At 65.0% G+C, this 56,629-nt stretch carries 54 protein-coding genes (2 of these 54 running past the window's edge); 28 read left to right on the top strand and 26 right to left on the bottom strand.

Annotated elements, in window-relative coordinates:
- Positions 1-605 carry the 5' portion of an esterase/lipase family protein gene (locus KME82_RS25280; protein WP_215496483.1) on the bottom strand. Its footprint begins 310 nt before the window's first position, so the window shows 605 of its 915 coding nt (coding positions 1-605); the start codon lies at positions 603-605; its stop codon lies off the left edge, out of view.
- Positions 606-994: 389 nt separating this feature from the next.
- Between KME82_RS25280 and KME82_RS25275 the strand changes: the two genes are divergently transcribed.
- The 3 genes from KME82_RS25275 (at position 995) to KME82_RS25265 (ending at position 3,348) form a co-directional block, all read left to right on the top strand.
- A complete protein-coding gene (locus KME82_RS25275) occupies positions 995-2,041 on the top strand; it encodes an AraC family transcriptional regulator (RefSeq protein WP_215496482.1) in 1,047 nt (348 codons plus the stop codon).
- Between the two features lie 317 nt (positions 2,042-2,358).
- Positions 2,359-2,574, top strand: coding sequence for a hypothetical protein (locus KME82_RS25270; protein WP_215496481.1), 216 nt, complete (start codon positions 2,359-2,361; stop codon positions 2,572-2,574).
- A gap of 81 nt (positions 2,575-2,655) precedes the next feature.
- A complete protein-coding gene (locus tag KME82_RS25265; protein WP_215496480.1) occupies positions 2,656-3,348 on the top strand; it encodes a DUF4189 domain-containing protein in 693 nt (230 codons plus the stop codon).
- A gap of 103 nt (positions 3,349-3,451) precedes the next feature.
- Here the strand turns inward: KME82_RS25265 and KME82_RS25260 are convergent, their stop codons facing one another.
- Together KME82_RS25260 and KME82_RS25255 are read right to left on the bottom strand one after the other, a co-directional pair.
- Complete coding sequence (locus tag KME82_RS25260; protein ID WP_215496479.1) at positions 3,452-4,186, bottom strand: hypothetical protein; 735 nt, start codon at positions 4,184-4,186, stop codon at positions 3,452-3,454.
- Positions 4,187-4,491: 305 nt separating this feature from the next.
- Positions 4,492-4,896, bottom strand: a complete 405-nt coding sequence (locus KME82_RS25255; protein WP_215496478.1) for a hypothetical protein — start codon at positions 4,894-4,896, stop codon at positions 4,492-4,494.
- A 411-nt stretch (positions 4,897-5,307) separates the two neighbouring features.
- Here KME82_RS25255 and KME82_RS25250 point away from each other — a divergent pair, with 411 nt between their 5' ends.
- The 6 genes from KME82_RS25250 to KME82_RS25225 all read left to right on the top strand — a co-directional run bounded on the left by KME82_RS25250 (position 5,308) and on the right by KME82_RS25225 (position 10,178).
- Positions 5,308-5,667 (top strand): helix-turn-helix transcriptional regulator, encoded by a 360-nt coding sequence (locus tag KME82_RS25250; RefSeq protein ID WP_215496477.1) that lies wholly within the window; start codon positions 5,308-5,310, stop codon positions 5,665-5,667.
- A 369-nt stretch (positions 5,668-6,036) separates the two neighbouring features.
- On the top strand, positions 6,037-6,741 hold the full coding sequence (locus KME82_RS25245) for a PadR family transcriptional regulator (protein ID WP_215496476.1): 705 nt from the start codon (positions 6,037-6,039) through the stop codon (positions 6,739-6,741).
- Between the two features lie 65 nt (positions 6,742-6,806).
- Positions 6,807-7,637 (top strand): siderophore-interacting protein, encoded by an 831-nt coding sequence (locus tag KME82_RS25240; protein ID WP_215496475.1) that lies wholly within the window; start codon positions 6,807-6,809, stop codon positions 7,635-7,637.
- A gap of 45 nt (positions 7,638-7,682) precedes the next feature.
- Positions 7,683-8,936 carry an MFS transporter gene (locus KME82_RS25235; RefSeq protein WP_215496474.1) on the top strand — a complete coding sequence of 418 codons (1,254 nt, stop codon included), beginning with the start codon at positions 7,683-7,685 and terminating at the stop codon, positions 8,934-8,936.
- A gap of 142 nt (positions 8,937-9,078) precedes the next feature.
- A complete protein-coding gene (locus KME82_RS25230) occupies positions 9,079-9,573 on the top strand; it encodes a hypothetical protein (RefSeq protein ID WP_252255533.1) in 495 nt (164 codons plus the stop codon).
- On the top strand, positions 9,573-10,178 hold the full coding sequence (locus KME82_RS25225) for a TetR/AcrR family transcriptional regulator (RefSeq protein WP_215496473.1): 606 nt from the start codon (positions 9,573-9,575) through the stop codon (positions 10,176-10,178). The genes KME82_RS25230 and KME82_RS25225 overlap by 1 nt, the downstream gene beginning before the upstream one ends.
- Before the next feature lie 1,175 nt (positions 10,179-11,353).
- Here the strand turns inward: KME82_RS25225 and KME82_RS25220 are convergent.
- Both KME82_RS25220 and KME82_RS25215 read right to left on the bottom strand, forming a co-directional pair.
- Complete coding sequence (locus KME82_RS25220) at positions 11,354-12,181, bottom strand: hypothetical protein (protein WP_215496472.1); 828 nt, start codon at positions 12,179-12,181, stop codon at positions 11,354-11,356.
- Between the two features lie 33 nt (positions 12,182-12,214).
- Entirely contained in the window at positions 12,215-13,465 is a 1,251-nt protein-coding gene (locus tag KME82_RS25215; protein ID WP_215496471.1) for a hypothetical protein, read from the bottom strand.
- Between the two features lie 111 nt (positions 13,466-13,576).
- Between KME82_RS25215 and KME82_RS25210 the strand changes: the two genes are divergently transcribed.
- Positions 13,577-14,497: a helix-turn-helix transcriptional regulator gene (locus tag KME82_RS25210; RefSeq protein WP_252255531.1), complete on the top strand. Its 921-nt coding sequence runs from the start codon at positions 13,577-13,579 to the stop codon at positions 14,495-14,497.
- 219 nt (positions 14,498-14,716) lie between these two features.
- Here the strand turns inward: KME82_RS25210 and KME82_RS25205 are convergent, their stop codons facing one another.
- The 7 genes from KME82_RS25205 to KME82_RS25175 all read right to left on the bottom strand — a co-directional run bounded on the left by KME82_RS25205 (position 14,717) and on the right by KME82_RS25175 (position 18,937).
- Entirely contained in the window at positions 14,717-15,205 is a 489-nt protein-coding gene (locus tag KME82_RS25205) for a hypothetical protein (protein WP_215496470.1), read from the bottom strand.
- Between the two features lie 98 nt (positions 15,206-15,303).
- Positions 15,304-15,612 (bottom strand): antibiotic biosynthesis monooxygenase, encoded by a 309-nt coding sequence (locus KME82_RS25200; RefSeq protein ID WP_215496469.1) that lies wholly within the window; start codon positions 15,610-15,612, stop codon positions 15,304-15,306.
- An 87-nt stretch (positions 15,613-15,699) separates the two neighbouring features.
- Positions 15,700-15,918 carry a hypothetical protein gene (locus KME82_RS25195; protein ID WP_215496468.1) on the bottom strand — a complete coding sequence of 73 codons (219 nt, stop codon included), beginning with the start codon at positions 15,916-15,918 and terminating at the stop codon, positions 15,700-15,702.
- A gap of 528 nt (positions 15,919-16,446) precedes the next feature.
- A complete protein-coding gene (locus KME82_RS25190; RefSeq protein WP_215496467.1) occupies positions 16,447-17,094 on the bottom strand; it encodes a hypothetical protein in 648 nt (215 codons plus the stop codon).
- Between the two features lie 163 nt (positions 17,095-17,257).
- Positions 17,258-17,983: a DUF4166 domain-containing protein gene (locus KME82_RS25185; protein ID WP_215496466.1), complete on the bottom strand. Its 726-nt coding sequence runs from the start codon at positions 17,981-17,983 to the stop codon at positions 17,258-17,260.
- Positions 17,984-18,191: 208 nt separating this feature from the next.
- Entirely contained in the window at positions 18,192-18,554 is a 363-nt protein-coding gene (locus KME82_RS25180) for a hypothetical protein (RefSeq protein WP_215496465.1), read from the bottom strand.
- Positions 18,551-18,937, bottom strand: a complete 387-nt coding sequence (locus KME82_RS25175; RefSeq protein WP_215496464.1) for a DUF3658 domain-containing protein — start codon at positions 18,935-18,937, stop codon at positions 18,551-18,553. The genes KME82_RS25180 and KME82_RS25175 overlap by 4 nt, the downstream gene beginning before the upstream one ends.
- Positions 18,938-19,123: 186 nt before the next feature.
- On the opposite strand from KME82_RS25175, the gene KME82_RS25170 reads away from it, so the two are divergent.
- Positions 19,124-21,241, top strand: coding sequence for a DUF11 domain-containing protein (locus tag KME82_RS25170; RefSeq protein WP_215496463.1), 2,118 nt, complete (start codon positions 19,124-19,126; stop codon positions 21,239-21,241).
- A gap of 145 nt (positions 21,242-21,386) precedes the next feature.
- Here KME82_RS25170 and KME82_RS25165 read toward each other — a convergent pair whose 3' ends face one another.
- From KME82_RS25165 to KME82_RS25155, 3 genes are all read right to left on the bottom strand, one after another.
- On the bottom strand, positions 21,387-22,943 hold the full coding sequence (locus tag KME82_RS25165; protein WP_215496462.1) for a hypothetical protein: 1,557 nt from the start codon (positions 22,941-22,943) through the stop codon (positions 21,387-21,389).
- A gap of 15 nt (positions 22,944-22,958) precedes the next feature.
- Positions 22,959-24,368, bottom strand: coding sequence for a hypothetical protein (locus KME82_RS25160; protein WP_215496461.1), 1,410 nt, complete (start codon positions 24,366-24,368; stop codon positions 22,959-22,961).
- A gap of 577 nt (positions 24,369-24,945) precedes the next feature.
- Positions 24,946-25,365, bottom strand: a complete 420-nt coding sequence (locus KME82_RS25155) for a winged helix-turn-helix transcriptional regulator (RefSeq protein ID WP_286673195.1) — start codon at positions 25,363-25,365, stop codon at positions 24,946-24,948.
- Between the two features lie 56 nt (positions 25,366-25,421).
- Here KME82_RS25155 and KME82_RS25150 point away from each other — a divergent pair, with 56 nt between their 5' ends.
- The 5 genes from KME82_RS25150 to KME82_RS25130 all read left to right on the top strand — a co-directional run bounded on the left by KME82_RS25150 (position 25,422) and on the right by KME82_RS25130 (position 33,544).
- The gene (locus tag KME82_RS25150; RefSeq protein WP_215496460.1) at positions 25,422-25,826 is read left to right on the top strand and encodes a DoxX family protein; all 405 of its coding nucleotides are present in this window, start codon (positions 25,422-25,424) and stop codon (positions 25,824-25,826) included.
- A 293-nt stretch (positions 25,827-26,119) separates the two neighbouring features.
- A complete protein-coding gene (locus KME82_RS25145) occupies positions 26,120-26,770 on the top strand; it encodes an NAD(P)-dependent oxidoreductase (RefSeq protein WP_215496459.1) in 651 nt (216 codons plus the stop codon).
- Between the two features lie 209 nt (positions 26,771-26,979).
- Positions 26,980-28,128, top strand: coding sequence for an alpha/beta fold hydrolase (locus tag KME82_RS25140; protein ID WP_215496458.1), 1,149 nt, complete (start codon positions 26,980-26,982; stop codon positions 28,126-28,128).
- A 363-nt stretch (positions 28,129-28,491) separates the two neighbouring features.
- A complete protein-coding gene (locus KME82_RS25135; protein ID WP_215496457.1) occupies positions 28,492-32,355 on the top strand; it encodes a non-ribosomal peptide synthetase in 3,864 nt (1,287 codons plus the stop codon).
- Positions 32,356-32,410: 55 nt separating this feature from the next.
- Positions 32,411-33,544, top strand: a complete 1,134-nt coding sequence (locus tag KME82_RS25130) for a flavin-containing monooxygenase (protein WP_215496456.1) — start codon at positions 32,411-32,413, stop codon at positions 33,542-33,544.
- Here the strand turns inward: KME82_RS25130 and KME82_RS25125 are convergent.
- The 3 genes from KME82_RS25125 to KME82_RS25115 form a co-directional block, all read right to left on the bottom strand.
- Positions 33,537-34,655, bottom strand: a complete 1,119-nt coding sequence (locus tag KME82_RS25125) for an acyl-CoA dehydrogenase family protein (protein ID WP_215496455.1) — start codon at positions 34,653-34,655, stop codon at positions 33,537-33,539. The genes KME82_RS25130 and KME82_RS25125 overlap by 8 nt on opposite strands.
- 68 nt (positions 34,656-34,723) lie before the next feature.
- On the bottom strand, positions 34,724-36,418 hold the full coding sequence (locus tag KME82_RS25120) for a fatty acyl-AMP ligase (protein WP_215496454.1): 1,695 nt from the start codon (positions 36,416-36,418) through the stop codon (positions 34,724-34,726).
- A 73-nt stretch (positions 36,419-36,491) separates the two neighbouring features.
- Positions 36,492-36,788, bottom strand: coding sequence for an acyl carrier protein (locus KME82_RS25115; RefSeq protein WP_215496453.1), 297 nt, complete (start codon positions 36,786-36,788; stop codon positions 36,492-36,494).
- Between the two features lie 580 nt (positions 36,789-37,368).
- On the opposite strand from KME82_RS25115, the gene KME82_RS25110 reads away from it, so the two are divergent.
- Entirely contained in the window at positions 37,369-37,788 is a 420-nt protein-coding gene (locus KME82_RS25110) for an H-NS family nucleoid-associated regulatory protein (RefSeq protein WP_215496452.1), read from the top strand.
- A gap of 112 nt (positions 37,789-37,900) precedes the next feature.
- Here the strand turns inward: KME82_RS25110 and KME82_RS25105 are convergent, their stop codons facing one another.
- A complete protein-coding gene (locus KME82_RS25105; protein WP_215496451.1) occupies positions 37,901-38,497 on the bottom strand; it encodes a hypothetical protein in 597 nt (198 codons plus the stop codon).
- 636 nt (positions 38,498-39,133) lie between these two features.
- On the opposite strand from KME82_RS25105, the gene KME82_RS25100 reads away from it, so the two are divergent.
- Complete coding sequence (locus KME82_RS25100; protein ID WP_215496450.1) at positions 39,134-39,517, top strand: hypothetical protein; 384 nt, start codon at positions 39,134-39,136, stop codon at positions 39,515-39,517.
- 264 nt (positions 39,518-39,781) lie between these two features.
- On the opposite strand, the gene KME82_RS25095 is transcribed toward KME82_RS25100, so the two are convergent.
- Both KME82_RS25095 and KME82_RS25090 read right to left on the bottom strand, forming a co-directional pair.
- Complete coding sequence (locus KME82_RS25095; protein ID WP_215496449.1) at positions 39,782-40,624, bottom strand: SDR family oxidoreductase; 843 nt, start codon at positions 40,622-40,624, stop codon at positions 39,782-39,784.
- A 29-nt stretch (positions 40,625-40,653) separates the two neighbouring features.
- Positions 40,654-41,610 carry an aldo/keto reductase gene (locus KME82_RS25090; RefSeq protein WP_215499208.1) on the bottom strand — a complete coding sequence of 319 codons (957 nt, stop codon included), beginning with the start codon at positions 41,608-41,610 and terminating at the stop codon, positions 40,654-40,656.
- Positions 41,611-41,977: 367 nt separating this feature from the next.
- On the opposite strand from KME82_RS25090, the gene KME82_RS25085 reads away from it, so the two are divergent.
- The 5 genes from KME82_RS25085 (at position 41,978) to KME82_RS25065 (ending at position 45,027) form a co-directional block, all read left to right on the top strand.
- Complete coding sequence (locus tag KME82_RS25085; RefSeq protein WP_215496448.1) at positions 41,978-42,892, top strand: AraC family transcriptional regulator; 915 nt, start codon at positions 41,978-41,980, stop codon at positions 42,890-42,892.
- A gap of 109 nt (positions 42,893-43,001) precedes the next feature.
- The gene (locus KME82_RS25080) at positions 43,002-43,271 is read left to right on the top strand and encodes a hypothetical protein (RefSeq protein WP_215496447.1); all 270 of its coding nucleotides are present in this window, start codon (positions 43,002-43,004) and stop codon (positions 43,269-43,271) included.
- An 88-nt stretch (positions 43,272-43,359) separates the two neighbouring features.
- Positions 43,360-43,788 (top strand): hypothetical protein, encoded by a 429-nt coding sequence (locus tag KME82_RS25075; RefSeq protein ID WP_215496446.1) that lies wholly within the window; start codon positions 43,360-43,362, stop codon positions 43,786-43,788.
- A gap of 357 nt (positions 43,789-44,145) precedes the next feature.
- Positions 44,146-44,736: a hypothetical protein gene (locus KME82_RS25070; RefSeq protein ID WP_215496445.1), complete on the top strand. Its 591-nt coding sequence runs from the start codon at positions 44,146-44,148 to the stop codon at positions 44,734-44,736.
- Entirely contained in the window at positions 44,737-45,027 is a 291-nt protein-coding gene (locus KME82_RS25065; RefSeq protein WP_215496444.1) for a hypothetical protein, read from the top strand. It begins immediately after the preceding gene.
- Between the two features lie 284 nt (positions 45,028-45,311).
- On the opposite strand, the gene KME82_RS25060 is transcribed toward KME82_RS25065, so the two are convergent.
- Entirely contained in the window at positions 45,312-45,824 is a 513-nt protein-coding gene (locus tag KME82_RS25060) for an SRPBCC family protein (protein ID WP_215496443.1), read from the bottom strand.
- 741 nt (positions 45,825-46,565) lie between these two features.
- Positions 46,566-46,820 (bottom strand): hypothetical protein, encoded by a 255-nt coding sequence (locus KME82_RS25055; RefSeq protein WP_215496442.1) that lies wholly within the window; start codon positions 46,818-46,820, stop codon positions 46,566-46,568.
- 332 nt (positions 46,821-47,152) lie between these two features.
- Here KME82_RS25055 and KME82_RS25050 point away from each other — a divergent pair, with 332 nt between their 5' ends.
- Entirely contained in the window at positions 47,153-47,764 is a 612-nt protein-coding gene (locus KME82_RS25050; RefSeq protein ID WP_215496441.1) for a hypothetical protein, read from the top strand.
- Between the two features lie 224 nt (positions 47,765-47,988).
- On the opposite strand, the gene KME82_RS25045 is transcribed toward KME82_RS25050, so the two are convergent.
- Complete coding sequence (locus tag KME82_RS25045; RefSeq protein WP_215496440.1) at positions 47,989-48,669, bottom strand: hypothetical protein; 681 nt, start codon at positions 48,667-48,669, stop codon at positions 47,989-47,991.
- 365 nt (positions 48,670-49,034) lie between these two features.
- Between KME82_RS25045 and KME82_RS25040 the strand changes: the two genes are divergently transcribed.
- The 4 genes from KME82_RS25040 to paoC all read left to right on the top strand — a co-directional run bounded on the left by KME82_RS25040 (position 49,035) and on the right by paoC (position 55,140).
- On the top strand, positions 49,035-51,212 hold the full coding sequence (locus KME82_RS25040) for an XVIPCD domain-containing protein (protein ID WP_215496439.1): 2,178 nt from the start codon (positions 49,035-49,037) through the stop codon (positions 51,210-51,212).
- Between the two features lie 136 nt (positions 51,213-51,348).
- Positions 51,349-51,990 carry an aldehyde dehydrogenase iron-sulfur subunit PaoA gene (gene paoA, locus KME82_RS25035; protein ID WP_215496438.1) on the top strand — a complete coding sequence of 214 codons (642 nt, stop codon included), beginning with the start codon at positions 51,349-51,351 and terminating at the stop codon, positions 51,988-51,990.
- On the top strand, positions 51,987-52,937 hold the full coding sequence (locus tag KME82_RS25030; protein WP_215496437.1) for an FAD binding domain-containing protein: 951 nt from the start codon (positions 51,987-51,989) through the stop codon (positions 52,935-52,937). The genes paoA and KME82_RS25030 overlap by 4 nt, the downstream gene beginning before the upstream one ends.
- A gap of 4 nt (positions 52,938-52,941) precedes the next feature.
- Entirely contained in the window at positions 52,942-55,140 is a 2,199-nt protein-coding gene (gene paoC, locus KME82_RS25025; RefSeq protein ID WP_215496436.1) for an aldehyde oxidoreductase molybdenum-binding subunit PaoC, read from the top strand.
- Between the two features lie 251 nt (positions 55,141-55,391).
- Here the strand turns inward: paoC and KME82_RS25020 are convergent, their stop codons facing one another.
- Positions 55,392-55,871, bottom strand: a complete 480-nt coding sequence (locus KME82_RS25020; protein WP_215496435.1) for an AtaL-like protein — start codon at positions 55,869-55,871, stop codon at positions 55,392-55,394.
- A 42-nt stretch (positions 55,872-55,913) separates the two neighbouring features.
- A protein-coding gene (locus KME82_RS25015; protein WP_215496434.1) for an SDR family oxidoreductase crosses the window boundary here: on the bottom strand, positions 55,914-56,629 show its 3' portion. Its footprint extends 154 nt past the window's final position; the window shows 716 of its 870 coding nt (coding positions 155-870); its start codon lies off the right edge, out of view; its stop codon occupies positions 55,914-55,916.

The following is a 56,629-nucleotide window of genomic DNA, read 5'->3' as shown; positions in this document are numbered from 1 at the left end:
TCGCTGGCGGGCTGGCCTTGCGGATACCGTTGGCTGAACTCGGCCGCGCCCTTGGAGCTGAGCTGGTTCAAGGCGGCCAAGGCATCGGCTTGCCCGCCCATCAAGGACGCGAACGCGTTGATCACGCCGGCGACGATCGGACGCAGCGGCGAGCCCTCCGGCAGCACCGCGGACACCAGATCGGCCGGTGCGGTGCCCGCATGCGGCGTATGACCGGTGGTCACCGAGGCGACCAGGTCGGGCCGCACGGCGGCGACGTAACGCACGGTCAATCCGCCCTGGCTGTTGCCGATCAGATTGAACTTGCTGTGGCCTTGCGTGGCCTTGAGATTGTCGAGGTACTTGATCAGTTCCTCGCCGCGTACTTCATCGGAATTGAAGCCCGACAACTTCGCCGCATACACCGTGGCGCCGCCGGCCTTCAATTCGTCGGGGATATTGTAGAAAGTGCTGAAGCCCAGCACCTGATCGGACGAGGCGAAACCGTGGATCAGCACGATCGGGTATTTGGTCTGGGTGTAGGTGTCCGCGGCGATCGCCGGCAGGGTCGCCGCAATGCTCAGCGCGGCGGCGACGGTCAGATTCAACACGGTCTTCTTCAGCATGACGCGGACTCCATGAAAGAGGTTCGGGGGAAACCGCATGCGCGCGGCATGCGGCGATCGCATCGCCCACCCGGATCAAACCCGGCGCGTGGGTGGCCGCAGACTCGATCCATTGCCGTGACCGGACGGCAACAGGCATCGTCGGGCCGGCGGGAGCCGTGTCGTGTCAGGAGGCTAGAGAGCCGCCGCAATGGCCTCAATGGCGGAATCGTCGCGATTCATTGGCAAAATCGCTCAGCTGTGATGCGCGTCGCTTATGACAGTCCGGGCATGGCCGACGCTAACGCCGCCGTGACTCGGGCTTTTGCCAGCATTGGCGGATGAAACCGCATCCCGCCACAGGGGCCGAAACCGCCGGCAGGTTTCCCCAGGACAGCGAAACGCGAGCGATGTCATCCCAATCCGTCAGCGCGCCGAGCACGACCTCGTCGGATCACACCCGCACGGTCTCGATTCATTTCGTGCATGCCGCCTTGCGCGGCGTCAGGCGGCAAGGCGAAGCGGTCGAGCCGTTGCTCGCGCCGGCCGGTATCCCGGCATCGGCGCTCGACGAGCCGCGTGCGCGCGTGAGCTTCGAGCAATACGCGCGGCTGCTGCAATCGCTGTGGCGCCACATGGACGACGAGTTGCTCGGCTGCGGCCGGCATCCGCTGCCGCTGGGCAGTTTCGGCATGATCTGCCGCGCGATCATCCACAGCAGTTCGATGGGGCATGCGATGTCGCGCGCCAGCCGCTATTACGCGCTGTTGCAGGCCGGTCGCCCGGATTTCCTGATCGACCGCGACGGCGAGCTCGGCTATCTGGTCATCGACGAATCCCAGGGCGGGTTCGCCGATCCCTTTCTTGCCGAGACGCTGCTGGTCGCGGGCCATCGCTTCGCCAGTTGGCTGATAGGCGATGCGATCGCGCTCAAGTACGTGGATTTCAGCTTCGCGATGCCCGCGTATACGCACGAGTACGAGATCATCTTCGCCGCGCCGCTGCGTTTCGGCGCCGGGCGGACCGCGTTGTGCTTTTCCGCCGCCTGTCTCGATGCGCCGGTGGTGCAGGGCGACGACAGTTTGCGGGTGTTCCTGCGCAACTCGATTTACGAGTTGTTGCTCAGGCGCGAGCACGGCAAAAAGATCAGCGCGCAAGTGCGGCGCATGTTCGGACACGACGAGGACGGTTCGATGCTGCATCTGGACGCCGCCGCGCAGCGCCTGACCATGAGTCCGCAGACATTGCGCCGCTACCTGAAACGGGAAGGAAATACCTTCCAGGCCATCAAGGATGGCTGGCGCCGCGATACGGCCATCACGCTGCTCGCGGAGACTCCGATACCGATCGCGGAAATAGCCAGGCGCGTGGGCTTCTCCGAGCCGAGCACTTTCCATCGGGCGTTCAAGCACTGGACCGGCTTGCAGCCCGGTGCCTATCGGGTGCACAGGCTTTAGGTCGTCGGTTGTGTTGCGCGGGCCCAAGCGGCCGAACGGTAGGTTTCGCGATCAATGCCAGATCGATCGTCGGCTGCTGGTTCAACGGATCAACCACGCCAACCGCGCCGGCAGACACATCGCCTTGCACAAAGAGCCTCGTTATCCGGATTCGAATCACAAATCCGTGAATTGAATTGCGAGGCCCGGCCGGTCGCGTTGATCGATGCCGTTTGCGAATAGACACGCGCTGAAGAATCGACGGCTGTGGTGGCGCGAGTCGCCGCGCGGCTCGCCGGCTTCAGTACGACCGATTCCAGGCCTCTAAGGAGAGAGACATGATCCGTACCACCCGACTGATGACGCTGTGTGCTTTCGTGTTCGGCTTGAGTTTTGCCGGCGTTGTTTTCGCCAGGGACTGCGTTACCGAATGCAAGCGGGCCGCCATCGCGCAATGCCTGCTGCTGGCCCCCGAAGGCGGCGCCGAGGCGTGTTATACGGCCGACTATAGCTATTGCCGCCAGGTGTGCGGCGTCAACCCGCCGCAAGCGTAGGCCTTCGTTGCGCCTCATCGATGAGGTGAGGCGCCTTGGCGAATGCTCGGCGGCCCGGTCCCGGGCTGCCGGGAAACCGGCATGGGCCGTGCCGTCCGGCGCCACGCATGCGCAGCGCCGCATGGTCAGGTCAAAAAACCGACGTGGGGACGTGGCAAACTGCCGTTCAAGCCGGCGCAAGCCGACACTCGAACGGTAGCGGGGAGGTTCGCCATGAGCTTTACGAAAAAGGCCGTGATCGGTCTGATCGCGTTCGCTGCGGCGGCCGATGCCTGCGCCCAGCAATCCAACGAACAGAATTTCCGCGAGCAGCAGGCGGTGCAACAACAGCAGCATGCGGCATCGCAGGCGCGCCAGGGCTACGAGGCGAGCCAGTATGGCGCGGCGGGGTCCGCGATGGCGGGCAATGTCGGCTACACCCCGCCGGTCATCGACAACGGCTATCGCTCGTCCTTCGGGGCCGTGGTGTTTGGCGCCAAGGCGGGCGCGGTATCGGTCTGGTACTCAGGCGAGGCCGATTCGTTCCCGCTGGCCGAGGCCGAGGCCTTGCGCAAATGCACGGCCGACGGAGGCAACGGTTGCGCGGTCGCCGAGACCGGTGTCGACGGCTACATCGGCGTGGCGGTGGCGGCCGACGGCACGCGCTTCGCCAAGTACCGCGCCAGCGAGCACGATGCGTTGGAGCTGGCGGTCGGTGCCTGCGAGTACGGCGCCGGCAAGCAAGGCTGTAAGGCCGAGCGCGCGTACCCGGTGTTGCCCAGGCGGACGCGGTGATGCAGCGCGCGCCGCGCAAGCTGTCGACGTTCAATGCGCGTCGCGGCGCTGGCGCATACGATCCTCGTGCATGGCCTGGATCAAGCGCATGCACGAATCTCCTCTACGGTGCGTGTCCTAGGTTTTTGCGTCGATGCATGACCGCAGTTTGTCGCGCGCGGCGAGCCCGCCGGTCCATTCGAGGATGTAGAACGCCTCGTTGTGTTTCTTGTCGAACACTTCGAAGCGATGCTTGTCGAGCATCCCGTTCAACAACAGCTCCGCAGTCGGCGGCCATCAGCAGCATGCCGTTGCCGCCGGTGCCGGCCATGGGCAGGTTGAATACTTCGACGGTCTGGCGCTGTTCGCCGGTCTGGTAGAGCTGCACGGTTGTTTTCCTGGCCGAATTGGGAATCGGAACGCCCGGTCCGTACATCGCCAGATACGCCGTTGGCGATCCCTGCGCGGGACCGAAAATCATCATGCCGCTGCCCTCGCGATAGAAACGGGCGGCGCAATATTGTCCGGGCGCGTTGTCCGGCGCCGGCCGGAAATTCCACAAGCCCTCGAAGAACGAGCGGTACTCGGGATCGCTCGCCATGCGTGCTTCATGCTTGCGCTTGCTCTGCGCCTCTTCGATCTGGCTTTGGCGAAGCATCTGCTCCAGCTCCTCGGCGGAGAAGTTGGGTTCGTATCCCTGCCACTCGTCGTCGCCGCCACCGTCGCAGCACGGCGGCGTGGCGGCGATGTCGTTCATCGCCTGCGCGTGCGCGGCCGACGCTTCGGTATTGGCCTGCGCCGGACCGATCGAATACGCGAGTGCGAACGCGCAAGCCAGGCTCGCCGCCAATGTGTGCATGGACCGATTCCCCGATGGTGGACGCCGCCGGCAGGCGATCAGGCATGCGCGCTTGCGCCGCTCGAAACAGCCCCGCTCGTTGTCGCGTCGAACGATAGCGCGATCAGCAACCCCTGGCATCGGCATCGATATCAGTGCCCGCCGGGTGGACCGACATGCCATCGACCGCCTGCTTCAGGGAACCAGCGCCCATCTTTGGCGGCAAAGTTCAAGCAACAGTCAAACGGCTCCGGCGAGATTACGGGCCCGGGCGCGGGATTTCGTTCGATCGCGCCGGCGTCCGCGTCGCGGCGCCGGCGCTTGGCTCAGGGCAGTTTGACGGCGTTGGGCGAGCCGTTGGTCACGTAGATCCCGGTGCATTGGCCGGCGCTGCTGCGCGAGAAGTCGATGTAGGAGTCGGTACGCACCGCTTGCACCGCCGCCAGCAGGCCGGCGTTGGAGGTGATGCACATCGTGGAGACGCCCGCCGCGTTCCTCGCCTCGCAGCCGCCTTGCGCGCCGGCGCTGGTCGCGCTGACGAAGCAGGCGATCAATTGCTGGGAATCGGCGCTGTTGCGCGCGGTGCCGGCCATGCCGTAGGCGCGGGTCACCTGGCCCAGTGCGTTGGTCTCGAGCGTCACCGGAACCTCGACCTTTTCGCCGGCCGAAGCCGTCGCGCACACCGTCGCCAACACTATCGCGGCCACCGCCGCCGAAATCGGACGCTTCATCGTATTCCTCCTTGAAAACCTCCGGAATGGAGGCATGCGGCGCACTGCACCATGCATCGGCGGCGGCGACAATCACGCCCATCTCGCGGCGCATCCGGACTTCGCGGGATGAGCGCTGCGTCGCGCGAGGGCTGTGGCGGTCATCGCAGCTCGCGAAATGCCTCACGCCGTGGCATGGCCATCGCGCGCGCGATCTCGGCAATGCTTCGTTCGTGGTGGCTGACGAATAACCTTCGAAAGTCCAGCTTGTCCCATGTTTTCCGATCACCTGAGTCGATGATTCATGTTCGAGATATGGGATGTCCTGGAGTACAAGATCGGCGCCCTGTGCTCGTACCGCGACGCGGCAGTACACTGCTCAAACCGATGCACTGAACGCTCTGTTCGACAGAACGCAACCGAGCCACTGGCATGCCAAGACTCAATGACGCCAACGCGTTCGCCCTGCTGGGCGACTGGAAACTTCTGGAAATCGTTCGACGGCTCGGAACGGCCGGTACGCAAGGTTGTTCCGGGCTCGAATTGCTTGCGCTGTTCTCCAACCTCGAGTCGCGTGAGCTGACTCAATGGATGACGAAATTGGCCGGCGCCGGTCTCGTCCACGGCGAGGTTCGCGGTCGCGTCGTGCATTACTTCATCAAGTCCGGCGTGATCGACGAACTTGTCGAGTCGCTGCGCAGCGACAGCATTCTCTACATCACTCAGCGGCGCGATGCCGAGCGGGCCCTGGCGTCAGTAAAGGAGCCTACCGTTGAGGACGATTCCGCCTGACGCGCGCGACGACGGCAGTGACACGGCAGCCTCATGCGGAGGTTGTCGATGGCGCGGACGAGCCAGATAACGCCGCAGCGCGTAGTCCATTGAACTCGCTCCGGACTTGTCTGTGCCTAGGCGATACATATCGCTGACGCGGTCAGTCGGGTCGGTTGAACTTACCCCGCCCGCGGCAGCCAGGCACTCATCATTGATCGCGACCCGGTTTGGACCAGGAATGGTCGACGCTACGGAAGTGTGACCCGACCTGGTTGCTAATGGCGCCATGCACCTGTCATCGAACAGAGACTTGTTTTTATATCTTACGATCTATATCGTAAGACGTATCTTACGATACGTTGAGTGTGCATCATGCGCCGTCCCCACATGCCTGACCCTAGTCGCGCGTTCGGCTGCGACGAGTTTTCCCGCTTCGAGCTGTTCTCCTGCCATCCGTTCTCGCACGCCGGCGGTCACCCGCGCGGAGGCCGGGGCGGACGTCGCGGCGGCGGTTCCGCCGCCGGACCGGGCGCGGGCGGTTTCCCGGGAGGTTTCCCCGGCGGCTTCGACGACGGCGAAGGCTTCTCGCGCGGCCGCAAGTTCAGTTCCGACGACCTGCAACTGCTGTTGCTGGCCCTGATCGAGGGCAAGCCGAGCCATGGCTATGAATTGATCAAGGCGCTGGACACGCGTTCGAACGGTTTCTACAGCCCGAGCCCGGGCATGGTCTATCCGGCGCTGACCTATCTGGAAGAACTCGGTTACGTGACCGTCGAGCTGGAGGGCAACCGCAAGCGCTATGAACTCGCCGAACTCGGCAGCGCGCATCTGGCCGCGAACCGCGAGCGCGTCGACATGATGCTCGCCAAGTTGAACCACATCGCCCGCAAGATGGATTCGGTGCGGCGCGCGCTGGCCGGTGAAGAGCCGGCCGATCCGTCCGAAGGCGGCTGGCTGCCCGAGCTGATCCAGGCGCGGCGCGCGATCAAGACCGCGCTGTACCGTCGCGAGGAACTGCCCGTCGACGAACAGCGCCGCATCGCCGCGATCCTGCGACGCGCCACCGACGAGATCGAGGGCAAGGGCGAGTGATCGTCGCCCGATCGTCGCGTCCGCCGACTGCGCGCACGCCGCATCCACGAACAGCAGGACTTCCCATGCAAGAACCCAGCGACCTGGCGGTCGTCCGCGTCCGCCATCCGTTAAAAGTGCGATTGTTGCGCGTGACCCGGGTGGAATCGGTGACGCCGTATCTGCGCCGCATCGTCCTCGGCGGCGACGCGCTCGCCGATTTCGTTTCGGCCTCGTTCGACGATCACGTCAAGGTGCTGTTCCCCGAGCCCGGCCAGGATCGACCGAACATGCCGACGATCGGGCCGAATGGTTTCGTGTTCGCCGACGGTACGAGCCGCCCGGCCGTGCGCGACTTCACGCCGCGACGCTTCGATCCGCAACGGCGCGAACTCGAACTCGAATTCGCCCTGCACGACGCCGGCCCGGCCACCGCCTGGGCCAGGCAGGCGCAGGTTGGCCATTACCTCGGCATCGGCGGGCCGCGCGGCTCGCGGGTGATATCGGCCGGATTCGACTGGCACGTGCTGATCGGCGACGACACCGCGCTGCCGGCGATCGCGCGTCGCCTGCAGGAGCTGCCGTCGACGGCGCGCGCTATCGTCGTGGTGGAAGTGGACGATCCGAGCGCACGCATCGATTTCCTTGCCACGGCCGCGCTCGATGCGCATTGGTGCTATCGCAACGGCTCCGATCCAAACGGCGACCCGCCGCTGCTGCGCGCGGTGCGCGAGCTGCAATGGCCCCAGGGCGAACGCGTCGGCGAAGGCTACGTCTGGGCCGCGGGCGAATCGAGCGTGATCCGCGCGGTGCGCCAGCATCTGCTGGCCGAGCGCGGCGTGGATAAATCGCGGCTGCACGCGGCCGGATACTGGAAGCGCGGCGCACAGGGCGTGCATGAATCGCTGGAAGACTGAGGTTTCGTTTCCCTTGCCGCGGTCATCGCGACCGTAAGGACTCCCATGTACTCGATTACCCAGACGCTCGAGCGACGCCTGCTGTGGCTGCTCATGCTGACCCAGTTCACCTTGATCATGGATTTCATGGTGATGATGCCGCTGGGCCCGCAGATCATGCGCGCCCTGCACATCTCGCCGGCGCAATTCGCCGCCGCCGTATCGGCGTATTCGATCTGCGGCGGGCTGTCGGGCCTGCTCGCCGCCACCTACATCGACCGTTTCGACCGTCGCAAGCTGCTGCTGGCGATGTACGCGTTGTTCGCCTTGTCGAACCTGGCCTGCGCGCTGGCCGACAGCTACGCCTTGCTGCTGGCCTCGCGCGCGTTCGCGGGCATCAGCGGCGGCGTGCTCGGTTCGATCATCATGGCGATCATCGCCGACGTGATCCCGGCGCAGCGTCGCGGCGCCGCCACCGGCACGGTGATGACCTCGTTCGCGATCGCCTCGGTGATCGGCGTTCCGGTCGGCGTGCTGCTCGGCGCGCATTTCCACTGGTCGGCGCCGTTCTGGTTGCTGGTGGCGCTGTCGCTGCTGGTGTGGGTGGGCGGCGCGCGGGTCGTGCCGCCGCTGGATCAGCATCTGTCGCGCGAGCGTGTGCCGCTGAGCCGGGCGTTTCCCAACCTGTTCAAGCTGTTCGCCAATCCGCGGCATCTGAATGCGTTCGCGCTGACCCTGATGCTGACCACCTCGCAGATGCTGGTGATTCCCTTCATCTCGCCGATGCTGGTCGCCAATCACGGCATCGACCCGTCGCAGCTGTCGTGGATGTACATGGCCGGCGGCGTGGCGGCGTTCTTCACCTCGCGCTTCATCGGGCGCCTGGCCGACCGTTACGGCAAGCAGTTGGTGTATCGCGTCGCGGTGGTGGTCTCGCTGGTGCCGGTGTTGTTCATCACTCATCTGCCGGCGGTCGGCTTCCTCGCGATGCTGCTGTTCTTCCCGTTCTTCATGGTCACGATGAACGGGCGCATGGTGCCGTTGCAGGCGCTGCAGACCACGGTGCCGCAGGCCGAGCAGCGCGGCGCCTACCTCAGCGCGAACAGCGCGGTGATGTCGCTGGGCACGGGCCTGGGCGCGTGGCTGGGCGGTCTGATGCTGACCACCGACGCCAGCGGACACATCGCCGGCTACGGTGCGGTCGGCTGGATCGCGGCGGGGTTGGCGCTGTGTTCGGCCTTGTGGGTCGGGCGGGTGACCTCGGCGGACGTGCAGCCGGCGGCGGCGCCGGCAAGCGGCGAACCCAGCAGCGCGACCTGAGCGGTCGCGCGCGTCGGCCCGGGCCTGCTGCGAAGGGGGTGTTTCAGGGGCCGGAGGCGGACAGATGCCGCCTCGGACGCCCGGACATTGACAGTCTACCTATTGGTAGGTAGATTTCTGACTCCCCCATCGAACCCACGCCATGAGCATCTCTCCCATCGGTTGGCTCCACACCCTCGGAAGCCTGCCCGCCATACCGCTCGCCGCCTACATGCTCGTCAAGCACGGGCGGATCGCCCCCGAGACCCGGGCCGGGCGGGCCTATTTCTGGTTCATGTTGCTCGGCGTGCTCACGGTCTATCCGATCGCGCATCAGCCCGTGAGCTCGATCGTCGCGACCGTCACCCTGGTGGTGCTGGTGCTGGGATACGGCATCTCGCGATGGCCGGCGGCGAAGCGATTCGGCAAATACATCGAAACGGTGTCGCTGAGCCTGAGCGTGTTCCTGCTGATGATCCCGACCGTCAGCGAAACTCTGCGCAGGCTGCCGGTCGGCAAGCCGCTGGTGACCGATCTCAAGGACCCGCTGTTGCTCGGCGTGCAGGGCGCACTATTCTTGGCGCTGATCGTCGGCGTTGCGCTGCAGATGCGTGCGCTGTACAAGCGCAGACCCGTCCCAAGCCCGGCAGGCCGTTGATGTCTTCATCGAGATCGGATCCGCAAGCCCAGTACTCGCCCAAAGCGCAGGAAATCATTCAACGAACGAATGAACTGCTGGCCAAGGGCGGATACAACGGCTTCAGCTACGCGGACATCGCCGAGCTGGTCGAGGTAAGAAAAGCCAGCATTCACCATCACTTCCCCACCAAGGCCGACCTGGTGAAGGCGACGGTCGAGCTCCATCGCGACGCGACGCGGCGTGGCCTGCAGTCGCTCGATGCGCTCGACCTCGACCCCTTGCAGCGCCTCGTCACCTACTGCCGGTTCTGGGCCGACTGCATCGAAGGATCGAATCCTCCGATCTGCATCTGCGCGATGCTGGCGGCGGAATTGCCGGCCGTTCCGACCAACGTCGCCGCCGAGGTCAAGGGCCATTTCGAAGACCTCCACGCCTGGATCAGGTCGAGCATGGAGGAAGGGCAGTCGAAAGGGGTCATGCGATTGGCCGACAGTCCCTCGGCCGAAGCCTCCGTGTTCATGGCGGCGATACACGGCGCGATGCTGTCCGCCCGGGCGGCCGGCGACGCGTCGGTGTTCTGGCAGATTGCGAAGCTGTCCACCGATCGTCTCCGGAAGGCATAGCGGCATCGGCGGGCGGGTCCGCCGATCGAACCCGAGCCGGCCGGTCCGTCATGCCTTGAAGCCGCGTTCATCGACTGGCTACGGACAGTACGTTCGGTGCTGGACGCGCGGCCGCGGCAATGCGCGGGAGTGTGGGTGCGATCAAGGACGACCCATCGGTGGGTGGAGAGACTGGCGAGGTGCCGCACGCTACGCAGTCGCGCATTGAGGCGGCGCCGATCGGCCGCAAGGATGGGATGCATTGCGCGTCGATGGCTTCAGTCGCGCATATCCGGCCTTCGCGGCCGGGGTCGTCGCGATGCCCGGCATGCGAACCCACGACAGACCACGCAACTCCGCCGCAAATGGCGACCTACAGCAGGATGAAGGACATGCACACCAAAGCGATATTCGCCGTTGCGCTTCTATCGGTCGCCCTGGTCGGTCGAGCCGCCGAACCGGGCGTGGTGGCGTTGACGCCGTCGGAGATGAAGTGGTCGTCGCAAGGGGGATTGGCCCTGCCCGGCCTGGAGCAGGCCATCCTCATCGGCGACCCGACCAAGCCGGGGCCTTATACGATCCGCCTGAAATTCCCGGCCGGCTTCAAGGTCGCGCCGCACACCCACACCGATTCGCGCGAGGGGGGGGGGGGGGGGGGGGGGGGGGGGGGTGGTGCCACCGGTGGGGGGGGGGGGGGGGGGGGGGGGGGGGGAGGGGGGGGGGGTGGTGGGGGGGGGGGGGGGGGGGGGTGGGGGTGGGGGGCCCCTGGGGGGGGGGGGGGGGGGGGGGGGGGGGTCCCCCGGGGGGGGGGGGGGGGGGATCACGATCCTCTCGGGCAGCTGGTATACCGGCTACGGCGAAAAGGTCGACGCCAAGGCGCTCAAGAAACTGCCCGCCGGCAGTTTTTACACCGAACCGGCCGGCGTGCCCCACTATGTCGAGATACGCGAGCCGACCGTGATTCAAGTCAGCGGGATCGGGCCGAGCGGTCGCAAGTTCGTCGATCCCGAAGCGGGCAAGTAAACCGTCCTTCTGCAGGCAGTTGCTCGTCGCTCCCCGGCGCGGCGGCGTCCGCCGAATCCCGGACGCTTCGATCGCCATGCCCCATCGATCGGCGCGATTCGTCTCGAATCGCGCCACGCAGCGCTTGCACGGGCCGATGCGCCACCGTTCGGCGCGATCGCCCCGTCGCCGCGTCAACGCCCGATGCTTTGCACGACCTTGGCCGCCTGGGTCTGCGCGGGCGTGATCGGAGAGTTGAAGCCGTCGTTGCCGAAAGCGGCGTATGCCGCGGCGATGATCGTCGGGCTCAGCCTGTTGTCGGTCCAGTCCTTGAACCTGCCGTTCGCCAGCCACTGCGACAACTCGCTTCTGGGCCGCTGGTGCCAGATCTGTTCGATGGCATAGCTGTTGGAGGCGATGGCCTTCTTGGGATCGTACAGGTTCGGATTCAAGATTCCGCGCGCCACGCCTTTCCTGGGCGGAATCTTGTCCCCGGATCTGGCGACCACCATCGCCAGCTTGCTGACGAAGCCGGCGAGGTCCTGGAGCATTTTCGCGTCGAACTTCTTGCCGCCGAATTCGCTCACCCGGGCCACGTCTGCGAGCATCGCGACGTCGCCCGCGAACGCGTGCGCGCTGACGCTGGTGCTGCCGCCCTGCAACTGCGTGGAGGCGGCGATGGAACCGAGATTGACGCTCAGCTCCGCCTTAATGTTCCACGCGACCAGGCCGACGCGAAAACCGATGCCGTCGCGATGGATGATGCGGGTTCCGTCATGCGCGGCCTTGCGCACCACCACGTCCTGGGTGTAGGCCGCCACGTCGATCACGTAGTAGTACACCTCGCCGGACGTCTTGACGTTCAACAGCTCCTTGAAGCCCAGATTGGCGATCGCCGACGCGGTCAGTGCGTAGCTGCTGATGTTGGGGCTGGTGTAAGCGTAGGGTCCGTTCGGCGCCGATGCCGAGGCATCGGCGAGCGAAGGGTCGGCGTCGTCGGCGGTGTTCACAAGCGTCCACATGATTGCGTTCCTCGGTGTCGTTGATGGGGCGGCTCACATCGCGCCGGCGTCGAGCATGATTCGTATGTCGTGCGGGTTGCTTCCGCGAGGTTCCTCGTCGGCTTTGAGGCCGAGCACCCGCTCGTACAGGTCCTTGACGATGGACCGATCGACCGCCCAGGCGGGCTTGTGATCCATCTGCTCCAGCGCCTGCGTCAAGGTGCGGCCATGGCGCGCCTGCTGAAGCGCGAAGCGCTGCGCCTTCATGAGCTGCATGTACGACGGACCCTGGCTCTTGCCGCCCGAATACAGGTTCGCCATCTTGTCGAGATCGATGTCGACACTCATCAATTCCGGGACCATGTCGCTGTTGTGATTGATGTACAGATCGGTGAGCTGCGCCTGGACGGCGCCGATGAGTTCCAGGGTTTCGACATTGAACTCCCCGGCGAGGTTGGCGATCAGCGGCTGGGCGGTGCTGATCACCTTCAGTCCGCCACCGACGGCGAGGATCTGATAGCTCGTGTAGCCCATCCTGAGCTTCGCCGCCGCGGCCACGTCGCCCAGATTCATGGCGATGCTGGAATCCAGGCCGTAGGTGATGATGGCGAGCCGGAAGCCAAGACCGAACGTCGCGGCGGCGATGATGCTCTTGTTGTCGTAATTGCTTTCGACCCGCTTGGTCACGGCCAGGTCCATATAGGAGCAATGGACATTGCTGTCGGCCTTGGCCGAAAAGGAATCGCCGAAGCCCAGCGAGACGAGCACCGAGAAATTGGTGCTCATCATGGCCAGATCGATCGAGCTGTATTTCGAATCGGGCTTGGGTCTGTTCGGCAGGCGGATGTACTCCGGCGGCGCGATGTCGGCCAATGACAAAACGACGTTGTCGCAGGGTTTGTCCGACACGCTGAAGTCGGCGATGTAAGGTGTTACCGGAACGGTGATGGTCCCCACGATTGAACTCCTGTTGGATAGGTGCGGCGAGGGTCGGTCGAACGATCGATGCGTTCGGGTGAATCGCGGCTGCGCACCGGCCGGGTCGGTGGCGAGGTCGATGCCATGGAGCGACCGCACGCGCGATGCGAATGCCGGCGCGCGCGGCTGGATCCGATTGGCAACGGCCCCGGCCCGTGGATCGAGAGCGACGGAAATCGCGTCCGGCGCGGTGTCTGAAACGGGCCGCGATCGCAGGCCGGCGATCGCGCGGCTACCTGCCCGAACGGAGCATACGGAGATGCCGGAAGCCGCGACATAACCTGAAAAGGTTAGCTCGCGCGGCCTCGCGCGCTTGCGTGCATGCAAGCCGGAATGCAAGTGGTGCGGGCGGGAAACGTTTGAACGGTCAGGCGTGAGGCGCGACTCATCGGCGCGGCGTATACGCGTTCGCACCGGGCCGGATCGCGAGCGCGCGAAATGAGTAAGCTGTCGCGCGCATCCGTGTCGCGTCTGCAACACCGATGGCGCAGATCGTTCGCGGCCCGAATCCGCTTCTCGCCAGCATGCGTCGAAAGGACGTTCGACCCACCCGATGAAGACCACACGATGAATGACGCGACGACCCAGGACATCTATCGGCTGTGGGACGAACTGGTCGATTTTCCCGCCAGCCGGGCCGACGATGCGCTGCGTCATCTGCTTTTGCGGCTGTGCGAAATATTCGATTGCCACAACGCGCTGTTCGCGGTCGTCGTCAGGCTGCCGGTTCCGCCGCAAGGCGACTTGCTCAATGGCTGGCGGCCGCGTCTGCACCAGATCCTGAATCCTCGTCCGGTCCTCACCGCATCGGTCGACCGGCGAGTCGCCGAGCTGATGAAATCCGAGTCCGACCTGGCCTCGATCATCTCGTCGGCCGGAAACGAGCCGTTCCTGGCCCGCCTGTTGTTCGAGACGCTTCCGGCTTCATGGTTCCAGGGCGAATTCTACAAGCGGCATTATCTGGACGTGGGACATGCCGATCAGCTGTCGGCGCGCTGCGCGATCAACGACGACGTGAGGGTGCATCTGTTCCTCTATCGCGGCGTGAGCCAGCCGCGCTTCAGCGCGGACATCAAGGCGCCTTTCGCGCTCGCCGTGCGCGGCCTGCGCTGGTTTCAGTACCGGTTCGTGCTCAGCCACGGCATCCATGTGGCGAACTCCCCGCTGACGCCGACCGAGCGGATCGTCCTGCTCGCGCTGCTGGGAAAGGAAACGGAAAAACAGATCGCCGACACCTTGCAAAAAAGCGTCAACACCGTGCATATCCACATCAAGTCCATCTATCACAAGTTCGGCGTTCGCAATCGTCCGGCGTTGACTGCGCTATGGCTGGGGCAGGGCGGCTCTATCGGCAAGTGAGATCGCAGGAGCGATGGGGGCGCCGCCTTCAAACCAGAACGAACGATGTGCGCGGCCGAATAAAGCCGTCGGCCTGGGATGTATGCACCCATGCAAGGCGATAGCGTGGCTGCCGAGTGATCGTCGGTGAAGTCCTCACAGCGGCCTGCCGATCTCGGCGGTCGTCGACGCGAGCCGGCCACTCGCCGAACCGCGAGGCAGTTCAGATATCGCGAATGCTCAGGCGACGGGCCGATCGAGACCGAACGCGGTACCGGCTTTCCATGAGAGCCAGATGATCAGGCCGCTTGCGGCGCCGCAGGCGCCCCAGACGAGCAAGGCCGGCAGCTCGGCCATGAACAATCCGCTTCGCATCCATCGGAAATCGCCGACCACCGATGAGAGCAGAACGCCGCTTGCGAAGCCGGAGAGCACAGCGGACCACCAGCGGATAAGGTTCAAGCGCCAAAGGAAAATGAAGATCGCAATGCCGAACACGCCGACGAACAGCGCGGATGGAAAATAGAGGATCGCGGCGATCGGGAGCAAGGACGCGATGTCGCCCGGCTCGACACCGAGGCCCGGGCTTGCCGCCGCCAACACGACCGCCGGCACCAGCGGCGCCAATAAAAAACCCAGGGCCAGCAGCGCCACGCGCCGACCCATGGCTTGCCGCCGTGGCTGAGGCGAGGCGCGCAGCGGCTTCGATATGAAGGAACTGTCAGACATCGGTATTTGCCATCAGGCCGCTTCGGCTCAATTCACGCATCTTGCGCTACCACGGATGGATGCACAAAACCCCGCTCCGGATCCTGCCTTGCTTCGGCTCATGGAACTTTCCGGAGCACCGGGTAGTTGATGATCGGACGTTCAAACTCGACGCCTAGAGCGATGAATGCCTGGGCGAGCGCGGTCATCTCGGCGAGCGCGCTCATCGCCTCGGCGCGTTCGAGCGTTTCCCAGATGCCTACGTTGACCATCGTCGACGAGTTTTCCTCCGTCGTCACATAGAAGCCAAGGCAGCCCGGGAGCTTGCGAATCGCCGGAATTAGGCGCTGCGACGCCGCATTCATTCGCGTCGTGACTTCGGCATGAAGGCCGGCAGGGTAGATGCCTTTCGAGATGCGGACGATCACGGGTTTCTCCTCGCGTTGGAATGAGGTCGAGTGGGGCAATCGTGCGAAGCAGCTTCTATCTGGATGGCCGTCGGCCGGCAAGGCATGTCAGCCGCCGTAACGAGCCAGCACGGACGATCGCGCTTGCTTGAGTACATTGGAATAGTCGTGCGAGAACGGGGCGATGAGTTGCTTTTGCAGCAGCGCCTCAAGCGCCTGGAGCGCATTTCTCTCGGGTTCCTCCAAGCCTTCAAGCAATCCGCCCGACGCGAGAAGCTCGAACAGCACCAGCGCCTCATCGTCGCCAAGCTCGATCTGCACACTCATGATGTTCTCCCCTGCTTGCGCCGATCACCCGAAACACGCCGCGCCGAAGCGGCGTCGCGAAACGCCTCGTTGGCTATCGTCGGCGACCGAGGAATGGCTTCGAAAGTCCGCCCCAAGCCCAATCTTCGCCTATTTTTCTGGAAAAGCGCAGGCGCTTGTGGATTGGCTTTCGCGGACCACCCGGCACGGCGCGCTCGAGGCGAGGCGCCTGGCTACGCGCAACCTCGATCTGTTCCTGCCTGCCGCGTCCGGCATCGCGATCGGCGTCGTCTCTCGTGGCGCCGTCACTCACCGAGCAACTCGAACAAGTCAGCGCCGCCGACGGTCGCGGCCGTCCTCGGTTATGAAACAGTGGGTGCATCAATCGATGCGGGTTTCGGGCGCGCGCTCGGATCAGGCGAGGCGCGATAGTGTGCCTGGTATGCCTGCGGCTCTTGTATCGCCGAACGCAAGGTCTCGGGTCGGCGTGGCCGATGGGTTCGTGTGATTCAGCGCGCCAACGACAATGGTCCGCGATCGTCGTCCAAGTCAGTTGCAGCCACCGACTTTCAGATAGCCATCGCAATTGCTGAGCTTTGCGGTATCGGATTGCGATACCGTCACGGTGCTTCTGCGCGGCGGCGGCGTGGCCAGGGCGAAGCTTCCAGGACCGGTCTGCACCATGTTGCCCGCGTCGCGCTCCACATACCCTGGGCCATAGCTGCACTGCGCGTGGATGGTGCAATTGTTTTCGCCCGAACGCGCGATGAACTCTATGGTGACGCAAGTTTTCTTGGCCGACGAGGCATCCCAGGCCGCCGAACAGGCCTCATGGTGCGAACCGTAGTTGGGCGACAGCGCCGGGTCCAGCTTCACCTCGGCGTATGTGTGGGTGGAGTGCTTGGATGTGGACGGGCAGTCGGCTTCATCGAATCGCAGTTCGCCATCGCAGTTCACCAGCTTCTTTGCGGCCTCGACGGACAGTCCGGAGGGATAGCTGGGATAGTTCTTGGGCAAGCATTGCGTCTTGCCGCCGCATGATCCATTCGACAGCGTCTGCATCACGCTGGTGCAGGACCGGGATGCGGACGACTGCTTCCACGCGGCCTGGCAGGCATCGCCGGCGGCCTGGGCCATCGCCGCGCCTGATGCAGTCAATGCCATGCAAGCCACAGGGATAATGAAAGGGCTCTTCATCGCGCCTCCATTGCGCTTGGGTGCAGCGATCCGGGTTGAGCTTGCGATCACCGGTGGCTCACGGCACCGGTCAAGCCGGATAGACGGCACAATTCATGAGTGCTTTCGTCCGCTGGACGCGATTGGGTAATCGACGTCCGGCATGCGAAAAGGCTAGCGTCGCTCATCGAGCTGGAATGTGACTGCTATCCACAGGTGAAGCTTGGTGGGCGTCGGCGGATCGGCTGGCGCCGAGCGTAAAGCTGCCGCTGTAACGGAACAATTCGCCGAACAGCCGATGGGTCAACGTCATGCGCATGCTGAAGCGCTCGGCGTCCACCGGCCGTTCCTCGACATAGGCGCGCCCCAGCAACAGCCCCATCGGCAACGGCACGTCGATGCTGAAAAGCCGCCAGATATAACCCTCGTCGCGAAACACCAGCGCGCCGTCCTCCACGGTCACCTTCAGCCGCATTCCCACGCCGAAACGTATGAACTCGATCACGCTGTTTCCGCCGGCGTGCTCCATATGAGAGAGGAAGTGGAAAGGTGGACGCTCGTCGAAGTGGAACACGCGGTCCCAATGAAGGGTGCCGTCGTCGGGCCGGGCGTTGTAGTGAACCTCGATCGGCACATCCGCGCCGCGATAGGGCACCAATGCCCCGAATACCCGGGCGAACGGGATCAGCAGCTTCGCCACGGCGCTATGCCAGACCTCCTTCATCGTGCCCTCGACGCAGACGTGGTCGTCGCTGAAAGCGCGCAGGAAGTAGTGGCGCCTTATGACCTCGCCGAGACGGTGCCAATCCTCGCCGAGCACCTCGCGGAAGATGGGTCGTCGCGCGGCGCCGTCCGGCGCAGGCGACTCGAGCACTGAATTCCCGGATGTTTCCTTGCTGAAATTGGCCAACTGCAAGCCTCATTGAATGATGCGGAACTTCCCGGGCAGACCGCGGCCGAAACGATTTATATCACGCAGGATTTGGTGTTCGGCTTGCGGCGTTGTTTCTGCTCAGGCCGCGAACTCGCGCCGTTGTGCATGCAGGCCAGTCGGTGGGCTGCGTGTTGTGTCGGTGCTGCATCGGATCCTTTATCCACGCGCAGGGACCGGCCAGCTTTCAGCCCGGCCGAAAGCCGGAAAAGAACTCAGTGAGGCCGACCAGGAAGGCAACGATCGAGACAATCGGTACCAAAAGCAGCAACGCACTGAGACTGGCTCGACGGTACCCCCGCACCACCAAGCAAGCGCTGGACACGAGTCCGATGGCGGGCAGACACAACGCGACGATCGCAACGCTCAGAAACGTTGGCCAAGGCATGAGGTCGGACCCCGGGCGCAGATTGATCAAGATCGTGACCACCACGGCCAACGCGAGCAGGCATGCCAGCGCCAGAAGCACGCCGAATCCGCGCAGGCATGCATTGAAGATGCGAAGCAACCTATCCGCAAGCGGCTCGGACTTTTTGTAGTGCCTGCTCATGTGGGCTTGATGCCCGAATCAGTCGACCCGCGACCCGAATCTGGCTCGAACAAATTGCCGGGCTTCAGTACGCCCGCCTCGCCGGCGATGCGGACTTCGCTGTAGCGCATGCGCGAAAGAACTCCCTGGGCTACGAGTGAGCCGTTGGCGACCAACGCTCGGACGCGTTGCGCGTAGTAGACATCCGCAATGCCCGGAACGCGAGCCGGGCCGGTCATGACGGTGGCGACGAGAAACGCGACTTTGCGCCATCCGATGTCGGCAGCGGCCAGCAATGCCGCGTCGATGGCCTGAATCTGATCGGGGCTCAGGTCTGCGATTCGCCGCGACTGCTCGGGATCGGGTTGGCGGTCTTCGGGCTCATGCCCGTCGGGATGTCGCATAACGCTCCCATGAGGGCTGACGCCTGAATTGGCGTGGCCGCGCCGCGCCTCAATGGCGCCTCGGCAGTCCAACGAGTGGACGCACGAAAGTCTACCTGTGCTCCCCGTTTCGGCGCCCTTTTCTCGCTTGACAAAGCACCTGCCGGCGCCGATAAAGCACGAATATCTGTGCCGAATGGCTCTCAGATGGGCGGTTTGACCTATGTCGTGGCGGATCTAGGCAGGCGTGATGAGGGAATACCTCGCGCCCCGACCGGACAGTTTGCCCGTGTATTTGCCGGTGCCCGGCCCCTGATCCAACCCACCGGCCTGAATGTGCGACGGGTTGTACGCTTTGTCTTCGTTCTGCTGTGCATGACTGTCGCCGGCACCCAGGCCGTCCGGGCGCAGGCCTGCGATCCGGTGTTCACCGGCAATCCGCTCAACGTAAGCGGGCTCGGCAACGGCGCGTTCACCTCGGCGCTGGATACCACGAGCACGCCCGTCGTCAGCACGACGCTTGGCGTTTATACGCCGACGCCGGCGGGTGCGAGCACTCGCTCCGCGCCCGCGGCCAACACCATCAACTACACCGATCCCGCGCCGGCCAGCGCCGCGGTGTCCGGTCAACATACCTTTACCTTCGCCCGCCGCGTTCCCGTCATATTCGAAGCGGGCTCCACGTTTGGCGGGCCCGATTCGAACCTGGACGTCGACCAGGACCTCATAAGCTTCACCGCGGTCGGCGCATCGCCGGGTTTCTCCTGGGTAAGAGCGCCCGCCGTCGACAACGCGCAAACGGATATCGAGATCTCCGCCGATGGCCTGACCGCCACGGTACGCGGACCGTCCTTTGGCGCGCGTCCCGGATCGTTCGCCCAATTTCGATTGAGCACCAATGGCACGGTCACGGGCGTCCAGTTCACGTTTAGAACGACCCGGGACGGTATCGGCGGCAACTCCGCCCAGTTCGAAATAAACGTTCCGACCTGCAAGCCGACCCTGACGCTCGCCAAGACGGTGATCAACGACAGTGGCGGCACCGCGCTCGACACCGCCTGGACGCTCGCGGCGGCCGGCCCGACGCCGATCAGCGGCACCGAAGGCAGCGCGGCGGTCACCAATGCCACCGTGAACGCCGGAAGCTATGCGCTGTCGGAAACCGGCCCGGCGGGCTATACGCCGACCGGTCCGTATAGCTGCGTGATCAATGGCGGCGCGCCGGTGGCGAGCAACACGGTGGCGCTGGCCAATCTCGCGGCCGCCACCTGCACGGTGACGAACAACGACAACCCGGCGACCTTGCGTCTGATCAAGAACCTGGCGTCGCGCGCGGCGGCGGCCGATGAGTTCGCAACGGTGATCCTCAATGGCGGCACGGCGCTGGCTTTCTCGCCACCGACGTCCGGCGCCACGCCGGCGACCGCCAGTACCGCGGCCACCACAGTTCCGGCAGGCGTCGCGTTGACCCTGCGCGATGCCCAGACCGCCGGTCCGAGCGATATCGCCACCGCCTACACGCGCGCCATCGGCTGTGTCGCCGGTCCGGGCAATGGGGCCATTCCCATCCCCACGCCGACCGGGCCGACCGTGGCCGATCCGAATGCCGAATGGTCGTTGACCACGAATGCCGGCAACGATGTCGTCTGCACCATCACCAACACGGCTGCCGTGGCGACCCTGCAACTGGCCAAGGCCTGGGCGGCGGGAAGCATCGCCGGGCATCAGGTGACGATCGGCGCGACCACGGGCGGCGCGAACAATACCGCGGGCTTCACCGCAACCGCTCCGACGCCGGCCGACAGCGGCGCGCCGGTCAACGTCAACGTCGGCAATGTGATCACGCTTCCGGCCGAGGGCGGCGCCAATGTCGCCAGCTATGCGACGACGCTCGCCTGCACCGGCGGTCACACGCTGTCGGGGACCAACGGCCAGGCGAGCAATACCCTGACCATCACCAGCGCCAATGCGGCGGTATGCACCTATACCAACGCATTGCGGCCGGTCGATCTGGCGATCACCAAAACCAACACGCCGGCGGCGGGCCCGAACGACCAGGCGAACGACACGGTCGCGTCGGGACCGACCACCTATACGCTGGTGGTCACCAACAACGGGCCGGGCGAGGTCACCGGGGCGATCGTCCGGGACGCGCCCGCGGCGGGAATCACCTGTCCGCCCGGCAATGCGGTGACGTTCGTTCCAGGTCCGGGCGTGCCGGCGGGCAGTTTCACCATCGCCAACCTGACCGGCGCGGGCATCGTCCTGGGCAGGCTGTCCGCGGGACAGAGCGCGACGCTGTCGTTCACCTGCACGGTCCCGTAGCGGCGGTCGTTGTCCTCGCCGCTCGCGGCCAGGCATATGGATCGGGCGTTCGCCGTCGCGTGCGCGAAAGACCGCGCCGGGCGCGACATGCCTCGCCAGCCAAAGCGGCGGCCAAGCCGCGTTCGAGCGCAAGCATCTTTCGGCGTTACGACTCCTCGCCGTGATGCATGCCGCAGCCACAGGCGAAGCGGGCGCGCTCGAGCGTCTTTACCCCGCCGCGTCGCGCGATGCGATGGGTGACCGGATAGCCGACCGCCGGTTTCGCCTTGCGTGCGCCGACCGCTGGCCGGGCCACCGCGCTGCGTCGCACGGTGCCGGCATCGCCGTCGTGCTTGATCTGCCCGCGCGCGGCGAGGCCGGCGACGAAGGCGCGCACTTCCTGTTCGGTCGCGGCGGCATCGGGCACCGCGCTCATCACCACGGCGACGCCGCTGCGGCTCGGCAAGGCTCCGACCAGGATCGCTTCCGGGCCGTGCGCGCGCACGCCGTCGAGGAAGCCGGCGATGCCGGTGAGATCGATCGCTCGACGATGGCTCACTTCCGCCATCGCCATGCCGCCGAGCTTCACCGCGCGCTTGCCCAGGCGCGCACCCGCGGACGCGCCGAGGCGGTGGCGAACGTCTTCGTTCGCGGCGGCGTTCAATTTCACCGCGCCGCGGCCGGCGGTCCTGCCGGCGAGTTCCGAACGCGGCGCGGTCATCGCCGAACTGCCCAGCAGGATGTCGTGCATGCGAAAGGCCTGGCCGATCAGCTCATAGTGTGCGCCACCGAACATCGCTTGATCCTGTTGCGCCATCGCGCGGCCGACCGACTGGAACAGGCGCAACGTCATCGGCGCGTTTTCGGCCGCCGAGAACAGCAGGCGGCCGGCGGTTTCGGCGGCTTTCCACAGTTGCGCTTCGGTCTTCGACGGCGCATTGGCATACAGCAGGCCGATCAGGTCGTAGAAGCATCCGCTGAATATCTGGCCGAAGCTGTGGATCTCCGCGATCAGCGCGCCGGGCGGGCCGTCCGCCGGCAGCGACGAGGGCAGCGTCCAGCGCAATTTGTTGTGCGCGCGGCGCGGCACCGACGCGTTGTGGTTGGGCTCCAGTTGCTTGATCGCCCAGGACAGATCTTCGGCGGTGGTTTCCAGCACATTGGTCTTGTTGACCTTGGCGCTGGCGACCAGCTCGCGGCGCAGGGCGCGGTCGTTGAGGGCGGTCAGGATGGCGACGCAATCGCCGAAGGCTTCGTGGAAGGCGCCGGCTTCGAGGAACTCGGCGCTCCACAGTTCCGGCCACAGCGCATCGAGCAAGGCGTGTCCGACTTCGTGCGCGACCACGTCGGTGCTGATGCCCGATTGGATGACCGTGTCGCCGATCGGATAGTGGAAGAACTGCACCGCGCGGCCGGTGTAGTACGCATTGAGGTCTTCGCCGGCGTCGGGATCGAGCCGCAGGCGTTTGACCGGCACCGCGCGCGCCCAGCGCATCAGCGGCGCGCCGCGCACGGCCTCGAACATCTCCAGCGCGGCGAGGGCCGCTTCGCGCGCCTGCCAGTGCAGGAATTGCGGCGTGCCGCGGGCGTAGCGCGCTTGCGGCGGCGACCGGGGCATGTCGAAGTGCGCGCGCGCGGTGGAACGCGACGGTCGCGGCGTTTGTCCGCGCATGCTCGAGAAACCCGCGGCGCGCGGATCGTTGGGGATGTAGTTGATGGTCATGGCGGGCCTCCGGCCTCAGCGGGTGGCTTCGAACACCCTTGCATTCGGCCGCAGATCCGCCAGCGCCGACAGCGGCGGCGGATGGGCCTCGTCCCAGGTGCAGGGGTTGAAGGTGCGCGCGCCGGTGAGCGCGCGCGAGACGGTGGACGCCATCTGCAGCGAGTAATCGGCGGCGGTGAGGTCGATCGAAGGCGGCGCGGTCTCGCAGGCCGGCAGCGCCGGATCGAACTGACCGAAGGCTTCGCTGCCGGCCAGGTTGCGATACCACTTCGCGCGCAAGGTGTTGCAGCTGCCTTCGGGCAACATGTCGGCCACCGACGGCGATTGCGCGGTGGTGTGGCAGCTCATGCAGGCCGAGTCCGGATTGTCCACCGGGCCGTTCAAGCGCGGCTCGGGATGCTTGAAGGTGACATGCGCGCGGGCGTACGCGGGCGCGGCCGGATTGATCCACGAATGCGTGACCGTGGTGCCGTCGGGATCGTTGCCCCAGGTCAGCCCCAGCGGGGCCATCTTTCGCCACGGCGACGCGCCCGGCAAGGTCTTGTCGTACACGTAGGTAAGGAAGTACCAGCCGGTGACGCCGGCGCGCGCGTCCTTCACCGCGATGTCGATCTGCAGCAGCCGCACCGGCACCGGCGTGCCGGCCGCGGCGCCGGTGCTGTTGGGCATGACCTTGACTTCCAATGCGCCGGCCAGCGGGTCCTGGCCGCTCGGGAAATCGCTCGACGTGGCCGCGCTGAACAACAGCTTGTAGACGAAGCTGCCCTGGGTGAACTGCATGCGGTCGCGGCGCGGCGTGTCGACGCCGGCCACGCCGGTATTCCACAACTGCTGGAACACGCGCCCGCCGCGCGCGTCGTAATAGGCCACGGCGTAGTTGACGAAGCCGTTGAGATTGCCGGCGAGTTCGCCAGCGGGCACGCGCCGTTCGCGGGTCATGCCGTAGGCCGCTTCGCGCGTGCCCGGCGCATTGGTATTGCCATAGAACATGCGTGGCGCCGGATACCAGGCCTGACTGCGCAACGCGGGTACGATCGCGCGGCCGGCGCTGTCGAAGTAGTCCGTATCGTTCGTCAACGCCGGCGTGAGCGCGCGCACCGGCGCGCTGGCGAAGGCGTAGTTGCGCAAGGTGAGGGCGTAGGCCAATCGCTTGGCTTCCTGGCGCGGATCGACACTGCTCGCCGTCCACGGCCGCGTGGTGCCCGGTACCCCGGTGGCGGCGTCTTCGAGCTGCGCCGGCATGAACCACGGTCCGGCATAACCGCTCGGCAAGGTCGTGCGCGGCACGATGAAGTCGGCGAAGCGCCCGCGGCATTGCGCCATGAACGTGCCCTGCGCGCTGGGCTTGCCCAACTGCGTCACCCGCAGGCAACGCGCGCCGGCGGCGCAGCCGGTGACGTCGGGCAGCGCGCCGGCGAAGGCCATCGCTTCAGCCGATGCTTCGACCGGCGGTCCCGCCGACGCAGCGCTTTCCGCCCCGCTCGGGTGCTGCGGGGAGTTGCTGGAGCACGTGGCGACGGCCAAGGGTGCCGCCATCGCAAAAACCAGGGTCCTTGCGGTGCGAAGGCGCATATGGACCTCCCTTCCTTAGTGTCCTGCTTGCAACAACGCGGGGGCTCGGGAAAAAGGGCCACTGAACATTCAGGGGAAATCGTCTTGCGCGTGAATGGGGCGTTTGACCGCCGCGGAGGCTCTGCGGTTGCGTTCGTTCGTGGCCGATGGCGGACGTGGAGTTCGTTGCAATGCGATCCTGCGGCGGGTTGTCGGCACTATTGGGACGTTACGGTCGAGCCGCGAAGCGGCTTTGATTCGGCCACTCCGGCCGCTGTCACCGGGCGCCGAAGAAAATGCTCCCGAAAGTTCACGGTTCCCCTTGTTCCGAAGTCCACTGTTCGCAACGCAGTTGCAGCTCCGGCGCTTCGCCGCGAGCAACGTCCAGATCGGATTCTGCAAGCGATATCCGGCGTTTCGCATCACCAACCAAGCACCGACGTACCCGGATTCAAGCGCCCTTGGCTTTGCGCCCGCGCGAACCCGGCTTCGCCGGAACGCTGCTTCCATATTCGTTCCACCACACCGTCAGCGCCTCCATCGTGGGCCCAAGCCCGCGCGCCTTGGCGGTGATTTCATATTCGACACGCGGCGGCACCTCGGCGAAAACGGTACGCAACACCAGGCCATCCATCTCGAGCTCGCGAAGCTGCGCGGTCAGCATGTGCTGACTGATGCCGGCAATGGCCTTGCGCAGCTCGCCAAAGCGATATGTGCGCTGGTTGAGCAGCCACATGATTTCAAGCTTCCACTTGCCGGAGAGCAGCGCGAACGCTCGCCGCATTTCCTCGTGCATGTTGATCTCGCGCTCGCCGATAGTCTGGTTTTCCATACTAACCACCAGTAATTCATCCTGCTTGTCGGCTTTCATGTTAGGCGACATTCTTCGCGAAAGTCCAAGCAAAGGACTTCGCGAAGGAACAGCCCATGATCGAAAACTACAGCTACTGGATCAGCACGGCGCTGCTGTGCCTGCTCTACATGGCTTCGGCGGTGACTTATGTCGTGAAAAGGGACTGGGTGCGCCAGGCGCTCACCGAGCTGGGGTATCCGGGGTATCTCATACCGATCCTCACCTGGGTAAAGATCCTGGCGGTGGCGGCGGTTGTTTCACGCGTCAACGTGGCGCTCAGCGATCTGGCCTATGCCGGCATGTTATATCACCTGTTGCTGTCCGCTTCGGCGCATGTCAATGCGCGCAAGCCTGGCGGCGCGCTGCCGGCGGCGGCAGCTGTGGTGCTGCTGATCGCTTCGTTCATGACCCAGAACGCTGCTCGCGAAGTGCCTTCGCCTTACGCGCCTGGCGCGGCGACGCATCAGGTCGCCAGGTAATGGAGATCAAGGCGCCTCGACTCGCCGGAACGTCGCCGTCGTAACCCGCGCCGATCGTGGTATCGGCCACGCAACTCGCGCGCTACCGATCGGCTGAAAAAGACTCGCGCCGGTCGCTCTGTTTATCGCCGGAAACGACGTCCGGCTATTGAACGAATACCGCCTTGCTTGCGATAGCGGAACGTTCGCCGACGGTCGCGCTGGACTATCACGGTGCGAAGGCCGAAGGCCCGGCCGTGCGATCGGCGTTGCGACGCACCGGGCCTTTAGATGAGATTCATCAGGAACCCACCATGAAAGTCACGATTTTTGGCGCCACCGGCAAGACCGGAAACTACCTGATCGACGAAGGCTTGAAGCGCGGCTTCGAAGTCACCGTATTCGCGCGATCGGGCAGCGCGTTCGAGCATCCGATGGTGCGCATCGTCCGTGGCGAGCTGACGGACGCGGCGTTGCTTGGACAAGCGATTCGCGGGTCCGACGCCGTGCTGTCGGCGCTCGGCCCGACCTCGCCGCAACATCCCAAGGGCCTGCCGATTACCGCGGCCACACAGGCCATCGTTGCGGCGATGAAACAGGAAAATGTAAAGCGGTTGATCGCCGTGTCGACCGGCACGGCCCCGGACCCGGACGACGGCTTCGATTGGAAGGTCCGGCTTCAGGCGCTGATGGTCAAGGTCCTGCTGCCGAGTTCCTATCGCGACATCATCGGGCTCGCCGGCGCGATACGTGCTTCGCAGCTGGACTGGACGATGGTCCGCGTCGCCCTCTTGACCAGCCGCCCCGCCACCCGGCGGCTGACGGTCGGCATGTACGGCCACGCCAGGCATTCGATGACGGTGAGCCGCGAGGATATGGCCATATTCATGTTCAACCAGATATCGAGCCGCGAGGTCGTCAACAACGAACACCTCAACCAGGCGCCTGGAATCAGCGCGGCTTGAGCGCCACATCGAAAAGTTCGCGTGTCCACGGCGCATTCGAGTCCAGGTGCGACGTCGCCGATCGACAGCCGGCTACGTTCGAGACTCGACAGGCAACGGTGCGAATCCCGTGATGGGGAGGGGGATCTTCTGGATCGATGGCGTGTTGCCGCTACCAGGCCAGGTATCTGTGAGCCGTCGTATCGTGGGCCGGCGGGTGCAGGCGGGTGATGTCGTCACGAATGCCACTCAGGCGACATTTTCGGCCACGACTTGCATTTACGATACCGCCTGCATCGTCGGATCGAGGCATCGGGTATGCGAGCAGCTTCGGCATCGTTTTCATTTCAAAGCAGCATGTCCACGGAGCAACGGCCGACGCTGAGCGAGCACGGGTTCGGTTCTCGACGGGTCCAGGGTCTGGCCCAGAAGAGCGCCTCGACAGCAGGTCGCCATCTCACGAGCCGTCGGCCATGAGCGCGATCGATCGCTTTCCCGCACTGCGCGCCTGGCGGGACGCCGGCGAGTTCATCACCGTGCGCGGCCAACGCATCTACTGCCGTCGCGCCGGAGCGGGACCGCGACTGTTGCTGATCCATGGCTTCCCGACCAGCAGCTTCGATTGGGCGCCGATGTGGCCGATGCTGACTGCGCGCTTCGAGGTGCTCGCATTCGACTTGCTGGGCCTGGGCTTTTCCGCCAAACCGCGCGGCCATCGCTACCGTGTGCACGAGCAGGCGGATCTGGCCGAAGCGGTCGCGCGGTATCACGGCTGGGACGCGGCATTCGTACTCGCTCACGATTATGGCGATACCGTCGCGCAAGAGCTGCTGGCTCGAAACCGCCAGGGTTCAACGCACGCCGCGCTGCGCATTCTTCGTCTGTGCCTTCTCAACGGCGGACTGTTTCCCGAAACCCATCGCGCGCGGTTGATCCAGCAATTGCTCGCTTCGCCGCTCGGCCCTGGGCTGGTCGGACTGATGAGCCGTCGCGGTTTCGCGCGCAGTCTCAAGGCTTTGTTCTCGCCGACGCGGCAGATCGGCGAGACGGCGATCGACGAATACTGGGCCTTGTTGCAGCACGAACAAGGCCTTCGTGCGGTGCCGTCGCTGCTCGGCTACATGGCCGAGCGCCGACGCGAACGTGCGCGCTGGGTCGGCGCGTTGCAGACGGCCGATACGCCTTTGCGCCTGATCTGCGGCGCAGTCGATCCCGTCAGCGGACTGCATATGGCCGAACGCTATCGGCAACTCGTTGCGCGCGCGGATGTCGTGGTGCTGGACGATGTCGGCCATTTTCCGCAGTTGGAAGATCCGCAGCGGGTCTTCGCTGCAACGACGGCGTTTTTTCTCGGCGACGGCGTACGCGCCGGCGGGTGATTCGGTCCGGAATTTGCGTCGCGGCAACGCCGATTCGTCGCGTCTGCCCGAATGGATCGCGTGGCGTCGGCGAAGTGTCGATCCGGATGGAAACGCGAACGCCATTGTTCTGATCGCGCTCGTCGCACAGCGGCAGGTCGGCAACCGGCCGGGGCGGATCGAACCTCGCGCCGTCGAGTGACCAAGCCGCGCGCAACGGCTCGCGAAGCCGCCGGGGTCTACGGCCCCGCGAAGAACCGCAAGTAAGCGCCGCTCCACTGCGAACCCATTTTGCGTGGAACAGTGAAGGGGTTTTCGAAATCCCTGTGTGGCTGATTGACTCCATACAGGCGCGGATGTAGTGTCCTGGCGAAGGAGTGACACATGCACGAAAAGGACTATTGTGCTGTTCTACAGGTGAGTGCGCCCTCGAACGACGGGGCCACCTCAGTGCCGGATGCCAGGCCCGGCCACGCCGATTTCCCACTTACGGACATGCAACGCCTTCTGGTCGTCAGCGCCTGCGACGGCATGGAATATGCGTTGCATCCGCACCTATATTTCGAGGTGGAACGTCCCGGTCTCGACATCGATCGATTCGCTCGCGCGGTCGCTCGGGTGATCGAACGCCATCGACGCAACATCGTCGCGGTGACGCCGGATCTGCGACTGCGGCGGGTCGACGAGGTGAGGCCGCCGCGCGTGCAGGTCTGGGACTTGCGCGGGCTCTCAGACCTGGGAACGACCGCGGGATTGATGCAGATTCGATACAGGATGTCGAATCAGCCGCTTCCCATGGATCGCTGGCCGTGGCTCGACTTCCAGCTGACGCGATACGGCGACGGCGAGGTCCGGCTGCACGTCAACTTCAGCAACCTGTTTCTCGATCAGTTCTCTGGGCTTCGCCTGCTTTCCGAGATCGAGCAGTACTACGCGACACCGGATATCGAACTGCCCGCGGACCACATCGGGATCGAGGAGGTTTCGCTCGCCTTGACGCAGCGGCACGAGGCCGCCGATCGCGCGCGCGCCTATTGGGCCGATCGCGTAGCCACGCTGCCCGCGCCGCCCGACCTGCCGATCGCGCGCCTGCACGGAAACCCGGGTTTGAACCGGCGCCGTCTGGTGGTCGACGCGGCGACGTGGAGCGCCTTCACGGCGGGCGTCGGCCTGCATGGCATGAGCCCGGTGACCGCGCTGCTCGCGGTGTACGGCGAGATCGTCGCGCGTTTCAGCGGGTCGCGACATTTCATTCTCAACCAGATGATCACGCGCCGGTTGCTCAGGCGGATTCCGGGCGCCGAGTCGGTACTGGGCAATCTCGGCGCGATCTATCCGCTCGAATTCGATTGGCGCGGAACGGCCTGCCTGCAAGAACGAGCCCGCCGCCTGCAGTCGACGATCATCGGCGATCTGGGACGCACCGATTGGTCGGGCGTCGATGTGCTCGAGGCCTTAAATGCCCGCCATCATTCGCAGGGCCGGGCCGCGTGTCCGTTCGTCGTCTCCTCCGGTTTGGCGGGTGGGCCGCAGGAGGAATTCGGCTACAGCAAGCTCGCCACGCCGCAGGTGTTGCTCGATCACCAGTTCTTCGCGCTTCGCGGCGGCCGTGTCGAGATCGTCTGGGATGTCGTGGAAGCCGCCTTCCCCGCGGGTTTCATCGATGCCCTGTGCGACGCCCATGAAGCGCTGATACGAACCTTGGCCGACGATCCGCAGGCGTGGACCGCGACGACGACGCTCGTGGCCCTGCGCGGTTCGGCGCCACCGGTGAACACCGGCCCCACGCGGCCACTGCACGAGGGCCGGTTGTCCGATGGCCTGAAGGTCGGCGCTTGCGTCGCGCCCAGGCATGCGGCCGTCGTGTGCGGCGACGACTCGCTGAGCTACGGCGAACTGGCCGCGGCCGCCGAATCGTTGGCGAAGGTGCTGTGCGCCAACGGCGTTGGCCCCGGCGATCGCGTCGCGATCGTGCTTGCCAAGGGCGTGGCCCAGATGATCGCGGTCTACGCGACGCTGCTCGCGGGCGCGGCGTACGTGCCGATCGATCCGGCGTGGCCGCAGCGGCGGATCGATCAACTGGTGAGCGACATCGGCGCGGCGGTCATCGTCGGCGCCGACGGGAGCGAACGCGAGGGCGTGCCCGTCGTCCAGGTCCGCGGCGATGTCGCGGCGGCTGCGAGCGCGGCCTGCGCAAGCGTGGATTTGCCGACCGGCCTCGACCCGTCCGCGCTGGCTTACGTCATCTACACCTCGGGCTCGACCGGGCAGCCCAAGGGCGTCGCACTCGATCACCGTGGGCCGATCAACACGATGCTCGACGTCAACAGCCAATTCGGCATCGCCGCGCAGGACGTGGTGTTTGGGGTGTCGTCGCTCTCGTTCGACCTGTCGGTCTACGACATCTTCGGTTCGGCGTTGGCGGGCGCGACGTTGGTGCTGCCCGATCCCGCCGACCACAGCCCGCATGCCTGGCTGGCGACGATGGTCGAACGACAGGTCACGGTGTGGAATTCGGCGCCTGCGCTGATGCAGCTGCTGGTCGATGTCGCGCGCGCCGAAGGCGTGCAGCTGCCCGCGCTGCGCATCGTGATGCTGTCGGGCGACTGGATTCCGCTCAGCCTGCCCGAGGACATCAAGGCGATCGCGCCGAACGCGAAGGTGATCAGCCTCGGCGGCGCGACGGAGGCGTCGATCTGGTCGATCTGGTACCCCATCGATGCGGTCGATCCACGCTGGCGCAGCATCCCCTACGGACGGCCGATGGCGAATCAACCCTGGTACGTCCTCGACGAACAGGGCAATGAGACGCCGACGTGGACGACCGGGCAACTGCATATCGGCGGCGTCGGCCTGGCGCAAGGCTACTGGGGCGATCCGGAAAAAACCTCGGCGGCGTTCGTGACCCACCTCGCCACGGGCGAGCGCATCTATCGCACCGGCGATCTCGGCCGCCTGCTGCCCGACGGCAACATCGAGCTGATCGGGCGCATCGACGCGCAATGCAAGATCCAGGGGCACCGGGTCGAGCCCGGCGAGGTCGAGCACGTGCTGGCCGCCGATCCGCGGGTCAAGGAAGCCGTCGTCGTCGTGGCCGGCGAGGCCAAGCACAAGCAACTGCGCGCGTTCGTCGTTCTCCACGAGGGTTCGAGCCCCGGCGACGGCGAATCCCTCCGCGCGGGCCTGGTGGACCGGCTGCCGAGTTATCTGATCCCGGGACAGATCACGGTCGTCGCGAGTCTGCCCGTCACGGCCAACGGCAAGCTCGACCGTGGCGCGCTTGTCGCGCTCGCGGAAACCACCGCCGATGTCGGCGCGGACTATGTCGCGCCGCGCACCGAGCTGGAGCGCACGATCGTCGCAGTATGGAAGGACGTGCTGGGCGTCGAAACCATCGGCGTCGAAGACGATTTCTTCAATCTGGGCGGGCACTCGTTCACCGCGTTGCGCGCGGTCGCCGCGCTGCGTTCGAGAACCCGGCTCAACGTTTCGCTCGGTGGGCTGCTCGAGTCGCGCACCGTCGCGCGTCTGGCCAGCCTCATGAGCGGACAGCGGCTTTCCAACGCCCTGGTGCCGCTGCACGCCGGAACCGGGCCGGCGCTGTTCATGGTGCATCCGGCCGGTGGATCGGTCGCGGCCTATCGCGATCTGGCGCGCGACCTCGACCGCGCCTGTTTCGGCCTCGCGGCGAGCGAGCCGCTGCCCGGCACCGTGGAAGCGCTGGCGCAAGGCTATGTGGCCGCTGTGCGCGACGCGACGCCAGGCCCGTACACGATCCTGGGATGGTCGTCGGGCGCGGTGATCGCGCTCGAGATGGCCGCGCAACTCGAAGCGGCGGGAGAAAAGGTGGCGCAGTTGATCGTGCTCGACGCTCCCGCGCCGACGGATCCGCCGCCCGGCCCGGTCGACGACGCGACAATGCAAGACTGGTTTCGCGAAGACACGGCCGGCGCCGACCTGCTCGCCGCCGAACTCCATCATGTCTATCCGGTGTTCGCGCAGGTCGTGAATGCGTGCCGCAGGTATCGGCCATCCGTCGTGGCCGCGGATGTCGTTTTGATCCGGGCGCGCGACGGGCGGGTCAGCGAGTACGCGGCGCATCCGCACGAAGCCATGGGCGATTGGGGTTGGTCTTCGCGCACCCGTGGCACGGTGGCCACGCGTGCGGTCGCGGGCACGCACCATAGTCTATTCAGTTCGCAGCACCTCGCCGAGGTTGTGGCCGCACTTCGGGAGCTCGGTCGATGACCTGCGTACGCCGTTGCGGCTTGCCCTCGCAGCTTCGCTTATTCGCGCCAGCGCCATGCGCGCCAATGCCTGTCCGTGCGGGTGCCGTGGAGTGACCATGTCAAGTTCGAACCTATCTTCCGGCGACAGCGAACTTCCGCGCGACATCGACGTCGTCGTGATCGGTGCGGGCCAGGCCGGCCTCGCCGTCGGTCATGCGCTCAAGCACGCGGGCGTGGATTTCGTCGTTCTCGACGCCGCGACCGAACTGGGCGTTTCCTGGATCAATCGCTGGGATTCGTTGAAGCTGTTTACCTCGGCGCGGTACTGCGGCCTGCCCGGGCTACCGTTCCCCGGCGATCCGGATCGATACCCCGCGAAGGACGAAGTGCCGCATTACTTCCGGACCTACGCGGCGAGGTTCGAGCTGCCGATTCATCTGGGCCAGCGTGTGGTGTCGGTGCGACGTTCCGACGGCGTCTTCACCGTGACCACGCCGGGCGCAAGCATCACCGCGCGCCAGGTCATCGCCGCGGTCGGCGCATTCCAGACCCCGATCATTCCCGAGTTTTCCCGGCGGCTCGCATCGTCCGTCACTCAGCTGCATTCGCACGCTTACCGAAATCCCGATCAGATCCCCGCGGGCAAGGTCGCTGTCGTGGGATCGGCGAACTCGGGTCTGCAGATCGCGGCCGAGCTGTCGGCCAGTCACGAGGTCGTGGTCTGCGCAGGCCGCAAACAGCCGCGGTTGCCGCAGCGGATACTGGGGCGCGATGCATTCTGGTGGTTGTCCAACTGCGGAATTCTGCGTCTGCCGACGAACACGCCGCTCGCGCGACGACTCGCGATGCCCGACCCGGTCGTCGGCACGAAGATCGACGAGCTCGCTCGAAGCGTCGGCTTCGCCAAGCGGGTCGTCGATGTCGCGCACGCGCAGCTCGTCACCGCCGACGGCAAGCGGATCGACGCATCGACCGTGCTGTGGGCCACCGGATACCGCAACGACTGGTCCTGGCTGGGCGCCGAACTGCTCGGCGCCGACGGAGCGCCGGAGCACGACGCGGGCATCGGCGCGTCCGGACTGCATTTCGTCGGCCTGTACCGAATGCGCAACCGTGGCTCGGCACTGCTCGGTTTCGTCGGTCGCGATGCGGAACGGGTCGGAGCGGCGGTCGCGCAACGTTGCCGGAGCGCAGTCGCGGTCAGCTAACCTGTTCCGGCTGCCACTCATGCACCAGTTGATCGTAGCTCGCGTAGTCCGGCTCCAGGCCCGCGGCGACGATCTCCCACAGCATCTCGTCGGTGCCGCCGCCGATGCGCGCCATCTTCACGTCGCGCCACCAGCGGCCCAGCGGCGACTCCATCTCGATCACGCCCGCACTGCCGAAGATATGCATGCACTCGGACATCACTTCGCACCCGAGGCGAACCGCGGTGACCTTCGCCGCTGAGCAAGAGCGCACGTTGAACCCGGCGGCGTTGGCGATCAGGCCGTTCAAGGCCAATCGCATCATGTCGACCCGCGCCTGCAAGTCCGCGATCCTCAGTCGCAATGCCTGATGATCGAACAGCGCGACCCCGAAGGACTTGCGTCGCTTCATCCGCGCGACGGTCACGCCCAGGGCCAGATGGCAGGCGCCGAGGATCTGCGCCGCCATGGCGAAACGCTCCTGGGCCAAGGCCCAGCTGAGCACGGCCAGGCCGGTTCCGGGGCGGGCGATCATCATCTCGGCGGGCACCCAGGTGTCGAAGAACACCGGTGCGGTACTGATGCTTCTGGCGCCGACGGTGTCGAAGGCCTTGCCGACGCGAAGCTGCGAGGTCGGCGCAAGGAACAGCGCCAGATCGTCGCGGCCTGCGTGGCTGTCGTCGATGCCGCGCAGCGCGAGCACGACGTAGTCGGCGACCGGGGAAGGCGAGGCCATCTTCTTGTGCCCCCGAAGGCGAAACCCGCCGTCTTCCCGGACCGCCGTCGAACTGAGCCCGAGCATGTCAGAGCCCGCGCCGGCTTCGGTCGCGGAAATGCACAACACCGCCTTGCCGGCGATCGCTTGATCGGCGACCTCGCGCAACCGTTCGGAACGACCGAACCGGCGCAGCATCGCGATCGCCGAATCATGCAGCGTTACGCCCGAGGCGATGCCGCCGGCCCCGAGTCGGCCGAATCGCTCGGACAAGGCCAGCGTGTGCTCCAGCGCGGGCACGGGGCGATCCTGCCACTTCGCCGCGAAGATGCCCTCCCGGCCCAGCAATTCGATGATGCTGCGGGGAAACACGCCGGCGACTTCCGCATCCTCGATGATCCGGCGCGTCGACGCCAAGGCCAGGATCTTGTCCAGATGCTCGTTGAAGGACGCGATATCGGAAAACGATGTTTCGGTTTGCAGGGTCATGGTGAGCCGACCGGTTCGTGTTGCCGTTGATTGTTCGCGCCATGCAGCATGGCCAGCTCTGTTTCGACGATGCCGATGGTGGCCGAGCGCTTGGGCTTTCCCGAGGGCGTTTTCGGCAGCGTGCGCGGCGGGACCACCGACACCAGCCGAGGGCTGACGCCGAATGCCGCGTAGACCGCGTCGGATACTTCGTTCTTGATGCGGGTGCTCGATTCGAGATCGGCGCTGTCGATGGCTTCGACCACGACCGCGAATTCTTCGCGTATTCCCGCGGCGGCGAGGGCGACGGCAATGGCGTTTCCCGGGCGCACGCCGCCGACCCGGCAGGCCGCGCGCTCGATATCGCCGGGAAAGATGTTGCGTCCCGCGACGATGATCATGTCCTTCAATCGGCCGCAGACGACGACATCGCCGCTCTCGGTGACATAGCCGATGTCTCCGGTGCTGAACCATCCGCCGTCGCCGAGAAGCGATTGCTTCCCGCTCGGAGTGAGGTAGTAACGCGAGACGGCATCGCCCCGGATCTTGAGTTCGCCCACCGTGCGGGCCTTGGTGCCGGCGCCCGCCGCATCGCCGACAACGATCTCGATGCCGGGCACCGGCCTGCCCAGCTTGGCCAGACGGCGCGCGCCATCGTCCGTGCTGATCGCGGCATACGAATCGAGTTCGATGGCCGCTTGATCGACCGCATCGAACTGCATGCCTTCGCCGGTCTCGGAAAACGAGATGGCGAGGGTGGCTTCCGCCATCCCGTACGCGGCGACAAACGCCTTGTCATCCAGTCCGAATCGGGCGCCGGACGCGAGCACCGCGGCTACGGTCGCATGATCGATGGGCTCGGCTCCGCTGAGGGCGAACCGCAGCGAGGAAAGGTCGAACGCGCCGTCGGGCGCCGATCGCAGGTAGCGAGCGAGAAGGGCGTACGCGAAATTCGGCCCCGCGGTCATCGTGCCGCCGTAGCGGGATATCAACGACGGCCACAGCCGCGGCGATCGGAGAAATTCTGCTGGCGCCGCGCAAACGGCCTCGGCGCCGACCTGCATCGGCAGAACGAGGAAGCCGATCATCCCCATGTCGTGAAACAGCGGGAGCCAGCTCACCAGCACATCGGTGCGCGGATCGAGTTTCGACGAACTCACCATCGCCGCCGCGTTCTCGTGGAGATTGCGATGCGAGATCGCCACCGCTTTTGGAAGCCCGGTCGAGCCCGAGGTGAGCTGCAGAAACGCGATGTCGTCCTCGCCACAATCGACCGGCTCGAGCGCCACGCCTTCAGCCAGAGTCTCCGCGGACATGACGCAGGTGCCCCGCGCTGCGAAGAGCGGCATCGTGCGCGCGAAGACATCGCCCACGACGGCGACCTTCGCGCCGATCATGTCGAGCACGGCGAACGTGTCTTCCGCCCAGGCGTCGAGGTCCGCTCGCGGACCGGGCTGGTGGAGCATCGTCACCGACGCCCCGCGCATCCACACGGCCTGAATCACCGGCGCAATGCTGGCGGGTTCGCCGATCAGCAGACCGACCGTGTCGCCGGGATTCACGCCGGCCGACGCGAGCGAGCCGGCAATGCGGCGCGCGATCCCGTGGATCTCCTTCCACGTGCGCCGGACGGGTTGGCGCGGTTCGCCCGTCACCAGGCCTTTGCCGGATGCGGGCGCAGAAGTGAATACTGCTGTCGTAAACCTGCTCATGGTTCGATCGGTCCTTGATCTTCCGGTATCGCGCGGCCGTCGACGGAGACGATCCGTCTCGGCAACCGGGGCTTTATGCGGCGCAGATGCCGGATTCGGCGGGAGTTCCAGCGCCGGACGCAATGACGGGATTGCGCGTCTTTTCGATGAGCCGCACGACATCCGCGACGGTCTTGCAGACGATGAGTTCGTCCTGCTGGAGCGTCACGCCCAGCTTTTCCTCGATGGACACCAGGCCGATGGCGAAGGCAATGGAGTCGAACCCCAATTCGCCGATCAACGACGCATCCGGATGAACACGAGCGGGGTCGATCGCAAGCTCGTCCCGGAAAACTGCCACGAGCGTTGCGTAGGCGGTCGTTTCAGACATAAATCACTCCTTTGATTTCGCGTGTGAGCGTAGCACAGCCGGCAATCGCGACCCGCCCGCCTCGGCGAGCCAGGCCCGGGCGAGTACGGCCGCCACCGTCGCGCGGAACTTACTCATCAGTCCAGAATTTTGAAACGGTTCTGGAGAGGATGCCTCGCTTTGCAGCGAGCTTGTTTGCCGATTGTTCCGCGCCTGCGGCCGCCGCCTCGAGGACGGCGCGCCGGCAGACACCGACTGCGCCGATGCGAGCGCGACCTTCTCGGCAGGTGGCTTGGTTTCCGGATGCCCTGATGCTTACCCGGGCGAACAGATCCGCTGGAACCCGCGAGCCGCGGGTTCCTGAAAATGCCGCATCAACGCCTGGGTGGGCGCAGCCCCCTCGACAGGCCGTACCGAACGACGCCCGAGTCGCGAAGCGGCGTGGGCAGACGCTTTGGTTCGCCATTGCGGGCGGCCCGGCCACAAGCGCTCAGAGCCCGCTCCGGCCCCCGTTCTCTGAGGCGACCGAGAGCGGTCCGGCATCGGGGGGGATCGGCGTTTTGCTTGACAGGTCGATGGATATGGCCGGACCCTTGGCGGCATGAACATCGATATCGAGAAACTCAGCCTGCGCGAGCTGAAAACCCTTCTGGTCGCCGCGGAGCAGCGCAAGCAGTTGATATCCAGCCGTCGTCCCGTCGCCCTGGTGCGTCGCAAAGTGATCGCGCTCGCCGCGGAGTGCGGCTATACGATCGAGGAACTGTATGGCGATCGGCCGCCGGCCGAGATCGCCGGCAAGAAGCGGGCGTCGCGGCGGAAGCTGGGCAAGGTGGCCGCCAAGTTCCGCGACCCGGACAACAAGCGCAACACCTGGTCGGGACGCGGCCGGATGCCGGTGTGGCTGGCGCAGAAGACGAAGCACGGCCGCAGCGTCGCCGATTTCCTGATCCCCGGGCTGGCAAAACCGACGGCGCGCAAGAACAGTTCGATAGGCCACAAAACGGTCGTCAAGCAGGGCTGACGCAGAATCCTTGATGCCTGAAGAAGGCGGCTTGGAGCCGGGCCGCGAAGCGGATTCGGCTTGGATGCATCGTTGGCCGGTGTCGTAACCGCCGCACGGCGCGGCCGCCAACTCATCCGTCGCGCGAACGCCCGTGGGCCATGCGATACAGCGTCCACCCGCAAAAGCCCCACAGCGTGGCGGTGCCGCCGAAGCCGGGCAGGGCCGCCCACAGCGACGCGATACTGGTGAAGCCGGCCAACAGGGCGGACGCGGTCGCGACCGCGCAAAGAGCGCCGGCCAGGATGCGGAATGCGTCCACGCGCAGGATCGTGGCGAACGGCCAGAAATGCGCGCCGACCACGAACAGCGCCCATGCCGGGATCCACTCGGGGTGTCCGACAGCGCCGCTGAGCAGGCTCTGGCCACCCACGATCAGCGCGACCTCCACCGCAATCACGACCACGAACCAGGCGGCCCATCCCGGGCGTGGACGCGTGCCGCCCCACTGCGCCGCAGGCGCGCGCAGGGCCGTGCGCGCGACGACCACGCCGGCGACCACGAACAAGCCCAGGATCGTCCATCCGGCGATCTCGACGCCGGCCCGCCATTCGGACAGATCTTTCGTCGCCAGGCTCAACCACAGCCGCCCGAAGAATGCACCGATCAATGCACCGGACACGGCGCCAATGACGGCGCCTGTGGGACGAGTTGGGGTTTGTTCCGGCATGAACAGATTCCTGGGCGAGGCTGATGCGCGAACCTGGCCGAGCCGCGAAGCGGCTCGGCTCGCGCGTCCTTCATAGCATGCGGCGAGCGATCGCCCGGCTTACGGCAGCGTGCCGAGTAAATTCCCGGCGCACCTCCAGCAGGCCGCCGCGACCGCGGGTTGTCCGTGGCGAGGTAGGCCACCGCGCTGCGCAGAACGCGAGCGATACGTGCGATGCAATCACCGCAATCGTTGCATCGACGGCGAAGCCCGAGTTGCTTTGCCAGTCGTTTGGAGGCTGCACCGCGGAAAAGCGCCTTGGTCAGGCAGAACCGCGAAGCGGCTTCGACTTGAATGAGCTGTCAGGTCCCGCGGGTTGCTTACGCACGCCCAAGGATGGAGCTAACCGAGGTCTTGACCAGGTCGACTGGTTCTGGGTCCATGACCTGATACTCGTGCGGGATGTCGAGGACGTGTACAGGCTCGTTGGCGATGATGCGGCCGAACTCAGCCAAGCCAATCCGGCCTAAAGATGTCCCCGATGGGGCTGGATTCGGATTTGCTTCGCAGCATCGGCTTGGTACTTTGGCCGCTGCGGGAGGCGGAGTGGTGCGCCCCGGATGACCGACTGAAAGTGAGCGAAACCGAGGACGAAGCATGCGAATTTTTGAAGCGAAGACTACGGCGCAGTACGCGGGATGGCGGCACGTGACGCTGCAAGGGATGCAACTGGCGCGCCGGTTTCGCGACCCGGATGGCAGGTACTTGTACGGGGCTTACGAGCTGAGTTCGGATGCCGTTGCCGCACTGGAGACGGAGATTGTTGAACCCGACTCTTCCTCGGTCGTCAATTTCGCTGTAATCGATGCTTCTGCGGTGCAAGGCGGTCTGCTGCGCTTCAGTGCCTTCCGCCAAGATCTGGATTTTTATGTTCTTGCTGGACTCAGCGCAGGCAGGTTTTCCGATCTCAAGGCGGACCTGGAATCGATGACTCCAGTTCCGGCCCTGTGTTTGGCGACATCGCTGCAGGGCGTGGCCTGATCGTTGCTGTCTGCCGATACGAGGAAGTAAACGAGAGGCCGGGGCGCCTGTCTCAGTGAAGCCCCAGCTGCTTTCGTCTCTCTCTGATATGCAACGGCGGTGTGACTGACGATGGACTGCGGGTTGATTTCGCCGGCTGGCGATGGCCTGGACGTTGCTTTGGCGCCCACATTGCCCGAGCGCTTCCGATCCGAAGCGGATTCGCGCTTGCGCGATCGCCTCCCTGCAAATTGATCGGGCCACATGGGGCACCGGACTGGCGGGTCAGGAATTCGCGAACCCGAGCGACGACGACAGCTCGCGATAAGCGTCGGCCTGAGCCCGCAACGTGTTGGCCTTGGTTTCGAATGCCTGGACCGCATCCACGCCTGCAGCGAAGCGGGCAGGCGGGTCATCGTGGCCAGCCAGTTGCACCAGGGCCTCGGCGAGTTTGATCGGATCTCCACCCTGCTTGCCGTTCATGCCGGTCCAGGCGGCTACGGTCTCGGCCGTACGCTTCGCATAGTCGTCGATGGACCCATCGGCGTAGGTGGTCGACTCCGTCGTCAACAGCTCAGTGCGGAAGAAGCCGGGCTCGACGAGCATCGATCGAATACCGAACGGTGCCACCTCCGAGGCCAGCGACTCGATCCAGCCTTCGACGCCGAACTTCGCGGCGGCATAGGCCGAGCAGAACGCGCCACCGGCGATACCCGCCGTCGACGAAATCGTCAGCAACAGGCCGGCGCGTTGCCTGCGCATTACCGGCAGCGCCGCACGGGTCACGTTCATCGGGCCAAACAGCAGGGTTTCGATCTGGCCCCGGACCTGGGCAGGGCTGAGTTCCTCGAAGAAGCCCGCGAAGAAGTTGCCGGCGTTGTTGACCAGCACGTCGATGCGGCCAAATCGGTCCACTGCACTGGCCACGGCTTGCCGGGCCTCGGCTTCGCTGGTTACCTCGAGGCGGACGCAATGCAGATTCGGGTTCGCGCCTATTGCCGCCTCCACCTTGCCCGCATCGCGTCCGGTGGCGACGACTGCGTAGCCGTTGGCGAGCGCCGCTTTTGCGATTTCGACGCCGAGTCCGCGGCCCGCGCCGGTGATGAACCAGACTTTCCTGCTTGTCATAGCGGTGCTCCGGTGATTTGGTTTCTTTGTCAGATCGTGCTCACGGGCCATCCATCGATGGCTCGCATGTGCGCCTCACCCATCCGAAGTCCATGCACCGTCATGAGGGCGTACTCCGACTCCAGTTCGTGCAGGTCGGCTGTCGACAAATTGACGTCGACAGCCGCAAGGTTTTCCTTCAGGTGGTCCTGGCGACGCGTGCCGGGAATCGGGACGATGAACGGCTTGCGGGCCAGCAACCACGCCAATGCGAGCGCTGCCGGCGTCGTGCCTTTGCGCGTCGCGACGCGTTGGATCAACGCGAGCACAGGCAAGTTTTTCACCCGGTTCTCCGCCGAAAGCCGTGGGAACTGCGAGCGGAAGTCCTTGTCAGGATCGAAGCGAACATCAGCTCCCAACGTTCCGGTCAGGTACCCCTGTCCCAGCGGGCTCCACGGTACGAAGCCGATGCCCAAGTCCTCGCAGGCCTTCAGGACGCCGTTGCCCTCCGGTCCGCGGAACCAGAATGCGTACTCGCTCTGCACCGCAGCGACCGGCTGCACGGCATGCGCGCGGCGGATATGCGGGGCGCTCGCTTCCGACAGACCGAAGTGCAGCACCTTGCCCTCGGCAATCAGGTCCTTCACCGCACCCGCGACGTCTTCGATCGGCACCGCCGGATCGACACGGTGCTGGTAGTACAGATCGATGCGATCGGTGCGAAGGCGCGTCAGCGAGCCTTCGACGACCTTGCGGATATGGTCCGGACGGCTGGTGACGCCGCCCTTCTCCAGGTCGAAGCCGAACTTGGTCGCGATGACCACGTCGTCGCGGAACGGCGCGAGCGCTTCGCCGACCAGGCTTTCGTTGGTGTAAGGGCCGTAGACCTCGGCGGTATCGAAGAAGGTCACGCCCTGTTCGTGCGCGGCGCGAAGGGTCGCAATGCCCTGGGCGCGATCTGCGGGCGGTCCGTAATTGGCGCTGATGCTCATCGCGCCGGCGCCCATCGCCGAAACCTGCAAGGCTCCGAGCGTCCTCGTGGTCTTCGTCGGATGCGCGGCGGCAGCCGACGGCTTGGCGACACCGGGGCCGGCGGCATGGGCCGATCCAAGGGACGCAACCACCAGGCCAGCGGCGGCCAAGGTGGAGCTGGCCAGGAATTCCCGGCGCTCGAGGTTGTGAGTGGGGTGGCTCATGGGGACACCTGTCGTGACGGACGCTGGAGAAGGGACACCAGTGTCTGCCCCCGCCGTCCGGAGCGATTGCCGGATCTGCCGGCGTTATTGCCTGAAATGACGAATCACGATCGGGGCTGATATCTGGATGACGGGCGGCGTGTACGCTCGTGGCAAGCATCGAGCGGCGGAGACTCGCATGAGAACGCAGGCAGCACAGGCCTCTGCCTCACCGGCCGACCCGGCGCGCCTGGCCAGGGCCATCGAACGGGTTGCCCGATCCGACGGCGACCACGTCACGGCTATTCCATCCCTTTCCATGCACCGTCGCAGCGCGCCTACCGAGCCGCTGCATTGCGTCTATGGTCTGGGCGTCGGCGTCGTGGCCCAGGGCAGCAAACAGGTGTTGATGGGCAGCGAGGTCATCGACTACGCCCCCGGCCAATCAATGCTCACCACCATCGATTCGCCGGTCGTGGCGCATGTGACGCGCGCGTCGAGCCACGAGCCGTTCCTCGGCCTTTTCTTGACCCTGGATACCCGGCTCATCACGCAGTTGGTGTGCGAAGTGGAGCTGCCGCCGCGCAAGCGCGAGCGCGCCTGCCGGTCCATCTCGGTCGAAACACTGGAGGCGACGCTGGTCGATGCGCTGGTCCGCCTCGTCGAACTGTTGCACGAGCCTTCATTGGTGCAGACGCTTTCGCCGCTGATCCAGCAGGAGATCACGGCTCGGCTGCTGGTCGGCCCGCATGGCGGCTACCTTCGCGACCTCGTCGCGGCGGGATCGCCCAACCAGCAGATCGCCAAGGCCGTCGCGTGGTTGAAACTCAATTTCAAGCAGCCCTTGCAGGCCGACGCGCTCGCGAGTCGGGTGCATATGAGTCCGTCGACGTTTCGCCAGCACTTTCGCGCCATCACCGGTACCAGCCCGCTGCAGTTCCAGAAGCAACTCCGGCTGCAGGAAGCGCGGCAGTTGATGCTCAACCAGAACGTCGACGCCGGCAATGCCAGTGGATTGGTGGGTTACGAGAGTCCTTCGCAGTTCAGTCGCGAATACAGCCGGCTCTTCGGAGAACCGCCGCAGCGCGACATCAAGCGTATGCGTCCCGCATGAGAGGGCCGCTTCTGGCCGATAGCGCACGTAGAGTTTGCGACACGCCATCATTCACAGGCGCTCGCACCTGACGGGACACTCCGCTGAGCCGCGAACGGCTCGAGCTTGAGTGCTTTATCCGCTATGCCGGGTGCTCCAGGATCAGGCCGTTGAAAAGCTAATGTTCTCTTTTGCTAAACAGTTTGGGCGTGAACAGCTCATCCGTCATGGCGAGGGATCGACGGTCTTTCAAAGCCCGCGCAGCCTGCAGTCTTCAGGCGTGCTGCATCGCAGCGAAGTGTCGGAAGCGGCGGGCCGCGCCAGCGAAAATGCCTGTTCCATCACAGTCCGGTGCGGGCGCGCGCGTGTCGGCGTGTCCGCAAGGCGCAAGGCCTTCTAGACTCGCGCAGGAAGTCGCTGAGAACAGCCGCTTCCAGACTCGCGCGGGCCACTACGACTCGCGTCATTCAGACCAACGGAGGGTGAGTATGCAAGCCAACAAGATGTGGGCCTTGGGTGCGATGATTTCGGTGCTGGCATTGACGCCGAGTCAGCCGGCGCGTGCGGGCGACCTGAGCAATGCGGTGCTTACCTGTTACGTCGACACCTTCGCGTTGGACGTGCCCGAAGCCTTCACCTGCTTCTCGACGTGGACCCCGGGCACGGCGCTTAATCCAACCGGCGCGTACTTCCAGGTCGTCGGCCTGGGCGCGGGTAACTACTCCTATGCCTGGCTCGACGTGGAAACCAACGCGGTACCGTCGGGCTGCGGCAATCAAAGCTCTTGCCGGAAGTCGATCAGCACCGAAACTCGCAACGATGGCGAAGCCACGCTGCGCGTGACCATTACCGATCTGGACACCGGTGCGACCAGGAACGCGCAAGCCACCGCGTTCTATAACGACGGATACAACTGATTGGTCGCCGACGCATCGACAAGCTGCAGGCGAACCCTGCGTGCATGGGGCATGGCTATCAGTGCGATCGCAGCGAAGAGCGCTCGGGTCAGGTTAGACACCTGAGCGTCAAGCCGAGCCGCGAAGCGGCTTCGGCTTGAATACACGATTCGATGCCTGCCTGCTCAGGCCATTGCGTCGCCGTGTGTGCGGCCGTCGCCATGGCATCCGAGTGAAGCGCGGCCTCATCAAGTATCACGGTGCTGCGTTTCGCACCACGACGATGTGCCGAGCATAATGGGTAACGATTCTTCTCGGCCGAAGCGGGCTCGTGGCTCGGACCAGGGCAGAGATTGGCCGACTGCATAGGCGATAAGCGTGGATATGCATCGATACTGGAACGATCCCGGCTATGGCGCCTGCCCCGTGATCGCCGCGTTCCTGGAGGCTTGGGCCGCGTCCATGCCCGATGACCAGAGCCGTCATTGGTTGCAGCCTCTTGCGCCGGTGGTTCGCGACTCGCGATCGTCCGCCGCCTCGCAGGCGGCTCGGCGCATGCTTGCGATGGACTGGCTGGTGCGCGACTACGCGCCGATTTGGCTGGACGCCGACGGAAGGTCAGAGCTGGCCGAACATGCACGATCGCTGAGAAACTTATCGGCGCCGTCGCTGGGCGACGACCCGTTCGATCTACGCATGCGTTCCGACCTGGGCCCCATCTCCGCCGCGACGAGCGTGTTGCCCGATGCTTATTTCGAAAGAACGTCATGCGCCGGCGGCAACACCTTCAATGCGGTGGCGAGCGAACAAGCCTCGATGTTGGGTGTCGCCGTGTCTCACGCCATCAAACCCACCGCGCAAGGCGACAGCGCCGGCTCAGCCGCCGTCGCGGCGATCGCGACCGACGCGGTCCTGGCCGAGGAGTGGGAGGTTTTGTTTTCCGCCGCACTGTCCGTAGCCAGCAGTTAGATGCATGGGCGCATCCTGCTTGCGGTGCATGAGAGCCTCGTGCCCAGGGTCGAAGCGATGGTCGTGCCTGCGCTGGAGCGCGCCGGCATTGCCTTTTCGCAGGCTCAGACCGAGTCCCAGTTTGAAAAGGCGTGGCGGAAAGCGCGCCAAATCGCCGAGGAGACCGTGGACGCCGACGCGGACATTTACGACGAGGCGTGGCGAATCGGTTGGGAGAGCATCGGCGGCACGATCGAAGCCACCCAAAGCAGCGCATTCAACTTGCTCGTGCGGATGACCGAACGGCGATGAGGCCCGGCCTTTGCTTGGCGCGTACATGCAGGCGACTGACCGAAGAATCTGCCTGTTGCCAACGGATGTACCGGGGTGGCGCCACTCCTTGGCGATCCCACCGCCAATGCATCCATATGGGGGATATCAAGGGCTCCGGGCCCGGTTGACGAAATGGACTTCTCCGATATGACCGAACGCCCGAATTCGACCGAGCCGCGAAGCGGCTTCGGCACATAGGTCGATCGTTAGTGACGACGATCGAGTGTCGGGATGTTTGAAGACCATCCTGGGCCATATTTGTTTCATTCCGAATGTTTTGACGTGCAGCGCCAGGTAACCGGCGCCTCTGCCAGCTCGGATTCGCACAGCCGCTTCAACGCCGCCAGCGCAATTTCCCAGTAGTAGTTGATATGCCCATACACGGCATAATTCCCCAGTCGGCTCAACGTAAGCTCGACATCCGTTCCCGTTTGCGTTCCGTGCAGCTCCAACCGAATGACGACGTGGTTTTCTGGGACGTCGGGAAGTACGCGCCGCGACAGCGAGCTCCAGTGCGTGTACTCAAGTACGCGCGCAGGCTCGAAGGCTTGAATCCGGCCGCTGTTTTTAAAACGCAGCCGACCATGCAGAACACCGCGCAGCACGATAGGGCCACCGACCGCCCAATCGGTATCCAATTCCAGCGGTTCGTCGGACATCCAGCGCACGGCCCGAGCAGGATCGGTCAATGCACGCCACACCATCGTCGGCGGCGATGCAATCTCTATGCGCTTGGTCACCCGATCCGGGAAGGCAATGTTCGGCTCTGAGTCCATGACCGATCGTATCCAGGAATCAGCGCAATTGGCGGATCGATACCCTGCACTATCCGTTTCGCCTGGGAGACGCCGATGGTGCTTTGAAGGCCTTCGTACTCTTGGGCGGGGCAGTGATCGGATCCATTGGCTTGATGACGTTGTGAAACCAGAACGTCAGAAAACTGTTGACTCAGACCATTGCTAAGGCGCTGATGCATGTAGGCGTCCATTGGTCGGCCGACCACAGGTCCGGAGAAACCGGCCCGGAGAGCGGCGAAAAATCGCCAGACAGGCCCTCCATGGAGAACCCGCCGACCAATGGAAAACGCCAAAAAGCCTGGGAAATAAGGCCTGCTCGTCGTTGCGACGAGACGTAGGAAAAGTTGGAACGGGAAGTTTGGCGCGCCCAGAGCACGCGCGGGCCAACGCTCTTGACGGGTTTAGACCGGCTTAAACCGGTCTAAACCGGCTGATGCGGGTTGGCCCTGGGAGTCGCGTGTCGGCCGGTGCCCGCGTTATCACCCGGCGAAGCAGGAACGCGAGGACGCGATCGTGATGGCGATCGAACTGCTGGGGGAATAGCGCGCCGCATCGAATGCCATCGAAGAAAACCCGGACGACTCCAAGGGAGTCGTCCGGGCGCAAAACGCGGGTAGTGCCCGCTCTTCCCGGGCGGTGCCCGTTCCTCGCGTGCGGAATCCGGCGCGATCGCATGCCGTTGCGCACGTGCGCCGTCCCTGGCGCGGCTTTCAGCCTTTCTCAGATCCTCGGAGGTCCGTAAAACGCATCCAAGAGTATTTTCCCGTTGTACACGGAGGGGCAGAGCGTTTCAAACTGGACAATCTCGTATTGGTAGTAGCACGTCCACACGTCGTGCTCCACGCCGATGGGCGGCTGCGGCGGCTGTGGCGGCAGTGGGCCGCCACCGGGCGGACGGGCCAACGCGCTGCCGATGGTGAAGGCGGATGCGGCAACCAGAACGAGCGTCAACAGCGTCTTCGTGACTTGTTTCATGACGAATTCCTTTTGTTGGATTGGATGAGTGACTCGACACGTTGCGGCCGCAACTGCAGCGATTAGGGGTGCGACACGGGCGGCAGTCAACGGCCTGCCCGGCCGGTATTTACAAAAAATTTACATATCGGAACCGGGCATGACGCACGCCTGGCCGGTGCGCGCACCAGTCATTCTCCGCACCGGTCGTGACCTGTTCGAAGCTCCTCTACAAAATTTCCTTTGCAAAAGCGCTGATGCAACGAACGCGGCCCAATCGTTCGTGCGCGCGGTCGATTCACGTCTTCGCCCCCGCGACGTTCTTCCCGACATGTCAAAGGCGCGGGGTTCGTATGTGGATCATGGTTGGTTTAGACCAGTGGATCGCCATCAACGGCCGCGAGGCGCAGCAGTGGCCGGGACCGCCACCGGTGACGGAGATCGGCCATCTCGCCACCCGCGGCCTGAGCGGTTGCGTCGGCCTTGCGGTGAGCTGGGAGAGCGGCCAGATCGCCCTGGCCCATGTCTTTTCCGCGTGCACTGACGGAACGGGTACCCCGCCGGGCCTGAACACCTGGGACGGTCCGGACGGCTACCGGGCAAAGCTCGACCACGCGCTAGCCATGACCCAGGCGGCGATCCCCGGCGCGACCGAACAGAAGTACCGCTATGGCGTTCTGGTGTTCTCGGAGCCCCAGCCCACACGCACCGTCGAACTGTTGGCGGGTTGGCTCAAGGACAACTGCATCAGCTCCGCCCAATATTCCGAATGGAGCGGTTGCGACGTGAGTGCCGGGCCAGAGGAAGACGACGACATGGATGTCAGTGAACCCAAGTCACTTATCAACTATCTGATTACTCCCGCCGAAAACGGACTGACATGGGGTCCCGGAGGGCAGATGATCGCGTGCGAAGCCTTGTCGGAGCTGGCGCATGCGGCCGATCCCCCGACGCGCTCATCGTGATCGGGAGCCGGTGGCCGTTACGCATTCCTCATCGACATGGCTGAGAGTATTCGCAGGCGTGCCGCCGCGATACGAACCTGCAGAAAAAGCCAGATCCGCGTTGACTGCGACCGATGGCGGTCGCACGCACAGGTCCGCGTTCTCGTATTCGCAATACTGGCGGGCGCCGAAGACCACCCGCCCACCAACCAAGCACCGTGGTAGGCGTTCACGGAAAGTTCGCGTCACTCAATCCTCGAGTGCGGGGACTTCTCGTTCTGCTTCACCTGAGATCTCGTGGATCGCTTGGTCGATGCAATCGAAACAACCGGCTCAGGGCCTGCGGGCGGATAGCGCTCGTTAAACCTCTCCGTCAGCCAGTACGCGTGCATCAAGTTATCCGCCACACCCATCGCGGCAGGCGTCGCAAACCACATCAGTATCTGGAACAAGACGATGGCGATCTGAGCATCGTGAGAGAGCGGCAACCAAGGATGCGCCACCAAAGTCAACCAGGGCAGGAGCAGCAACCCGATCGATCCCCATGCCAAGCTCATGGCCTGGGTTTTGAACGACAGCGGTGCGGATGTGTTCCAAGACACGATCCGGCCTTGTTCATAGCGCACGTAGCGACGCGCTCGCTTGTAGCTGTTGATGAACGCCAATGGGTCGTCGCGCTCGCGTGCAATCTTGAGCACGCGCGGATGCATGATGAAGCCGAACGCCTTGGCCGCGGACATCTGGTCGCCCAACGGCTCGTTGGCCACCTTCTTGTAGAGGCGCGCCGTAGCCTGCAAATCCAGCCGCATTCGGCCTGTGCGATACCGCAGCCATCCGAAAATGACCATGATCGGAATGACGATCATCAACGCAATCGGCAGCAGCTCGGGAACTTGCTGGATCAACGACGTCAAAAGCGGGTTCATGGGCGCGCATACCGGGCAGCGGGGGAGTGATCCGATCCCAGCAATCGGCCGTCGCACCAACTGAGAAACGAAACCCTTCTCCGACGGGCGGCCGGCCTCTTTCCCCCGGCTCTTAATCAGTCACTAGCCCCCGGACGGCCGACCTGCCTGCGCGATGCGATCGTTGGCAGAGGCGACCATCCACCGCAGCCGCCTTCGAGCTTACTGCGCGGCGGCGTTCAAAAGGCGTTGAGTGACGAACGTCTCCTGCGCACGCCGCAGAACGTCTCAGATAGACCATTCCCATCACGAGGGTGTCCGACCTTCGCCGGTCAGTACGTACTTCCAACAAGGGCCGCGATCGGCCATCACGTCAGGGACCGCACATGCCCGGCTTGCCGCCTTCCGATCTCGACTTCAAAGCGCAGGATCTCGAAGATGGTGATCGTGAAGCGCGCGGCCTCGATGATCCTGATCCCATTCCAGGCGCGGCCCCTCATGCCGCTGTCGTCGTTGCTCCCGCCATGGCGGTGGACGCCGCACCTGCCGTGGCTGGCGGCGGTATTCTGCATGCCGCTCCCAATTTCGATTTTGGCTTTCCTCTCGGAACCGCCACTGCCGAGATGGAAGAAAATTTCCGTGTCATTGTGAACAATAGCCCGACGATTCAAGGTCAAAGCCGAATAATTCGCCGCGACGATCTGGTGGCGGGGCTCGACTGCAGCGAGGGGTCTGGGCGAGACGTCGGTCTATTCGACAAGGACTGGAAGGCGGTGGTGATCTCCGAATCCATCATGGCCGCTGATCCGAACACCAGTGGAGCCGGCGCGGCGGTTCTGGCCCATGAACTGCAGCACGCCGTGAACTCACCCGTGAACACCCACAGGGTAAATCAGGCTCTGCGCGGCGTAGGAAACGACGCAAGCGACGACACGGCGTTTGTAGGCACCTATCTTGCCATCGCCCGACGCGATGAAGCTCTGGCCGAGATCGCGGCATGGGGTGCGTTCATTGATCTCGCCGAGAAAACACAGCCTAGACCTCTGACGGAAGCGAGTCTGGTCGCTTATGGCAAAGACTGTATGGAAAGCTACGTCGAGTATCGTCCCGACGGCACACTAGGACTGACACCGGAGCTTACCCGGCTGATGACCCCGGATCGTCGCATCGCGGTCACTGAGCACAACATCGCGGTGATGGGACGGCTGTTTTTCGACCCACCTATCGCCGCCCACGGGACAGGCGCGGGGGAAATGGACTATCCCCACCGTTGCGCTGTCCAAGCAATCGAGAAGTTGGAGCGCCACGGCAAGCACACGGTGAGCTTGGACTTCCAAAGGCTCGGGTTGACGCACGAGACGATCATCCAGGGATTGAGGGGAGAAGACGGGGCGGACAGTCAGCTTCATATCGTCAACCTCAATGCAGCACCCAGGCCGAGTCTGACCGGCGATGGCCCTGCGGTGGCCAGACCCGCCTCCCTGACACCCGGATTGCCCCTCGCCGACCCTCGATCCAACGGTCTATCCGGCGTGCCTCGATCCTTCCCGTCCGGATCTGCTGCAGATGATCCGGACCGTGCAACTGTCCTGCGTCCGCCGTCGGGGCTGGGACTAGGATCGGCCGCTGTCGCCTCCGCCGTCGCCCCGGAAAACACAGGTGGGGTCGCGGGAGCGAGGGATGCTACGAGCCGGGTGGCGGGTCCGCCTATATGGGGAGCATGGCTTGATCCGCCTGGTATGGGCGAACGCGCCACCTCATCCAGCGGTGATATCCGTCGAGCGTATGCAACCGGCGCCATGGACGCGGTCGGCGGGTACCGGGCAGCGATACCGGATCCATGGGGAGGAAGTGCTGTTGCCGCTCCGGCCGCCGTGGACTTTACCTTTCCCAGTCAGCGCGCCAATGACACGTCACCCGCTCGCATCACCAGTTCGGATAACGCTGCATCCGGCGCTTCTGTAGTGGCATCGCAGGAAGGGCGCCCGCACGTACCGGTGGCGCCACTGACTGCACCCCCAGCCCCTTCGGACGAAGCACGGCCAGCAAGCGACGTCTTTCTCGTCGACGGTGGCAACGTCAGATCGGGGAAACGGCGAATTGATACGGGGACGGACGACTCGTTCGATCGGGCCAAAATCGCTCGCTCGGATACCGCACTGAGTGCATCGGACGCAGCCTCCACTCAGGCGGCAGCCGTCTTGGACGCATCGCGTCGGCGCACCTATATGGCGCTGTACGGGCAGTGTCTCGAACGACTGGAGCCCCATGCCCCGACCGTGGGGCTCAATGAAAGCGAATGCGTTTCCTCGGCCGCATGCCTGGCGCTGGCGGCGGCCAAGAAAGGCATAAAACAGGTTGACTGGGTGGCACCGCATCCGCAGCGAGATCGACTTTACGCCGGCGAAGGCAGGCAGGGCGATCCGGCCGGGGTGTGGGTTGAGGCCGGTGTAGCCGAGGCTCGGAAAAAGTCCAGCGCGCAGGCGTTAACGGAGTTCATGAGCATGGAACCCGAGCAGGTGCGCGCTGTCGCGACTCAGGGGCCGCCTAGCCGCGCGCTTTAGGTTACTCCGACGTCCCTTGTCGAGACCGGCCACTTGGTTTCGGCTGTGCCCACTGGATCACGCGCGGCTTGCATGCACTGATTTACCCTTAGCTTAAGTCGTGCCAGCTATCGCCAGCCGAGAAGGAGCCGCGTACGTGGACAGCCTACTTAAACTCACCCTCACCCGAAGGGAATTGCTGAAAGCCGGCGCAGCATCGGCCGCCGCCGCCGCCGCACCCTCAGTGGCGTTCGCGCAGGCGCCCGACGAGCCGGGGCGGTCACCGGTGATGACGAAGGTCGCATTCGAGGTCAACGGCAAACCCGAGACGCTCGAACTCGACACGCGTACCAGCCTGCTGGATGCGCTTCGCGAGCATTTGCATCTGACCGGCACCAAGAAGGGTTGCGATCACGGGCAGTGCGGCGCATGCACGGTGATGGTCGATGGCCGGCGCATCAATGCCTGCCTGACCCTCGCGGTGATGCACGAGGGCGATCGCATCACCACCATCGAAGGCCTCGGCACCCCGGACAAACTGCATCCGATGCAAGCGGCCTTCATCAAGCACGATGGCTACCAGTGCGGCTATTGCACGCCCGGCCAGATCTGCTCGGCGGTGGCGATGCTGGGCGAAATCAACAGCGGGGTGCCAAGCCTGGTCAGCGAGAAACTGACCGCACGGCCAAAGCCGAGCGCCGAGGAGATCCGCGAGCGCATGAGCGGCAACATCTGCCGCTGCGGTGCGTACTCCAACATCGTCGACGCGATTACCGAGGTTGCCGGGAGGTCCGCATGAAGGCCTTCACCTATGAGCGCGCGTCCTCGCCCGCCGAAGCGGCCGCGGCGGCGGCGCGAACGCCGGGCGCACGATTCATCGCCGGTGGGACCAACCTGCTGGATCTGATGAAGCTGGAGGTCGAGACACCCGGCCATCTGATCGACGTCAATGCGCTCAAGCTCGATACGATCGAGTCGACCCCCGAAGGCGGCCTCAAGATCGGCGCGCTGGTGCGCAACACCGACCTGGCCGCCAATCCGCGCATTCGCCGCGACTATGCGCTGGTGTCGCGCGCGGTGGTGGCCGGCGCGTCCGGGCAGTTGCGCAACAAGGCCACGACCGGAGGCAATCTGCTGCAGCGCACGCGCTGCCCGTATTTCTACGATACGAACCAGCGTTGCAACAAGCGCAACCCAGGCAGCGGTTGCGCCGCGTTGGAAGGGGTCAGCCGGCAGCTGGCGGTGATAGGTGGCAGCAAGGACTGCATCGCGACCTATCCCGGCGACATGGCCGTCGCTATGCGCGCTCTGGACGCGACCGTGCAGACGGTGCAGGCCGACGGCAGCGAACGCAGCATCCCGCTTGCGCAGTTCTATCGCGCCCCCGCGGATGCACCCCATCTCGACACGGTGCTGGGCCACGGCGAGTTGATCACCTCGGTGACCTTGCCCAAGCCGATTGGCGGAACCCATATCTACCGCAAGGTGCGCGACCGCGCGTCGTATGCGTTCGCGCTGGTCTCTATCGCCGCGGTGGTCCAGAACGACGGCAGCGGGCGTGTCGCGGTCGGTGGCGTCGCGTATGCGCCATGGCGCAGCGACGCGGCCGACGCGCAACTCGCAAATGGCGCCAAGGCCGTGACCGGCGCGCTGTTCGCCGGCGCCAAGCCTACCGAGCAAAACCGCTTCAAGCTGCTGCTGGCCGAGCGCACGCTCGCCGCGGTGCTGGCCGAGGCGAAGGAGTGATGCCATGAAATTCGATACCCCCGCCACGACCAATCCCATCGATCAGCTCAAGGTGGTCGGCAAGCCGCTGGATCGCATCGATGGCCCGTTGAAGGTCACCGGTACCGCGACCTATGCCTACGAGCAGCACGAGGCTGTCCGCAATGCGGTGTACGGCCATGTGATCGGCGCCGGTATCGCCAAGGGCCGGATCATGTCGATGGAACTCGATGCAGCGCGCCGGGCGCCGGGCGTGTTGGCCATCGTGACCGCCGCCAACGCGGGCAAGTTGGCCAAGGGCGATTTCAACACCGCCAGACTGCTCGGCGGCCCGGCGATTCAGCATTACCACCAGGCGGTCGCGCTGGTGGTGGCCGAGACCTTCGAACAGGCGCGCGCCGCGGCTGGCCTGGTGCGCATTCGCTACGACCGCGCCGCCGGCGCGTTCGATTTGACGGCGGCCAAGCAATCGGCGGTGGTGTCCGAACGCGATCAGCCCGACATCGCCGTCGGCGATTTCGCCGGCGCGTTCGCCGCGGCGCCGGTGCAACTCGATGCCACCTACCACACGCCTGACCAGTCGCACGCGATGATGGAGCCGCACGCGTCGATCGCCGCCTGGGATGGCGACAAGCTCACGCTATGGACGTCCAACCAGATGATCGCGTGGGGCCGCGGCGATGTGGCCAAGACCCTGGGCATACCGAAGGAAAACGTTCGCCTGGTCTCGCCCTTTATCGGCGGAGGCTTCGGCGGAAAATTGTTCGTCCGCGCCGACGCGGTGCTCGCGGCGCTCGGCGCGCGCGCGGCGGGACGGCCGGTGAAGGTCGCGCTGCCCCGGCCCTTGATCGCGAACAACACCACCCATCGTCCCGCGACGATTCAGCGCATCCGCATCGGTGCGACAAAGGAAGGCAAGATCAGCGCCATCGGTCACGAAAGCTGGTCCGGCGATTTGCCCGGCGGCGGGATCGAGAACGCGGTGCAGCAGACCCGGCTGCTGTATGCCGGCGCCAATCGCATGATCCGGGCGCGCCTGGCCACGCTGGACCTGCCTGAAGCCAATGCGATGCGCGCGCCCGGCGAAGCGCCCGGATTGATGGCGCTGGAAATCGCCATGGACGAAATGGCGGAAAAGCTGGGCATGGATCCGGTCGAGTTCCGCATCCTCAACGACACCCAGGTCGATCCGGAGAAGCCGGAGCGTCCGTTCTCGCAGCGCGAACTGGTGCAATGCCTGCGCACCGGCGCCGAACGCTTCGGCTGGAGCAAGCGCAATCCCAAGCACGGCGCCGTGCGCGACGGGCGCTGGCTGGTGGGCATGGGCATGGCAGCGGGGTTCCGCAACAACTTGGTGATGAAGTCGGGCGCTCGCGTGCGCCTGACCGCCGATGGCAAGGTCACGGTGGAAACCGACATGACCGACATCGGCACGGGCAGCTACACCATCATCGGCCAGACCGCGGCCGAGGTGATGGGCGTGCCGCTGAACCAAGTCGTGGTGCGGCTGGGCGATTCGGATTTCCCGGTGTCGGCCGGCTCGGGCGGCCAATGGGGCGCCAACAGCTCCACCGCGGGCGTCTACGCCGCGTGCATGAAACTGCGCGGCATCGTCGCAGCGAAGCTCGGACTCGATGCGGACAAGGCGAGCTTCGCCGACGGCAAGGTCAGCGTGCAGGGCCGCAGCGTGGCGCTTGCGAAAGCGGCCGAGTCCGGTGAAGTGGTCGCCGAAGACAGCATCGAGTTCGGCGACCTGGCCAAGAAATTCCAGCAATCGACTTTCGCGGCCCATTTCGTCGAGGTCGGCGTGGATATCGCCACCGGTGAGTCGCGCATCCGCCGCATGCTGGCGGTGTGCGCGGCCGGCCGCATCCTCAACCCGAAGCAGGCCCGCAGCCAAGTGATCGGCGCCATGACCATGGGCATCGGCGGCGCGTTGTCGGAAGAACTGGCAGTGGACAAGCGCCTGGGCTTCTTCGTCAACCATGACCTCGCCGGTTACGAAGTGGCCGTGCATGCCGATGTACCGCACCAGGAGGTTATTTTCCTCGACGAGGCCGACGACAAGTCATCGCCGATGAAGGCTAAAGGTGTGGGCGAGCTCGGTCTTTGCGGCGTAAGTGCCGCTATCGCCAATGCCATCCATAATGCTACCGGCATCCGCGTGCGTGAGTATCCGATAACCTTGGACAAGGTGCTGGCCCACCTTCCCGTGATGGCGTAGTCGCACATGCGATAGCGGTTAGTCGTGCGCGCATACGATTTCCTCTCTCTTGCCAAACATGGCGAGTTAGCCCAAAGGGAGGACCAAGGGCAGCGCGTATCGGTGCGCAAACCCTCGTGGCCGGGGGGGGCGAAATTTTGTATCAGCTCGTCGGCGACGGCGCTTTCTTTTCCACGCCAGACACAAGCGCTCACGCTCGCAGCCAATTGCCAACAGATGCGGTGGGGAACGGTATCTGTTGGCTTGGCTGATTAATGTGATTGAAGCGTACCGTCCTCCAGCAGCTCGCGTGTACGTTGCAAGGTCGAGAGCAACGCGCTGTTGAAGCCCTTGTCGCTGTCCATCCACGCTTGCGCAGCCTGTTCCTCCGGTCCGTTGTTTTCCTTGCCGCGCAATCCCAGGTAGCAATAGAAGCGCAGTTGCAGGTTGCCCGCTTCGTCCTCGAACAACTCGTTGACGATGGCGCCTTCGCGCGGGCCGCCGGCTTGGAAGAAGGTGATCTTGTTTGCGTCGAAGGTGATGATCTCGGTGAGGTCATCGCCCAGGATCGTGGCTTCCCGGACGAGGTGCGTGGCGCTTTCTTCGACGACCTCGCAGCGGGTGCATTCGTTGGGCGGAAAAAAGAGCCGCGCGTCGCGGGCCTTGGCGACCAAGCCGGCCCAGGCTTGATCGCGGGTGAGCGGCTTCTGACCGACCGGATTGACCGGAACGGTGGCGGTGGAATAGATCATGGTGAAGTCCTCGATGTAGGGATGCGTGGTTGGTCGACGCGCTCAAATGGAAGCCGCGATTTCGGAAGCGAAGTCGCGGTAGGAACGCAGCGGGCGACCCAGCAGCGCGGTGAGGTGCTCGACGTCGCCAGCGTCCGGCGTCATCCCGTCGGTCAGGAACCGCTCGCTCATCAGGCGCATGTCGAAGGCCATCCAGTTCGGCATGAACTGGCGAAGGTTCTGCTCGAAGCCCGCGGTGTCGTCGCCGCCGTAGGCGATCGGGCGACCCAGCACGTCCGTCCAGAGGGCCGCCACGTCCGCGCCCGTCAGCGTGTCGGGGCCGACGAGATTGAAGCGGGCGAGGGGAAGCGGTTCGCTCGACCGCTCGCGGCGCAGCAGTTCGATGGCGGCGATCTCGCCGATGTCGCGTGCATCGATCATGGCCAGGCCTTTGCTGCCGATGGGCATGGGGTAGACGCCATGGCCGAGCACCACGTCCTTGATGGTGCGGTCGTTGTCCATGAAGTAGGCCGGCCGCAGGATGGTGGCGTTGAAGCCCATGCCCTCGATCATGCGCTCGACGCCGAACTTGCCCGCGAAGTGCGGCACGTTCAAATAGCGATCGCTGTGGATGACCGAGAGGTAGACGATCCGCTCGATCCCGGCCTCGCGGGCGACGTTGAGCGCGATCAAGGCCTGGGTGAACTCCTCGGGCACCACCGCGTTCAACAGGAACAAGGTGGAGACGCCCGAGAAGGCGGCGCGCAGCGAGTCGACAT

The organism is Lysobacter capsici (assembly GCF_018732085.1).
GTDB classification, from domain to species: Bacteria; Pseudomonadota; Gammaproteobacteria; order Xanthomonadales; family Xanthomonadaceae; genus Lysobacter; species Lysobacter capsici_A.
Note: the sequence above shows the minus strand (reverse complement) of the source record. Positions and strands in the feature narration are given on the sequence as shown.

Excerpts from the sequence above, each read along its gene's own strand:
- KME82_RS25275 (WP_215496482.1), top strand. The coding sequence starts at position 995 with ATGTCATCCCAATCCGTCAGCGCGCCGAGCACGACCTCGTCGGATCAC.
- KME82_RS25270 (WP_215496481.1), top strand. The coding sequence starts at position 2,359 with ATGATCCGTACCACCCGACTGATGACGCTGTGTGCTTTCGTGTTCGGC.
- KME82_RS25265 (WP_215496480.1), top strand. The coding sequence starts at position 2,656 with ATGGGCCGTGCCGTCCGGCGCCACGCATGCGCAGCGCCGCATGGTCAG.
- KME82_RS25260 (WP_215496479.1), bottom strand. The coding sequence starts at position 4,186 with ATGCACACATTGGCGGCGAGCCTGGCTTGCGCGTTCGCACTCGCGTAT.
- KME82_RS25255 (WP_215496478.1), bottom strand. The coding sequence starts at position 4,896 with ATGAAGCGTCCGATTTCGGCGGCGGTGGCCGCGATAGTGTTGGCGACG.
- KME82_RS25250 (WP_215496477.1), top strand. The coding sequence starts at position 5,308 with ATGCCAAGACTCAATGACGCCAACGCGTTCGCCCTGCTGGGCGACTGG.
- KME82_RS25245 (WP_215496476.1), top strand. The coding sequence starts at position 6,037 with ATGCCTGACCCTAGTCGCGCGTTCGGCTGCGACGAGTTTTCCCGCTTC.
- KME82_RS25240 (WP_215496475.1), top strand. The coding sequence starts at position 6,807 with ATGCAAGAACCCAGCGACCTGGCGGTCGTCCGCGTCCGCCATCCGTTA.
- KME82_RS25235 (WP_215496474.1), top strand. The coding sequence starts at position 7,683 with ATGTACTCGATTACCCAGACGCTCGAGCGACGCCTGCTGTGGCTGCTC.
- KME82_RS25230 (WP_252255533.1), top strand. The coding sequence starts at position 9,079 with ATGAGCATCTCTCCCATCGGTTGGCTCCACACCCTCGGAAGCCTGCCC.
- KME82_RS25225 (WP_215496473.1), top strand. The coding sequence starts at position 9,573 with ATGTCTTCATCGAGATCGGATCCGCAAGCCCAGTACTCGCCCAAAGCG.
- KME82_RS25220 (WP_215496472.1), bottom strand. The coding sequence starts at position 12,181 with ATGTGGACGCTTGTGAACACCGCCGACGACGCCGACCCTTCGCTCGCC.
- KME82_RS25210 (WP_252255531.1), top strand. The coding sequence starts at position 13,577 with ATGAGTAAGCTGTCGCGCGCATCCGTGTCGCGTCTGCAACACCGATGG.
- KME82_RS25205 (WP_215496470.1), bottom strand. The coding sequence starts at position 15,205 with ATGTCTGACAGTTCCTTCATATCGAAGCCGCTGCGCGCCTCGCCTCAG.
- KME82_RS25195 (WP_215496468.1), bottom strand. The coding sequence starts at position 15,918 with ATGAGTGTGCAGATCGAGCTTGGCGACGATGAGGCGCTGGTGCTGTTC.
- KME82_RS25190 (WP_215496467.1), bottom strand. The coding sequence starts at position 17,094 with ATGAAGAGCCCTTTCATTATCCCTGTGGCTTGCATGGCATTGACTGCA.
- KME82_RS25180 (WP_215496465.1), bottom strand. The coding sequence starts at position 18,554 with ATGAGCAGGCACTACAAAAAGTCCGAGCCGCTTGCGGATAGGTTGCTT.
- KME82_RS25175 (WP_215496464.1), bottom strand. The coding sequence starts at position 18,937 with ATGCGACATCCCGACGGGCATGAGCCCGAAGACCGCCAACCCGATCCC.
- KME82_RS25170 (WP_215496463.1), top strand. The coding sequence starts at position 19,124 with ATGGGCGGTTTGACCTATGTCGTGGCGGATCTAGGCAGGCGTGATGAG.
- KME82_RS25165 (WP_215496462.1), bottom strand. The coding sequence starts at position 22,943 with ATGACCATCAACTACATCCCCAACGATCCGCGCGCCGCGGGTTTCTCG.
- KME82_RS25160 (WP_215496461.1), bottom strand. The coding sequence starts at position 24,368 with ATGGCCTTCGCCGGCGCGCTGCCCGACGTCACCGGCTGCGCCGCCGGC.
- KME82_RS25155 (WP_286673195.1), bottom strand. The coding sequence starts at position 25,365 with ATGAAAGCCGACAAGCAGGATGAATTACTGGTGGTTAGTATGGAAAAC.
- KME82_RS25150 (WP_215496460.1), top strand. The coding sequence starts at position 25,422 with ATGATCGAAAACTACAGCTACTGGATCAGCACGGCGCTGCTGTGCCTG.
- KME82_RS25145 (WP_215496459.1), top strand. The coding sequence starts at position 26,120 with ATGAAAGTCACGATTTTTGGCGCCACCGGCAAGACCGGAAACTACCTG.
- KME82_RS25140 (WP_215496458.1), top strand. The coding sequence starts at position 26,980 with ATGTCGTCACGAATGCCACTCAGGCGACATTTTCGGCCACGACTTGCA.
- KME82_RS25135 (WP_215496457.1), top strand. The coding sequence starts at position 28,492 with ATGCACGAAAAGGACTATTGTGCTGTTCTACAGGTGAGTGCGCCCTCG.
- KME82_RS25130 (WP_215496456.1), top strand. The coding sequence starts at position 32,411 with ATGCGCGCCAATGCCTGTCCGTGCGGGTGCCGTGGAGTGACCATGTCA.
- KME82_RS25120 (WP_215496454.1), bottom strand. The coding sequence starts at position 36,418 with ATGAGCAGGTTTACGACAGCAGTATTCACTTCTGCGCCCGCATCCGGC.
- KME82_RS25115 (WP_215496453.1), bottom strand. The coding sequence starts at position 36,788 with ATGTCTGAAACGACCGCCTACGCAACGCTCGTGGCAGTTTTCCGGGAC.
- KME82_RS25110 (WP_215496452.1), top strand. The coding sequence starts at position 37,369 with ATGAACATCGATATCGAGAAACTCAGCCTGCGCGAGCTGAAAACCCTT.
- KME82_RS25105 (WP_215496451.1), bottom strand. The coding sequence starts at position 38,497 with ATGCCGGAACAAACCCCAACTCGTCCCACAGGCGCCGTCATTGGCGCC.
- KME82_RS25100 (WP_215496450.1), top strand. The coding sequence starts at position 39,134 with ATGCGAATTTTTGAAGCGAAGACTACGGCGCAGTACGCGGGATGGCGG.
- KME82_RS25095 (WP_215496449.1), bottom strand. The coding sequence starts at position 40,624 with ATGACAAGCAGGAAAGTCTGGTTCATCACCGGCGCGGGCCGCGGACTC.
- KME82_RS25090 (WP_215499208.1), bottom strand. The coding sequence starts at position 41,610 with ATGGGCGCCGGCGCGATGAGCATCAGCGCCAATTACGGACCGCCCGCA.
- KME82_RS25085 (WP_215496448.1), top strand. The coding sequence starts at position 41,978 with ATGAGAACGCAGGCAGCACAGGCCTCTGCCTCACCGGCCGACCCGGCG.
- KME82_RS25075 (WP_215496446.1), top strand. The coding sequence starts at position 43,360 with ATGCAAGCCAACAAGATGTGGGCCTTGGGTGCGATGATTTCGGTGCTG.
- KME82_RS25065 (WP_215496444.1), top strand. The coding sequence starts at position 44,737 with ATGCATGGGCGCATCCTGCTTGCGGTGCATGAGAGCCTCGTGCCCAGG.
- KME82_RS25060 (WP_215496443.1), bottom strand. The coding sequence starts at position 45,824 with ATGGACTCAGAGCCGAACATTGCCTTCCCGGATCGGGTGACCAAGCGC.
- KME82_RS25055 (WP_215496442.1), bottom strand. The coding sequence starts at position 46,820 with ATGAAACAAGTCACGAAGACGCTGTTGACGCTCGTTCTGGTTGCCGCA.
- KME82_RS25050 (WP_215496441.1), top strand. The coding sequence starts at position 47,153 with ATGTGGATCATGGTTGGTTTAGACCAGTGGATCGCCATCAACGGCCGC.
- KME82_RS25045 (WP_215496440.1), bottom strand. The coding sequence starts at position 48,669 with ATGAACCCGCTTTTGACGTCGTTGATCCAGCAAGTTCCCGAGCTGCTG.
- KME82_RS25040 (WP_215496439.1), top strand. The coding sequence starts at position 49,035 with ATGCCCGGCTTGCCGCCTTCCGATCTCGACTTCAAAGCGCAGGATCTC.
- KME82_RS25030 (WP_215496437.1), top strand. The coding sequence starts at position 51,987 with ATGAAGGCCTTCACCTATGAGCGCGCGTCCTCGCCCGCCGAAGCGGCC.
- paoC (WP_215496436.1), top strand. The coding sequence starts at position 52,942 with ATGAAATTCGATACCCCCGCCACGACCAATCCCATCGATCAGCTCAAG.
- KME82_RS25020 (WP_215496435.1), bottom strand. The coding sequence starts at position 55,871 with ATGATCTATTCCACCGCCACCGTTCCGGTCAATCCGGTCGGTCAGAAG.